The organism is Chitinophaga sp. CCNWYY40, assembly GCF_037483205.1.
GTDB classification, from domain to species: Bacteria; Bacteroidota; Bacteroidia; order Chitinophagales; family Chitinophagaceae; genus Chitinophaga; species Chitinophaga ginsengisegetis.
In genome coordinates, this window is sequence record NZ_JBBHLF010000006.1 from 173015 (window position 1) to 230281 (window position 57267).

General features: G+C 48.3%; 56 protein-coding genes and 1 tRNA gene (2 of these 57 only partly in view). 30 read left to right on the plus strand and 27 right to left on the minus strand.

Translation table 11 applies throughout. The features are described from left to right. The 3 genes from V7S65_RS23405 to V7S65_RS23415 form a co-directional block, all read right to left on the minus strand. On the minus strand, positions 1–1436 hold the 5' portion of the coding sequence (locus V7S65_RS23405) for a family 16 glycoside hydrolase (protein ID WP_336387974.1). It extends 424 nt beyond the left edge of the window; only the first 1436 of its 1860 coding nucleotides appear in the window; the start codon lies at positions 1434–1436; its stop codon lies beyond the left edge, outside the window. A gap of 434 nt (positions 1437–1870) precedes the next feature. Beyond that, on the minus strand, positions 1871–2491 hold the full coding sequence (locus V7S65_RS23410) for an HAD family hydrolase (RefSeq protein WP_079472749.1): 621 nt from the start codon (positions 2489–2491) through the stop codon (positions 1871–1873). Positions 2492–2608: 117 nt separating this feature from the next. Further along, complete coding sequence (locus tag V7S65_RS23415) at positions 2609–3127, minus strand: DUF4251 domain-containing protein (RefSeq protein ID WP_336387975.1); 519 nt, start codon at positions 3125–3127, stop codon at positions 2609–2611. 134 nt (positions 3128–3261) lie between these two features. Between V7S65_RS23415 and V7S65_RS23420 the strand changes: the two genes are divergently transcribed. From V7S65_RS23420 to V7S65_RS23440, 5 genes are all read left to right on the plus strand, one after another. Then, on the plus strand, positions 3262–5022 hold the full coding sequence (locus V7S65_RS23420) for an ABC transporter ATP-binding protein (protein WP_336387976.1): 1761 nt from the start codon (positions 3262–3264) through the stop codon (positions 5020–5022). Between the two features lie 94 nt (positions 5023–5116). Then, positions 5117–5953, plus strand: coding sequence for an ankyrin repeat domain-containing protein (locus tag V7S65_RS23425; protein ID WP_336387977.1), 837 nt, complete (start codon positions 5117–5119; stop codon positions 5951–5953). Between the two features lie 72 nt (positions 5954–6025). Next, positions 6026–6922, plus strand: a complete 897-nt coding sequence (locus tag V7S65_RS23430; protein ID WP_336387978.1) for an NAD(P)/FAD-dependent oxidoreductase — start codon at positions 6026–6028, stop codon at positions 6920–6922. Positions 6923–7020: 98 nt separating this feature from the next. Next, a complete protein-coding gene (locus V7S65_RS23435) occupies positions 7021–7332 on the plus strand; it encodes a hypothetical protein (RefSeq protein WP_336387979.1) in 312 nt (103 codons plus the stop codon). Between the two features lie 332 nt (positions 7333–7664). Next, entirely contained in the window at positions 7665–8072 is a 408-nt protein-coding gene (locus tag V7S65_RS23440) for a contact-dependent growth inhibition system immunity protein (protein ID WP_079472745.1), read from the plus strand. Positions 8073–8267: 195 nt separating this feature from the next. On the opposite strand, the gene dinB is transcribed toward V7S65_RS23440, so the two are convergent. Continuing rightward, the gene (gene dinB / locus V7S65_RS23445; RefSeq protein WP_079472744.1) at positions 8268–9386 is read right to left on the minus strand and encodes a DNA polymerase IV; all 1119 of its coding nucleotides are present in this window, start codon (positions 9384–9386) and stop codon (positions 8268–8270) included. 124 nt (positions 9387–9510) lie between these two features. Between dinB and V7S65_RS23450 the strand changes: the two genes are divergently transcribed. Beyond that, positions 9511–10095, plus strand: a complete 585-nt coding sequence (locus tag V7S65_RS23450; RefSeq protein WP_159454452.1) for a pentapeptide repeat-containing protein — start codon at positions 9511–9513, stop codon at positions 10093–10095. 67 nt (positions 10096–10162) lie between these two features. Here the strand turns inward: V7S65_RS23450 and V7S65_RS23455 are convergent, their stop codons facing one another. Continuing rightward, entirely contained in the window at positions 10163–10543 is a 381-nt protein-coding gene (locus V7S65_RS23455) for a hypothetical protein (RefSeq protein ID WP_079472742.1), read from the minus strand. Between the two features lie 3 nt (positions 10544–10546). Beyond that, the gene (locus V7S65_RS23460; RefSeq protein WP_336387980.1) at positions 10547–10906 is read right to left on the minus strand and encodes a hypothetical protein; all 360 of its coding nucleotides are present in this window, start codon (positions 10904–10906) and stop codon (positions 10547–10549) included. Between the two features lie 161 nt (positions 10907–11067). Here V7S65_RS23460 and V7S65_RS23465 point away from each other — a divergent pair, with 161 nt between their 5' ends. The 5 genes from V7S65_RS23465 (at position 11068) to V7S65_RS23485 (ending at position 18634) form a co-directional block, all read left to right on the plus strand. Beyond that, complete coding sequence (locus tag V7S65_RS23465; RefSeq protein ID WP_336387981.1) at positions 11068–11949, plus strand: AraC family transcriptional regulator; 882 nt, start codon at positions 11068–11070, stop codon at positions 11947–11949. 76 nt (positions 11950–12025) lie between these two features. After that, the gene (locus V7S65_RS23470; protein ID WP_336387982.1) at positions 12026–14764 is read left to right on the plus strand and encodes a DUF1553 domain-containing protein; all 2739 of its coding nucleotides are present in this window, start codon (positions 12026–12028) and stop codon (positions 14762–14764) included. 6 nt (positions 14765–14770) lie between these two features. Then, complete coding sequence (locus V7S65_RS23475) at positions 14771–16258, plus strand: DUF1501 domain-containing protein (RefSeq protein ID WP_079472738.1); 1488 nt, start codon at positions 14771–14773, stop codon at positions 16256–16258. 7 nt (positions 16259–16265) lie between these two features. Beyond that, complete coding sequence (locus V7S65_RS23480) at positions 16266–17198, plus strand: sugar phosphate isomerase/epimerase family protein (RefSeq protein ID WP_336387983.1); 933 nt, start codon at positions 16266–16268, stop codon at positions 17196–17198. Further along, positions 17195–18634 carry a c-type cytochrome domain-containing protein gene (locus V7S65_RS23485; protein WP_336387984.1) on the plus strand — a complete coding sequence of 480 codons (1440 nt, stop codon included), beginning with the start codon at positions 17195–17197 and terminating at the stop codon, positions 18632–18634. Before V7S65_RS23480 ends, V7S65_RS23485 begins: the two co-directional genes overlap by 4 nt. A gap of 22 nt (positions 18635–18656) precedes the next feature. Here V7S65_RS23485 and V7S65_RS23490 read toward each other — a convergent pair whose 3' ends face one another. Next, positions 18657–19667, minus strand: a complete 1011-nt coding sequence (locus V7S65_RS23490; RefSeq protein WP_336387985.1) for a helix-turn-helix transcriptional regulator — start codon at positions 19665–19667, stop codon at positions 18657–18659. 243 nt (positions 19668–19910) lie between these two features. Between V7S65_RS23490 and V7S65_RS23495 the strand changes: the two genes are divergently transcribed. The 3 genes from V7S65_RS23495 (at position 19911) to V7S65_RS23505 (ending at position 23627) form a co-directional block, all read left to right on the plus strand. Continuing rightward, positions 19911–20030, plus strand: a tRNA-OTHER gene (locus tag V7S65_RS23495). 79 nt (positions 20031–20109) lie between these two features. After that, entirely contained in the window at positions 20110–22338 is a 2229-nt protein-coding gene (locus tag V7S65_RS23500; protein ID WP_336387986.1) for a hypothetical protein, read from the plus strand. A gap of 134 nt (positions 22339–22472) precedes the next feature. Continuing rightward, positions 22473–23627 carry a BamA/TamA family outer membrane protein gene (locus tag V7S65_RS23505; protein WP_079472733.1) on the plus strand — a complete coding sequence of 385 codons (1155 nt, stop codon included), beginning with the start codon at positions 22473–22475 and terminating at the stop codon, positions 23625–23627. Between the two features lie 202 nt (positions 23628–23829). Here the strand turns inward: V7S65_RS23505 and xseB are convergent, their stop codons facing one another. Together xseB and xseA are read right to left on the minus strand one after the other, a co-directional pair. Further along, positions 23830–24045 (minus strand): exodeoxyribonuclease VII small subunit, encoded by a 216-nt coding sequence (gene xseB, locus V7S65_RS23510; RefSeq protein WP_079472732.1) that lies wholly within the window; start codon positions 24043–24045, stop codon positions 23830–23832. Continuing rightward, positions 24023–25462 (minus strand): exodeoxyribonuclease VII large subunit, encoded by a 1440-nt coding sequence (xseA, locus tag V7S65_RS23515; RefSeq protein ID WP_111579317.1) that lies wholly within the window; start codon positions 25460–25462, stop codon positions 24023–24025. The genes xseB and xseA overlap by 23 nt, the downstream gene beginning before the upstream one ends. A 165-nt stretch (positions 25463–25627) precedes the next feature. On the opposite strand from xseA, the gene V7S65_RS23520 reads away from it, so the two are divergent. From V7S65_RS23520 to V7S65_RS23540, 5 genes are all read left to right on the plus strand, one after another. Further along, a complete protein-coding gene (locus tag V7S65_RS23520; RefSeq protein ID WP_159454450.1) occupies positions 25628–26221 on the plus strand; it encodes an RNA polymerase sigma-70 factor in 594 nt (197 codons plus the stop codon). Between the two features lie 115 nt (positions 26222–26336). Beyond that, complete coding sequence (locus V7S65_RS23525; protein WP_336387987.1) at positions 26337–27401, plus strand: FecR domain-containing protein; 1065 nt, start codon at positions 26337–26339, stop codon at positions 27399–27401. Between the two features lie 254 nt (positions 27402–27655). Next, the gene (locus V7S65_RS23530) at positions 27656–31126 is read left to right on the plus strand and encodes a SusC/RagA family TonB-linked outer membrane protein (protein WP_336387988.1); all 3471 of its coding nucleotides are present in this window, start codon (positions 27656–27658) and stop codon (positions 31124–31126) included. Between the two features lie 24 nt (positions 31127–31150). Continuing rightward, the gene (locus V7S65_RS23535; RefSeq protein ID WP_336387989.1) at positions 31151–32947 is read left to right on the plus strand and encodes a RagB/SusD family nutrient uptake outer membrane protein; all 1797 of its coding nucleotides are present in this window, start codon (positions 31151–31153) and stop codon (positions 32945–32947) included. An 8-nt stretch (positions 32948–32955) separates the two neighbouring features. Next, positions 32956–33849: a metallophosphoesterase family protein gene (locus V7S65_RS23540; protein ID WP_336387990.1), complete on the plus strand. Its 894-nt coding sequence runs from the start codon at positions 32956–32958 to the stop codon at positions 33847–33849. Between the two features lie 52 nt (positions 33850–33901). Here the strand turns inward: V7S65_RS23540 and V7S65_RS23545 are convergent, their stop codons facing one another. From V7S65_RS23545 to lgt, 3 genes are read right to left on the minus strand one after another with little or no spacing between them, the layout of a single operon-like run. Beyond that, positions 33902–34762, minus strand: coding sequence for a DUF4846 domain-containing protein (locus V7S65_RS23545; RefSeq protein ID WP_336387991.1), 861 nt, complete (start codon positions 34760–34762; stop codon positions 33902–33904). A 47-nt stretch (positions 34763–34809) separates the two neighbouring features. Then, positions 34810–35751 carry a CobW family GTP-binding protein gene (locus tag V7S65_RS23550; RefSeq protein WP_111579310.1) on the minus strand — a complete coding sequence of 314 codons (942 nt, stop codon included), beginning with the start codon at positions 35749–35751 and terminating at the stop codon, positions 34810–34812. After that, positions 35744–36562: a prolipoprotein diacylglyceryl transferase gene (gene lgt, locus V7S65_RS23555; RefSeq protein ID WP_336387992.1), complete on the minus strand. Its 819-nt coding sequence runs from the start codon at positions 36560–36562 to the stop codon at positions 35744–35746. The genes V7S65_RS23550 and lgt overlap by 8 nt, the downstream gene beginning before the upstream one ends. A gap of 114 nt (positions 36563–36676) precedes the next feature. Here lgt and V7S65_RS23560 point away from each other — a divergent pair, with 114 nt between their 5' ends. From V7S65_RS23560 to V7S65_RS23575, 4 genes are all read left to right on the plus strand, one after another. After that, complete coding sequence (locus V7S65_RS23560; RefSeq protein ID WP_336387993.1) at positions 36677–37477, plus strand: MBL fold metallo-hydrolase; 801 nt, start codon at positions 36677–36679, stop codon at positions 37475–37477. A 121-nt stretch (positions 37478–37598) separates the two neighbouring features. Further along, entirely contained in the window at positions 37599–38060 is a 462-nt protein-coding gene (locus V7S65_RS23565; RefSeq protein WP_079472723.1) for a ferritin-like domain-containing protein, read from the plus strand. Between the two features lie 4 nt (positions 38061–38064). Continuing rightward, positions 38065–38778, plus strand: a complete 714-nt coding sequence (locus V7S65_RS23570) for a Crp/Fnr family transcriptional regulator (protein WP_336387994.1) — start codon at positions 38065–38067, stop codon at positions 38776–38778. Positions 38779–38839: 61 nt separating this feature from the next. Continuing rightward, a complete protein-coding gene (locus V7S65_RS23575) occupies positions 38840–39529 on the plus strand; it encodes an alpha/beta fold hydrolase (RefSeq protein WP_336387995.1) in 690 nt (229 codons plus the stop codon). Here V7S65_RS23575 and V7S65_RS23580 read toward each other — a convergent pair. After that, positions 39526–40392, minus strand: a complete 867-nt coding sequence (locus V7S65_RS23580; protein WP_336387996.1) for a DUF4349 domain-containing protein — start codon at positions 40390–40392, stop codon at positions 39526–39528. The genes V7S65_RS23575 and V7S65_RS23580 overlap by 4 nt on opposite strands. A gap of 123 nt (positions 40393–40515) precedes the next feature. Between V7S65_RS23580 and V7S65_RS23585 the strand changes: the two genes are divergently transcribed. Then, complete coding sequence (locus V7S65_RS23585) at positions 40516–40926, plus strand: helix-turn-helix domain-containing protein (protein ID WP_079472720.1); 411 nt, start codon at positions 40516–40518, stop codon at positions 40924–40926. Here the strand turns inward: V7S65_RS23585 and V7S65_RS23590 are convergent. Further along, on the minus strand, positions 40894–41379 hold the full coding sequence (locus V7S65_RS23590; RefSeq protein ID WP_079472719.1) for a hypothetical protein: 486 nt from the start codon (positions 41377–41379) through the stop codon (positions 40894–40896). The two genes, V7S65_RS23585 and V7S65_RS23590, sit on opposite strands and share 33 nt — an antisense overlap. 209 nt (positions 41380–41588) lie before the next feature. After that, positions 41589–42398, minus strand: a complete 810-nt coding sequence (locus V7S65_RS23595; RefSeq protein ID WP_336387997.1) for a hypothetical protein — start codon at positions 42396–42398, stop codon at positions 41589–41591. 124 nt (positions 42399–42522) lie between these two features. On the opposite strand from V7S65_RS23595, the gene V7S65_RS23600 reads away from it, so the two are divergent. The 4 genes from V7S65_RS23600 (at position 42523) to V7S65_RS23615 (ending at position 47340) form a co-directional block, all read left to right on the plus strand. Beyond that, a complete protein-coding gene (locus tag V7S65_RS23600) occupies positions 42523–43128 on the plus strand; it encodes a TetR/AcrR family transcriptional regulator (protein ID WP_079472717.1) in 606 nt (201 codons plus the stop codon). A 234-nt stretch (positions 43129–43362) separates the two neighbouring features. After that, the gene (locus V7S65_RS23605) at positions 43363–44427 is read left to right on the plus strand and encodes an HlyD family secretion protein (RefSeq protein ID WP_336387998.1); all 1065 of its coding nucleotides are present in this window, start codon (positions 43363–43365) and stop codon (positions 44425–44427) included. Between the two features lies 1 nt (position 44428). Continuing rightward, positions 44429–46006 carry a DHA2 family efflux MFS transporter permease subunit gene (locus V7S65_RS23610; protein WP_336387999.1) on the plus strand — a complete coding sequence of 526 codons (1578 nt, stop codon included), beginning with the start codon at positions 44429–44431 and terminating at the stop codon, positions 46004–46006. Positions 46007–46026: 20 nt separating this feature from the next. Next, complete coding sequence (locus tag V7S65_RS23615) at positions 46027–47340, plus strand: TolC family protein (RefSeq protein ID WP_336388000.1); 1314 nt, start codon at positions 46027–46029, stop codon at positions 47338–47340. A gap of 87 nt (positions 47341–47427) precedes the next feature. On the opposite strand, the gene V7S65_RS23620 is transcribed toward V7S65_RS23615, so the two are convergent. The 5 genes from V7S65_RS23620 to V7S65_RS23640 form a co-directional block, all read right to left on the minus strand. After that, complete coding sequence (locus tag V7S65_RS23620) at positions 47428–48513, minus strand: Gfo/Idh/MocA family protein (RefSeq protein WP_336388001.1); 1086 nt, start codon at positions 48511–48513, stop codon at positions 47428–47430. 66 nt (positions 48514–48579) lie between these two features. After that, positions 48580–49362 carry an aryl-sulfate sulfotransferase gene (locus tag V7S65_RS23625; RefSeq protein ID WP_336388002.1) on the minus strand — a complete coding sequence of 261 codons (783 nt, stop codon included), beginning with the start codon at positions 49360–49362 and terminating at the stop codon, positions 48580–48582. Beyond that, complete coding sequence (locus V7S65_RS23630) at positions 49362–49826, minus strand: RNA polymerase sigma factor (protein ID WP_336388003.1); 465 nt, start codon at positions 49824–49826, stop codon at positions 49362–49364. Before V7S65_RS23630 ends, V7S65_RS23625 begins: the two co-directional genes overlap by 1 nt. Before the next feature lie 96 nt (positions 49827–49922). Continuing rightward, the gene (locus tag V7S65_RS23635) at positions 49923–50381 is read right to left on the minus strand and encodes a YhcH/YjgK/YiaL family protein (RefSeq protein WP_079472707.1); all 459 of its coding nucleotides are present in this window, start codon (positions 50379–50381) and stop codon (positions 49923–49925) included. Between the two features lie 68 nt (positions 50382–50449). After that, a complete protein-coding gene (locus V7S65_RS23640; RefSeq protein WP_336388004.1) occupies positions 50450–51118 on the minus strand; it encodes a GDSL-type esterase/lipase family protein in 669 nt (222 codons plus the stop codon). 66 nt (positions 51119–51184) lie between these two features. Between V7S65_RS23640 and V7S65_RS23645 the strand changes: the two genes are divergently transcribed. Continuing rightward, entirely contained in the window at positions 51185–51592 is a 408-nt protein-coding gene (locus tag V7S65_RS23645) for a YrdB family protein (protein ID WP_336388005.1), read from the plus strand. Here V7S65_RS23645 and V7S65_RS23650 read toward each other — a convergent pair. From V7S65_RS23650 to V7S65_RS23670, 5 genes are all read right to left on the minus strand, one after another. Then, the gene (locus tag V7S65_RS23650; protein WP_111579296.1) at positions 51589–52572 is read right to left on the minus strand and encodes an ABC transporter ATP-binding protein; all 984 of its coding nucleotides are present in this window, start codon (positions 52570–52572) and stop codon (positions 51589–51591) included. The genes V7S65_RS23645 and V7S65_RS23650 overlap by 4 nt on opposite strands. Positions 52573–52618: 46 nt before the next feature. Further along, positions 52619–53692, minus strand: a complete 1074-nt coding sequence (locus V7S65_RS23655; RefSeq protein ID WP_079472703.1) for a dipeptidase — start codon at positions 53690–53692, stop codon at positions 52619–52621. 46 nt (positions 53693–53738) lie between these two features. Then, positions 53739–54209, minus strand: coding sequence for a RidA family protein (locus V7S65_RS23660; protein WP_079472702.1), 471 nt, complete (start codon positions 54207–54209; stop codon positions 53739–53741). A 105-nt stretch (positions 54210–54314) separates the two neighbouring features. Beyond that, positions 54315–54527 carry a hypothetical protein gene (locus V7S65_RS23665; protein ID WP_079472701.1) on the minus strand — a complete coding sequence of 71 codons (213 nt, stop codon included), beginning with the start codon at positions 54525–54527 and terminating at the stop codon, positions 54315–54317. Between the two features lie 14 nt (positions 54528–54541). Then, on the minus strand, positions 54542–55030 hold the full coding sequence (locus tag V7S65_RS23670; RefSeq protein WP_336388006.1) for a DinB family protein: 489 nt from the start codon (positions 55028–55030) through the stop codon (positions 54542–54544). Positions 55031–55173: 143 nt separating this feature from the next. On the opposite strand from V7S65_RS23670, the gene V7S65_RS23675 reads away from it, so the two are divergent. Next, entirely contained in the window at positions 55174–56148 is a 975-nt protein-coding gene (locus V7S65_RS23675; protein ID WP_336388007.1) for a GlxA family transcriptional regulator, read from the plus strand. On the opposite strand, the gene V7S65_RS23680 is transcribed toward V7S65_RS23675, so the two are convergent. Together V7S65_RS23680 and uxaC are read right to left on the minus strand one after the other, a co-directional pair. After that, the gene (locus V7S65_RS23680) at positions 56143–56670 is read right to left on the minus strand and encodes a DinB family protein (RefSeq protein ID WP_336388008.1); all 528 of its coding nucleotides are present in this window, start codon (positions 56668–56670) and stop codon (positions 56143–56145) included. The genes V7S65_RS23675 and V7S65_RS23680 overlap by 6 nt on opposite strands. 157 nt (positions 56671–56827) lie before the next feature. Beyond that, positions 56828–57267: the 3' end of a glucuronate isomerase gene (gene uxaC / locus V7S65_RS23685; RefSeq protein ID WP_336388009.1), read on the minus strand. Its footprint extends 964 nt past the window's final position; 440 of the gene's 1404 nt are visible here — the last part of the coding sequence; its start codon lies off the right edge, out of view; its stop codon occupies positions 56828–56830.

Below are 57267 nucleotides of genomic sequence, written 5' to 3' on the forward strand. Positions count from 1 at the left end.
TGCACAGTACCCAGCGGACGGGAAGAACCATCACCACGGTCGTGCCACATAGGAGTGGTGTTCAGGAATTCGCCGCGCCATACCTGGAAGGGTAAGCCGTTGTCCATATCGTAAGTGTAATGCACTTTGGCGGGACTGCCTACAGATACGGCGTGTACCACGCGTTTGCCGCCGCGTACATCCATGAAGCTGCGCAATACGGTGTTTTCGTTGGCGGTTACCAGGATAGGATCGGTAGGATCATCTACGGGTACGTTAGTATCGCTGATCACAAAATCGCGGATGCCGGCTTCGCTCACCGATAAAGTGATGGATGGTTTTGCCCAATCGGTATTTTTAGCATACAGCACCTCCACCGGGTAGCTGCCGGGTTGCAATTCAATGCTGCCGCGGCCATCCCAGCCCTGTGGGGTGATAACAGGCTGGTTATTCACTTTTAATACGCCGCCGCCTCCGGAAGTATGCAGGTTGAAGTTGTATTTACCTGCGGTTTTAATGGCAATGGTAGTGGTGTAACGTACCAGGAACTCGTTGTCCGGCAAACCTGCAATGTTGGAGGTTAACAGCGCAGAAGTTCCGCTAGTTACGGGTTTCAGGGTAGCAAAGTCGGGTTCTTTATCAAAGCTGCCTTTGTACACGCTGTATTTTACGTTTTCCAGTGTTGGCCTGGGGGCGCTGAAGTTATGGATCACGATGTTCCTGAAAGCCACGGTACCGTGATCTCCCTGGATACGGAGCGGCCCGGAAGCCACTTCATTATTTTGTACGGCGCCACGGGTAGGTCCGGAAAGCACTACATTTTCCTGGATGGTTACGCCGTTCAGTTCCAGCTTGAGGATAACGGCATCGGCGGTTTTATTGCCGGCGGCATCAAAGCGGGGCGCCTGGAATGAAATTTTCATGTGTTGCCATAAACCGGGTGCGCGGCTTACGTTCTGGCGGGGAGCATGACCGTCATAGCCCTGCTGTCCTTCCGGTTTGCTGTCATTCCAGCGTTCATAGATACCTCCGTTGTCGGAAGCGCGGGGAGCTGAAGTACCCCAGCTGTCGAGCAGCTGGATTTCATACCTTCCCTGTAAATAAATACCTGAATTAGAGCCTTTAGACATCATGTAATCCAGTTCGAGATCCAGATCACCATGTTGCAGGGTGCTGAAAAGGTCCTGTCCATGTGCATTCTTTTCAGGCAGGTTTACCAGGATGCCTGTTCCTGCAGTTGTTTGCAGCAGGTTGTTTTGTTGCAGGTCTGCTTTAACGCCGCCGGCTATACGCCAGTTGGCTGCAGGCTGCTGAAATGCAGATAAATCTGTTAACGGCAATTTGTTCTGTGCCATCATCTGCTGACAACTGCCAATACTTAAAATCAATACCAAAGTTCTCCGGTCGTACACACGTAACTGCTTCAACTTTGGACGGAACTTGTTCCATCTAAGCATAGATCTGGATTTTTTTTAAAAAGTTTACATTGATTGCTAAATGCATTTAGCCTTGCAGCTGATACATCATTATTTTTTATATAGGCAACCCCAATTGTTAATGAAATTTAAATTCTCAACTATCGCTAAACGTGGGACTGGACTAAATTTGAATCACGGGTGCCAAAATAGAAATTAATTGTAAGAAAGTTGTTAGTGAGGGAAAAAAAATTACACCAGCGGTAAAAATGCGGAGTGGATCACAGGGGATTTTGTCTTTCCCAGGATTACGCTGATTATATTGATTTTATTTGGGGATTTTCTTATTCAGTAATAATTAAGGGAGATAAGAGCGGATATATATCCGCTCTTATCTCCCTTAATCCTTTATAAAATCAAAAAGAAAAAATCAATATAATCAGCGTAATCCTGGGAAAGACAAAATTCGCAACAATCTATAATGTTAATCCGAAAACCGCCAGTTTTTTCAGCGTGCTTTCATAATCCGTATGGCAAACGCCATTGATACCAAGACCCGCCGCTACATCGATGAACATGGAGCGGTCTTCCACATACACCACTTCGGCAGGTTTTACCTGCGCAATATCAAGCGCTATTTTATAGATATCCGCATCGGGTTTGCGGAAATGTACAAAACAGGAGGAAATGTAGAAGTCAACAAAACGACTGATATTAAAATGATGGATACGATGCTCATTCAGCTCTCTTCCTTCATTATTAACAATAGCAATTTTCAGTTTGTACTTTTCCTTCAGCTGCGGGATCAGCTCCAGCATTTCGGGGTATGGCGCCGATTGGGCAAACATAAACTCCCGGAAATCTTCCCGGCTAAAGGATCTTTTTTCATAAAACACTACGCGGCTCAGGTATTCATCCAGCGTAAGTTTACCTTCTTCATAAGTATCAAAAGTAAGGTGATGCCGTTCTTCCGTTTCTAACGCATCCAGCCCGAAAGTTTGTATCGCCAGTTTACGCGCAGCCCTGTCCCATCCGTTGGTTAATAATACACCGCCTATGTCCAGGAACAGCGTCGTAATCTTTACATGGTTGTCCATTTGCAGAAAATTTATTGCTATACTAATGTAGGAGATTAAACCGAAAAGAAGAAGGGAGATGAAAGCGAATATCTCGTTTACATCTCCCCTTCTCTCTTAAAACAAAAACTTAATCCTTTATTTCTTTTTAGCTTTTCTTTCTGTTATATAACCGTTAAAGCTGATCGGCGACCTGTCGCTGCTGGTTACCTGGAGCGATGCATATCCTTCGCTGGAAACGCTCAGGTTCATTGATTGCACCGATCTGTGATCTTTGGGCTTAATGGTAATATTCCAGCCGTCCTTTTTGCCGGGCGTAGCATTGTAATCAAAAGATTTGGTTTTAAAATCCAGTGGCGACTTCGTAGCGCCGTAATCCACGGATGTATAAACCCGGCCAAAATAAGGCAGGTAGCTGATCACCGAGTCTGCCCCTACTATCACGTTGTACTCCGATGTTAAATTACGCATGCGGCCACTCATGGGCAGGGCATTCTGCGCTACAAAAACATAATTCTGCGAATCTATCAGGGATTTGATCTTAGCCACTTTATCCGCTTTTTGCTGCGCCTTTGTTTCCTGTGCAAAAAGACCGGTAGAAATAAGGGCTCCCATAAAGAGAAGCACCACTGTTTTTAATACAAAGAACCTTTTCATATGGTAAGTTTTTACATAAGGGGAAGTGCTAATATCGTACCATAACAGCCGGCGGTACGTTTTGTTCACCACCACGGAAATACAATTTGCTGTTAAAATGTTACTTTTAAGGGCCAATGATTAAACCCGGAAACATGCCCAACCCATATATCTCGTTACTGAAAACCGCCTGGAAATATGCCCGGAAGGAGCGTAAAAAATACCTGCTGGTGTACTTCCTGTTCCTGATGGCCAATGTGATCTTTTCCCTGAACCCCGTGCTATTCGGTTGGTTTATTGGAAGCATACAACGCGACAGCGCCCATCTGCCCAGGTATACCCTCATCTTTGCCGCCTCCTACTTCGGGCTTAAATTCCTGGAATGGTGCTTTCATGGCCCCGCCCGCGTGATGGAACGGCAACTGGCATTTAACCTGAGCCGGAACTTCCTGCAGGAACGCTACCACCAGGCCCTGCATCTCCCCGTAAAATGGCACCAGGATAATCACAGCGGCTCCGTGATCAACCGGATCAGAAAAGCATATGAGGCCCTGAAAGAGTTTTTCGAAAGAGGCTTTATGTATCTCCATGCGATCTGCAAACTGTTGTTTTCCATGATCGCCATGCTGTATTTTTCACCGCTGTATGGCGGTATCGGCATCGCGCTGGGCGTGCTGTGTATATGGCTCGTGCTGCGGTTCGACCGCCCCTTTATCAGAACCCTCAATGAAATAAATGAAGGGGAACATGTGGTATCCGCCACGTTATTCGACAGTCTTTCCAATATCATGACCGTTATTACCCTGCGGCTGGAAAAGAGTATGGAAAACGGTTTGCTGGCAAAGGTGCAGCGCATCCTGTCGCCCTTCAGGAAAAACACACTGATCAACGAATGGAAATGGTTTGTGGCAGAAATGATGATCACCCTTATTTACTGCGTTATTACCATAGGCTATGTTTTCCAGCATTGGGTGCCGGGAGAAATGTTTTATGTAGCCGGGCTGGTTACCCTCCTGGGTTATGTAAACCAGTTCACCAGCGTGTTCCAGGATGTTGCCTGGCAATATACCGACGTGGTGCAATACAATACTGCAGTAGATACCGCCGGCAATATCAGCAACGCCTACACGCAGCATCACCGGGCAGATACCGCGCCGGAACTGCCGGTTCACTGGCAGCAGATCACCATCAGCTCCCTGAGCTTTTCGCATACGGCTACCTATGAGGATAATGCTGCTCCGCAAAGACTGCATGACCTTCACATCCTGATTGAAAAAGGAAAAAGGATTGCGTTAATTGGTGAAAGCGGCAGCGGAAAAAGTACACTGCTGGCTATTTTACGCGGTCTCTATGAACCGGAACCCGGTGTGGTGATACAGGTAAACGGAGAGGCGTTACCGTTAGCCACCGTAAATGAAAGCGTTACCCTGTTCCCGCAGGAACCGGAGATCTTTGAAAATACTATTGAGTATAATATTACGCTTGGCCTGCCCTTTCAGCCCGATGAAATCATGGCCGTATGCAGCAGCGCCCACTTTTCGGAAGTGGTGGAAATGCTGCCACAGGGATTGGCATCTGATATCCGTGAAAAAGGCGTGAACCTTTCCGGCGGACAAAAACAGCGGTTGGCACTGGCCCGCGGCATCCTTGCGGCCCGCAACAGCCAGGTGATCCTGCTCGATGAACCCACCAGCAGCGTAGATCCTAAAACTGAGGCCATGATCTATGAAAAAATGTTCCAGGCATTCTCCGACAAAGCGATTATTTCTGCCATGCACCGGCTGCACCTGCTGCCGCAGTTCGATTACATTTATGTGCTGGATCAGGGCCGCATCGTGTCTGAAGGTACTTTTCATTACCTGCGCGCGAATAGCGCCGCTTTCCAGGAGCTTTGGAAACACCAGGAAAACAAATAACTTTTTTTGATAATATTGCATTATCATTGCAGCCGCGTTTTCATCCTATGTAATGGTTCTCTCCCACCGGCTAATATTACACTATGAAAACTCTATGCAAAAAATTTCGCTGTACGACCTGAAACGTAAGCTAAGAAACAGTCAGGAGCCGGATGAAATTATCACCCTGCTCGGATATAACCTCTCGTTTTTTACGCGGGAGGAACGGTCACAACTACTATGCGATTTACTTGAATACCAGGAAATATTTTTTGAGGCCGCGGAACTGCTGATTGAAGAAGGCGGGGCGGATATCAGTTATAAGAAGGAAGGCATTATTCCAATCATTTTCTGCGCGGTTGGCGCCAATAAGCCGCAGGCAGTGCAATACCTGCTTAAAAAAGGCGCGTCGCTTTATATCGGCAACGCCGATTACCTTTTTGCCATTGCCTATATCTTCAAACATCACCGGCTCGCGGCGATCACCGATATGCTGCTGATCCTGATTGAGCACAACATCCACTTCAATTTTGTGCTGGCCAGTATGGATACGCCTTTGCTGCTGGCTACCCGGCATAATAATAACCGGGAAGTAGTGCAGTTTTTATTATCGGAAGAAGTGAACAAATACGTGTACGATGAAGATGGGTTTACTGCTATCCATTATGTTCCGTTTGCCAAAGCCCCTAACCTGTATAAAGATATGATCACCTGCATGGCCGATATCCAGGTGAAAACAAAGTTTGCCACCAGCATGGAACCCGTATTTGAATGCGTGATCAAAGTGAGTGAACACCATACTTTTGAAGAATTTATTTACGAAGCCCTGAATGCCTTCCTGGAAAACAGGCACCGCATGTACGACGATATCTTTGAAAAATACTACTACCGCCTCCACCTCATCGCAGAACATATTTCCACCATCCGCACCAATGCCGGCGATAATGTGTAATCCATTTTAATTTTGCAACAATGTTGCAATACTGTATTTTTGCTGTCTTACTTCATGATTAAATACCACCATATGCAAACATACGATGTGATCATTGCCGGGGGAAGCTATGCGGGGTTATCGGCCGCTATGGCCCTGGGCCGCGCACGGCGACAGGTACTCATAATAGACAGCGGCAAACCCTGTAACCGGCAAACGCCACACTCCCATAACTTTCTCACACAGGATGGCGCTACACCCGCTGCCATAGCGGATATGGCCAAAGCACAGGTAAGGCAATATCCCGGAATACATTTCCAGGATGGAACAATAACCGGCGCCACACCCACTCCTGAAGGCTTTACGGTTACCACCGCAGGCGAACAGCTTGCTGCTAAAAAACTGTTATTCGCTACAGGCGTAAAAGACGAAATGCCTGCTATCAAAGGATTTGCAGCCTGCTGGGGCGTCTCTGTACTGCATTGCCCTTATTGCCACGGCTATGAAGTAAAGGAAACACCCACCGGCATCCTCGCCAACGGCGACGACGCTTTTGAATACGTTAAAATGATCCGCAACTGGACCAGTCAGCTGACCATATTTACCAACGGCCCATCCACGCTCACCGGGGAACAGGTCGAAAAACTGCAGCAACATCATATCGGTGTCAATGAAAAAGAAATCGCGGAAATCACACATGCAGGCGGACAAATAAGCGATCTGCTTTTTAAAGACGGCAGTTCCTTTGCGCTGAATGCATTATATCACAAACCGGCTTTCCGGCAGCACTGCGCCGTTCCGGAAGCGTTGGGTTGCGAACTCACGCCGGCTGGTCATATTGTAGTGAACGAATTCCAGGCCAGCACCGTACCCGGCGTATATGCAGCCGGCGATGCCACCAATCCTTTCAGGAGCGTTTCCATATCGGTAGCAGCAGGCACCCTCGCCGGCGCTATGATTAGCCGGGAACTCATCATCAGTGAATTTTAATAAAGCAGCCAGGGTGTTGTGCGCCGCTATTTGTACATGTAGAAATAATTTCATATTTTAGGACAAGTGATTATTTCCCATTACCTAAATTAACCAGCATGCTCACAACACTTACTGTTTTAGCCGTTTTATTTTTCCTTGCCCACGTTTACCTCCTGTTTACTTCATTTGGAAAAAAAGGATTTCAAAAACGAAAATACCTGTGGTCGCATATTACCCTCTGGATTACAGGTGCCCTGGCCTGCCTCATAGCCATCCTATTCGCCGGTAAAAATGTTTCCGGCGTAATCGATGTATTTGATACCCCGGGCAAAGCCTCCCTGCTGATCGTGATAGCACTGGTTTTGTCGGCCACAGCACACAGCATCGTGAAACTGCTGGTACTGCCAAAATACCAAAGGGCCGTGTAATAACGGAACAGATTATACGAAAATCCCCCGGCGTGCTGCCGGGGGATTTTATATATAAATCATATCCATACGGTCGTTTATGTTCATTTAACGGTCAGTTTTGTTACATAAAATGTTAAAGGTGGAAAATTTTCTTTCGCCATCAACAATATTCATTATATTTATACCTGTTGATCCTGGTTTCTTATAACCGCCGGCACTAACCGGCTACCGCAACACCTGCAATACTCCGCAGGTTCTGACAGATGATCACCATCAAAAGAAAAAATTGCGCGTTGAAATCATCTTCATAATTAAACATTTTATTAGCACGAAAAGAGAGACACATTTTTATGAATAAGAAAGATATCTGGAGATATAAATCTTTGGAGCAGTTGGAGAATAAGAGTTGGGGACCGGCCACAGATCAAGATTCGGGAATAATTCAGAAATGTCTTGCCTTAGTTAAAGTACCAGTAGTAAAATTAGCCGCAAGCGAATTGCGGATCTTAATCGGACAATCCTTTAATCCTTCCTACCTGGTTCCTTTAGCACTGGAGATATTACAAAACGACGTACTGGTAACTGCCGGTATGTATCCCGGCGACCTGCTGAAAGCCGTACTCGACGTACCTGCTGCTTTCTGGGAAGAACATCCCGACCTTCACAAAAGCCTGCTCGACCTGATGCAGGAAAGAAGCGAAGAAATTGAAACAGAAATAGACTTACCTGAATTCTGGCGTAACAACCTGGTCATGTAACCATTGTTGTTTTCTGCGGCAACTTATCTTCTCCCGCATAAAATAACATCATCACCGGAAAACCTGTAACATCTCCTTCAGTACACACTACAAGACAACTCCACGTTAATTTTCAGTAATGATATTACCGGAGCAGCTGACAGTAAATACTGCGGGATGGTGAAACCTTTGCCTGTACAGCTACAGAAGCGATCGTTATTCCTCAAAATTGAACAACGACAGCTGTCCCGACGGAGGTAGTTTCTCCTGGTTCAACGGCGCATCATTGAAATTAGACAGGGTAATGCCCAACAGGCGGATCCGCTTATCTTCCGGGTAAGTAGCCGCCAGCAACTGCTTTGCCGTGTCTACAATGATATCGTAGTCTCCTACCGGAAACGGAAAGGATTGATTCCGCGTGATCTGTTTAAAATCACTGTATTTTATTTTCAGGGTAATAGTGCGACCTTTCAGGTTATAGCGCTGCAACCGGTCATACACCGTTTTCCCGATCTTCTCCAGCTCCGCTTCCATATCTTCAATCACCGTAAGATCGTACGGGAACGTATCCTCCGCGCCGAGTGACTTGGTTTCCCGGTGCGGCTGCACTTCGCGGTCATCTATCCCCCGCACAATCCGGTAGTAAAAACTACCTACCTTGCCAAAATGGGTTTTCAGATCCTGCTCTGACAGCTTCTTCAGATCAGCTCCTGTAAAAAGCCCCATCCTTTTCATTTTATCAGCGGTCACCTTTCCCACACCGTGAAACTTTTCCACCGCCAACGTTTCCATAAATGATTCAATAGACGACGGCCCGATAAACGTAAGCCCGTCCGGCTTATTAAGATCCGAGGCTATTTTAGCCACAAACTTGTTCACAGACACGCCCGCAGAAGCAGTCAGCTGCAACTCATCCCGGATGGCCTGTTTGATCAGTTTGGCAATTTCAATAGCGGAGCCGATGCCCTGCTTGTCTTCTGTTACATCCAGGTAGGCTTCATCGAGCGACAATGGCTCAATCAGATCCGTATAACGGGAAAATATTTCCCGGATATGCCGGGACGCCTCTTTGTAAGCATCAAAACGGGGGCGCACAAAAACCAATTCAGGACATAACTGCAACGCTCTTTTGGAAGGCATCGCGGAACGTACGCCAAATTTGCGCGCTTCATAACTGGCGGTGGCTACCACTCCACCACGGCCTTCCGGCGAACCGCCCACAGCAATGGCTTTGCCGCGGTACATCGGGTTATCGCGTTGCTCTACAGATGCGTAAAACGCATCCATATCAATATGAATAATTTTTCGTTGTATGCTGTTTGAACTGTTCTCCATTTCTACATCCCGGAAGCAAAGTAAAGATATTCAGTATTTGGCTATTCAGACCACAAAATTGATTTTTTTTACATGCTTCGCTGCTAAAACATAATTGCTACCTTCACACCTTAAACTTTTCACCGTGGCCGGTTACGATCAGGAAATTTCACACGAACATAAAAAATTCGAGCACATCATCTGGGAAGGTAAAACCATCTCCGGCAGGGAGTTCTATGATTGTCATTTTTATAAATGCAGCCTCAAGGAATGCGTTTTTGAAGAATGTGTTTTTGATAAATGCACCTTTGAAGAATGCGATCTGTCGTTGATACAATTCAAACAAACATCTTTCAACAAAGTAATCCTGCAACACAGCAAAGCAATTGGTATTGCCTGGCATAATGCCCGTAATGCGCTTACGGTGGAGTTTCACCACAGCCGTTTGAGCTACTGCAATTTTTCCGGCAAGAACCTGAAAAAAGGAATCTTCCTTCACTGCCAGGCAGACGAAGCTGATTTTTCCGGCTGCAATTTATCACAGGCCGATTTCGGTGGTACAGACCTCGCCGGGGCGCGCTTCTTCGAAACAGATCTTACCCAGGCTAATTTTGCAGGCGCACAACGGTATGCCATTGATGTACGCACCAATAAAGTGAAGAAGGCTAAGTTCAGTTTGCCGGATGCATTGTCGCTGCTGGATGGATTGGGTGTGGAGATCGTGGAATAAAAAAAGTGCGGATTTTGTCTTTCCGGGAGAAAGACAAAATCCGCAGAACAATGGATGAAGGCTGGCGTTAGGCTACAGGGATGATAACTTTACTTTTTGCTTTTGAAATTCTTCTGCCACGGAAGAAGAGATATAAATTAAGGAACAACATGATGCCCAGCCAGATGAAGAAGCCGCCGATCCTGCCGCTCAGGACTTCCATCATAGAACGCGGGTTGGAAATAGTTTCCGCAATTTTCATGATCCAGAACGCAAAACCCACATTCAGCAGGTAAAATCCTGTTTCAAATAGTTTATTAGTAGCGGTGGCCAACTCGTTGTTGCCATGAAAAATATCAAGCATAAATACTTTACTGTTTTTGAACAGGGTAATGGCTACCAGCCAGGTAACGCTGATCACAACAGGCAAATAGATCATGTAGGCCAGGAAATTAAAAGAGGAAGACATATACTAGGATTTAAGTGGTTGAATGGAATGATTTCTTTTACTGATAATATATATAACAAGCATATTAAAACAGTGTAAAATGCCCAGCGACAAAAAGATCAGGCCGGTCATGGCAGTAATGCTCACCAGCATTTCCGTCCAGTCGTGAATCGTATCCCAGGTGCTGATCATCACAGTTGCGTAGCCCAGGTTAACGAGGTAATATCCCACCAGTAAAATATTATTAATAGCATCTGCCAGTGTGTGGTTTTGCTCCAGCAGTCCGAGGATAAAAACCCTTCCGTTGCGGTAAAACCGCCATCCCACTTTCACCGTGATCAGGTATGTTATTGCGAGATAGATCGCGTAAGCAATGGTGTTCATATCAGTGCATTTGCTTTCGGCATCAAAATTATTCAAACTTATTGTATTTTCAAAATATTCTGAAAGTTTGATAAAATAAATAGTAAGAAGATAAGATGGCGTTCGCTGCATGATGTTATAAAAATGGATTTTCTTACTTTGGGAAGAAAACCGGCTGCGTTATGATCAGGAAGAAAGAAGGCTTTCAGGGCCAGCGTATGATAGTGATTCCACGTAACATCCTGAGCAGGAAATGCGCCAGGGAAGCGGCGCTTACTCCCCTGTACATCACGGATATCGGCTATTATCCGAAAGCATTGTTCCACCACCGCAAAAGAGCGCAGGGCGCGGAGCAGCATATTTTAATTTATTGCGTGGAGGGCAAAGGCAGTATCACGCTGAAAAAAGAGGTGCACGCCATCCAGGCGGGCGATTGCTTCCTGCTGCCGCGCAAATGGGCGCATGAATACACTGCGGATGAAAGCGACCCGTGGACTATCTACTGGGCGCACTTCCAGGGAACCAGTGCAGATGGGATTGTGCAGGCAGCGGTCAGCGCATGGAACGGGCACCGCATATTCCTCCCCCATTCCCCGGAAAGGATCCAGTTGTTTGAGCGGATCTATCAACAACTCCAGCGGGGCTACCGCGATGAAAACCTGGTTTGGTCCAATATGAATTTCTGGTCGTTCCTGTCGTCCTGCATTTACCCGGATTTCACCCAACCCGGAAAACCTTCCCAGCAGCACGATGCCATTGATCAATGCATCGATTATATGAATAAACACCTGGACAAGATGCTTACCCTGCAGCAAATGGCGCAGGCCGTAAACCTCTCCCAGTCGCACTTCTCCTATCTCTTCAAAAACAACACCGGCTTCTCTCCCATCGAATACTTCAACCAGCTGAAAGTACAGAAGGCTTGCCAGCACCTGCTTTTCACGCAATCACGCATCAAGGAAATAGCCGCGCAGCTTGGCATGGAAGATCCCTACTACTTCTCCCGCATGTTTACCAAAGTGATGGGTGTATCGCCCAATCAATACCGGGAAAGGAAATTCTGACCGTAAGATAATCCATCATAATCAGCATATCATCTAGCCAATATTCAGTGGCACCTGCTTATTTTTACGGACGTCAATGAAAAAAACAATGTCCCATTTTTCCACGTTGAGGATTACAGTGAGCCTCACTATAGCGGTGGGGGCAGGCCTGCTGTTTGCCGCCTGTCACACTGATAAAAAGGTAGACTTCAGTACCGAGGTAAAACCAGTGCTTAACAAGCATTGTATCAGTTGCCACGGGGGAGTGAAGCAAAGCGGCGGATTCAGTGTACTGTTCCGGGAAGAAGCCCTGGGCGTTACCAAATCCGGCAAGCCCGCCATCGTTCCAGGTCATCCTGAAAAAAGCGAGTTTATCCGCCGCCTTACCTGCAAAGATCCAAAAGAACGGATGCCGCAGAAAGGAGAACCGCTCACCAGCGCCGAAATAGATATGCTTACCCGGTGGGTGAAACAGGGCGCGGAATGGGGAGAACACTGGGCGTATATATCTCCCAAAAATGTTCCGGTACCGGATATTACCATCGCCAACGGTAATGAAATAGACCACTTCATACAGGAAAAGCTGAAACAGGAAGGACTGAAACCCTCGCCCGAAGCAGATAAAATGACCCTGCTCCGCCGCGTGAGCCTCGACCTTACCGGGCTGCCACCAACACCTGAAATGGCACAGCAGTTTGCCGCCAGCACCGACGAACACGCCTATGAAAAAATAGTAGACAGCCTCCTGCAATCGCCACACTATGGCGAACGCTGGGCCGCCATGTGGCTCGACCTCGCCCGCTACTCCGATACCAAAGGCTATGAAAGGGATGACAGCCGGAAAATATGGCGCTACCGCGATTGGGTGATTGATGCATTCAATAACGATATGCCATACGACAGCTTCACCATCGAACAACTGGCCGGCGACCTGCTCCCCGATCCTACCCGCGAACAACTCATCGCTACCGCGTTTAACCGCAATACCATGACCAACGACGAAGGCGGTACCCAGGACGAAGAGTTCCGCACCGCCGCCGTAATGGACCGGGTAAGCACCACCATGGATGTATTCCAGGGCGTTACCATCGCCTGCGTACAATGCCACAGTCACCCTTACGATCCTTTCCGCTTTGAAGACTATTATAAACTGATGGCCTTCCTCAATAATACCCGTGATGAAGATACCCACATGGAACACCCTAAACTTCGTTTGTACGACAGCGTTAGTACAGCAGAAGTAAAACAGGTGAGCGACTGGGTAGCGCAAAATGGTACTACCCAACAGGCAAAGGATGTACAGGAATTCCTGAAAGTACTGGAACCAAAAGTACACGCACACGTAGCCGATAACTATATCAACGGCGCCCTGCTGGACACCAAATACATGGGCATCCGGAATAATGGCAGCTGCCGGCTTCCCAAACAAAACATGGAAGGCAAAACACAACTGCTCATGAACTACTGGACCGGCAGCAATGGCGGCTCCGTAGAATTCAGACTCGACAGCCTGAATGGCCGCACCATTATTAAACATACCCTGGCGCCCACCAACGGACGGCTCGCCATCAGCATGCCGCTGCCGCCCATAACAGGCACACACGACCTTTACCTCATTTTCCGCAATCCTTCCCTCAACCCTGCAGATGCGGTGTGCAGCGTGGAATGGTTTGCCTACCGCGATGATATTCCCGGTAAAGGAAAGCCTGGTTATGATAAGATCAACAACACCTGGTTATCACTCATCAATCAAAACCCCGACGACGTGCCGGTGATGATAGAAAACCCTGCTGTAATGGCCCGCGTTACCAACGTATTCGAACGCGGCAACTGGATGGTAAAAGGAAAAGCAGTGACGCCGGATGTACCACACTCCCTGAACCCATTCCCGGCAAAAGCGCCACGTAACCGTCTTGGTTTTGCCATGTGGCTCACCGATACAAAAAATCCGCTCACCGCCCGTGTAATGGTGAACCGTTTATGGGAACAGATCTTTGGCACCGGTATCGTGGAAACCATAGAAGACTTTGGCACACAGGGTTTCACGCCATCACATCCTGAACTGCTCGACTATCTCTCCTACCAGTTTATGCACAAATACAAGTGGCATGTAAAACCAATGCTGCGCGAAATAGTATTATCCGCAGCGTATAAACAATCCTCTGCCAGCAACCCTGAATTGCAGGAAAAAGATCCTGCTAACCGCCTGCTCGCCAGGGGCCCGCATTTCAGGCTTACGGCAGAAGAAGTAAGGGACCAGGCCCTCACCGTGAGCGGCCTGCTGAACCGCCAGCTGCACGGCCCCAGCATCATGCCGTACCAACCCGATAACATCTGGCAATCCGTTTGGAGCGGCGCCTACTGGAAAACCGCCGACGACGGCAACCAGTACCGCCGGGCAGTGTATGTTTTTCAAAAACGTACCAGCCCCTATCCGTCGATGCTCTCCTTCGACGGCAGCAGCCGCGAAGTATGCCTGCAACGGCGCATCCGCACCAACACACCACTACAGGCACTGGTTACCCTCAACGATCCGGTATATGTGGAAACAGCCGCCTCACTGGCCAGGCATATGCTGAAAAACGGCGGCAACGACGCTGCTGCGTGTATCCGTTGGGGTTATCAAACCGCTATGTATAAACCACTGCCCGATAATAAACTGAAAGTATTGCAAACACTGTATAAAGAAGCGCTCGCGGAATACAAACAAAAACCCGCGGAAGCTGACAAACTGTTGCAGCATAAAGATAATACACCACAAAAGGCGGAACTGGCAGCACTCACCGTAGTAGCCAACGCGATTATGAACCTGGATGAATTCCTGACTAAATCCTGATCCGGTATGACTAAACACGCACGACTGATAAAGGAAGCAAACGATCAAACACTGCGGTATTTCACCCGCCGCCACTTCCTGATGGACTGTGTAAAAGGCCTGGGCGCCGCCGCCTTCAGCTCTTTCCTGGCCAGCTGCGGCAGCAGCAGCAAAACCCTGCTGGACCTCGCGGGTAACCCAATGGCACCACGGGTGCCACAATTCCCCGCACGGGCCAAAAGCGTGATCTATCTCCACATGGCTGGCGCACCTTCCCAGCTGGAACTGTTCGACTATAAACCTGCCCTGCAGAAATTACATAACCAGCTGTGTCCTCCGTCCCTGCTGGAAGGTAAAAAGTTTGCCTTCATCCGCGGCGTTCCCAAAATGCTCGGACCGCAAGCCATCTTCTCCCAACATGGAGAATCGCGCGCCTGGGTGTCCGACCACCTGCCGCATTTCGCTACAATGGCCGATGAAGTAAGCTTCCTGAAAGCCGTACAAACGGACCAGTTTAACCACGGCCCTGCCCAGCTGCTGATGCAAACCGGCAGCGCCAGGCTAGGACGCCCCAGCATCGGCTCATGGGTAACTTACGGCCTCGGCTCCGAAAACGATAACCTCCCCGGCTTTGTAGTGCTCACCTCCGGCGGTAAAACACCAGACGCCGGCAAAAGCGTGTGGGGCAGCGGTTTCCTCCCCTCCGTATACCAGGGCGTGCAATGCAGAACCAAAGGCGAACCTGTACTCTACCTCACCGATCCGGAAGGCATGAGCAGGGACCTGCGCAAGGAATCCATCAATGCCATCAATGAAATCAACAAACAGGAATATACCACCTTCGGCGACCCGGAAACCTTGTCTCGTATTTCACAGTATGAGCTGGCGTATAAAATGCAGATCTCCGTACCGGAAGTAATGAACATTAACAAAGAACCGGATTACATTCATGAAATGTATGGCACACAGCCAGGCAAAGAATCATTTGCCAACAACTGCCTGCTGGCCCGCAAACTTGTTGAGAAAGGCGTGCGGTTTGTACAACTGTACGACTGGGGCTGGGATAGTCATGGTACAGATGAAAACCTTGCGATCGATTACGGCTTCCGTAATAAATGCCGGGAAATTGACCGTCCTATTACCGCACTGTTGCAGGATCTGAAGCAACGCGGCCTGCTCGATGAAACCCTGGTAGTATGGGGTGGCGAATTTGGCAGAACCCCCATGCAGGAAAACAGGGACGGCAAAGACATGCCTTTCCTGGGCCGTGATCACCACGTAGAAGCCTTCACCATGTGGATGGCCGGCGCTGGTATCAAAAAAGGATTTTCCTACGGAGAAACCGACGAAATAGGCTATGCCGCCGTGAAAGGAAAAGTAGCGATCAACGATATTCACGCCACCATCCTGCAACAGCTGGGCTTTGATCACGAAAAGCTCACGTACCAGTTCCAGGGCCGGCCATTCCGCCTTACAGACACCGGCGGAAAAGTAATTACACCCATACTAAGCTAAACCGTACATGAACAGTAACCGAAGAAATTTTATCAAACAATCAGCCATACTGGGTTCCGCATTATGTATCCCTTCCCTGCCGGCATTTGCCACAGCCACACCTGGTGCCGCAAAAGACGGATACCGCCTTATTGTACTGGCCACCAACTGGGGCTACACCGGCAGCATCAACGAATTTTGTGCACAGGCCAAAAAGGCAGGATACGACGGACTCGAAATCTGGTGGCCCAATGAAGCCGCCGCACAACAGGAATTATTTGCCGCGCTGGAACAACACGGACTGGAAGTAGGCTATTTATGCGCGGGCTACGACAGCGACTATACGAAACATGCACAGCAATTTGAAACTATGCTGAAAGCAGCCACCGGCAACAATAAAATTAAACCGCTGTATATTAACTGCCACTCCGGAAGGGATTATTTTTCCTTTGAACAAAACAGCGCGTTAATAGATATGACCACCCGGATATCCAAACAAACAGGCATACCGGTATATCATGAAACGCATCGTTCCCGGATGTTGTTTGCCGCACATATCGCCGGCAAATTCATCGATGCAAAACCCGACCTCCGGCTTACGCTCGACATTTCGCACTGGTGCAACGTACACGAATCCTTACTGCAGGATCAGCAGGCCACGGTAGTCAAAGCATTGGCACGTGCAGGTCATGTACACGCCCGCATCGGGCATCCGGAAGGCCCGCAGGTGAACGATCCCCGCGCGCCGGAATGGGCCGCTGCGGTGAAGGCGCATTTCAGCTGGTGGGACCAGATTGTGCAACGGCACCAGGCCGCCGGCAAACCGCTCACGTTTCTTACTGAATTTGGTCCGGCCGACTACCTGCCTACCCTGCCTTATACCCGGCAGCCGGTAGCCGATCAATGGGATATCAATGTATTTATGATGAACCAGCTAAAACAACGTTACAGCAAACCATGAGATTACTGATCAGTAGCGGCAGCTGGAGTATGTTTATAGGACGTTCGCATCCTTTACTGGTACACCTGCCTATCGGCATTTTAATTATCGCATTTATATTAACGCTGCTGGCCCGCAGGGAAAAATGGCGGCACGTACAAACAGCCCTGCCAGCGGTATTACTGGCGGCAGCTGTTTCGGCCATATTCAGCTGCATCACCGGCTACCTCCTTTCACTCGATGGAGGTTATGAAGAAAAATTACTGCAAACGCATAAATATCTCGGTATAGGCGTAGCCGTTATCAGCACCGCGTTATACCTGCTGGAAAGAAATAAACACCGCTTTCCCCGCCTGCAACTACCGGCAGCATTGCTGATGGTATTGCTGCTGAGCGCCGCAGGGCATTACGGCGGTAGTCTTACCCACGGCGACGATTACCTCACGCAAGCCATGCCCGCTCCTTTACAGCGGATCACCGGCATGAACAAAGCGGTGGCTAACGCTGCCACCTATACGAATATCGGCGACGCCCGGTTGTATGAAGACCTTGTGCGGCCGGTACTCACCAACCGCTGCTATGGCTGCCATAATGAACAAAAGCTGAAAGGCGGTTTGCGCCTGGAATCCATTGCCCTCATCCGTAAAGGCGGAGAGCACGGACCGGTGCTGAAGGACAGTCTACCGGAAGAAAGCGAATTATTCAAACGGCTGCTGCTTCCTGAAGAAGACGAACACCGGATGCCGCCAAAAGGCAAGCCATCTGTAACGCCGCAGGAATTAGAACTGTTGCACTGGTGGATTGCAGCAGGTGCGCCTGCCGGTAAAACAGTAAAAGAGCTGGAAAAAACGCCCCGGATCGTGGCGGTGCTGGAAGGAATGCAACCCGCTACCCCGCTGGATAAGCAGGAATTTGTTCCGGAAGAAAGCACCGGTGCACCCAGTGAACAGAAGATGGCCGCACTGGAAGCCTTAAAAGTAAAAGTAATGCCCGTGGGCGCCGGCAGTCACTACCTCACGGTAGATGCGATCAACGCCGCCGGGTTCAGCGACCGTGATATGCAGTTATTACTGGGATTAAAGGAGCAGCTGATCTGGCTGGATCTTTCCGGTACGGCTGTTACCGACAGCGCATTTGCTGTACTGGGGCAGCTGAAGAAGCTCACCCGTCTTGATCTGAGGAATACAGCGGTTAAGGGCAATGGTATAAAAGCGCTGGGCAACTGCAGGGAACTGCGCTATCTCAATCTCGCCGGAACGGCGGTAAATGCCGAAGGACTATTATCGCTGCAGCAAAATAAAAAGCTGCAACAGTTATATGTATACCAGGCGGGCTTTACGCCTGCTGCGCTCCGGCAGCTACAGCAATCTTTGCCAAAACTGAAACTGGATACCGGCGGTTACCGTTTACAACAGCTGGCTTCCGATACGGTTATTTATCATAAAGTCAGCGGGTAATAAATACGTGCAGGCGTACCCGTTATTCGTACGCCTGCGCAGCCTGTGCCAGTCGCAATGCAATTTTCTTAGCCAGGGATTTGGGAGACAGTACTTTCATATGTTCCCCGAATCCCATGATTTCCCGCTCCAGTTCAAAGTTCAGCACCACGTCGATACTCACTATGGTGGCCTGTTCATCTTCCTTTAATATTTCCTGCGAATGGTGCAATGGCTTTGTAAGCACGTAAGGGGCATGCTTTGCATCAATTTGCAGCACTACTTTATGTACAGGATCTTTTTCTGATTTGGTAACGCCAATGAGGTTATCATAATATTCGTCAAAGGGGATACCTTCCCAGGCAATAAACTTTTCTTTAGGTAGTTCCTGCAGGCTGATGATCCTGTCCAGCGCCAGGGTGAGCAGCTGCGGGGTACGTTTATTCCGGGTGATCAGGAACCAGCGGTTGCGGTATTCTTTCAGCAGGTAGGGATAACAGATAAATTCCTGTGCCTTGCTGGCTTTGAAAGATTTATACTCTACCAGGAGCGCCTTTTTATGCAGCGTAGCCTGGTAAAGCGGGTTGATATGCGATAAGCCCAGCAGGCGATGATTATTTTCCAGCTGGATACAGTTGAGATGCGCGTCGGTAGATTTATACAGGTTATTTTCCAACCGCGCAATCATATCGCTCATATCATCGAAGTAACTGAAGCCGTTAAACTGTTTCAGCACGGCCACTATTTCTTTCATTTTATCTACATCTGCGTTGTTAATGGGCGCGTTGGTGATGCTGTATGCGGAATCACTGTAGGCATAATACTTACGGTCCTTTACAATGATGGGCGCATTATACCCCAGCTTATCACTGCGCATCAACTGGATATCCGCCTGGATGGTACGTTTACTCACGCCGCTGCTGATGCCTTCCAGTTCATACAACACGTCTGCTACTTTTTCAATGAGATCTTCCAGCGTCCACTTACGATAGCGGTTACGCAGGCATTCATCGATGGCCTTGTACCGGATCAGGGCCAGCTTATTGATGGACATACTAATAATTTATACAAAGAAACAAAAATACTGCGCATTATACCTGCGTAGTATTTTTGTTTCTTTGGAAGAAGAAAAAATAAATTACAGATAATCAAGTAGTTAAAACTATTTTTTAAGAAATATTTAAGTGCGCAAGTGTATTGCGTAGATACCTGCGCATCTTTGTGTCATCGGAAGCGGTCAAATAAATGTTACTTCATTCAAGCCAAAAGAACATTTATAATTAACGCAGAAGATGGAAAAGCAGTAGTTCAATGGTTGAACACCGGATCCTGTAGTTTTAAAATTATCTTCAGGGTCAATTAAAACTTACTTCCTGATTCCAATCCGGAGTTGCTGGTTCGAATCCAGCCTGCTTTACAAATCGAGGTCAATTGCTGCTTACTTCTTTTTTGGATAAACAGCAGCAAAATTATCTGATTATTTAAACACAATTACAATGGACGCTTTATTAAGAACAGGATTAAGACAACAGGCTATTTACATTCCTGATACAGTGGTGAATACAGACACGCTGCATATTACCCCGGCCGCCGGTATGCTGGTAGCCAATCTCGCTAAACTGGGATTTGGGGTAACAGAAGATCTCCTGCATGCGTTGAACCATACCTCTCCTGCTTACCAGGCTACTATCCTGGAAACATTCCGGGAAGTGATGGGCGTGAATACCAACTGGACCCCGCTGATAAAAGACTGGCAGGTACCTACCAATGAATCGTTCATTGATCACTTTATCACTTACCTGACCAATAAATTCACGGGCGCCGGTACTAAGCTCCAATGCGGCCATATTATTCCTGCCAATACATTTCCACTGGAAAGATATAACGGTTGTCCTTATTGCGGTACGCCGTTTGAATTCGGTGAACTGGAAAACATGGGCCAGGGAAGTAAGATCCGTGTGCTGAAACGCTGGAACAACGAGCTGGCGGCTCAATACATGGAAAACCTGCTGACCTCCAAAACAGCACTGGATGCTACCCAGGTGGAAAGCCTGAAAGCATTGCTGCATATCTTTCCCCTGCCTGCTGTAAAACCAGGTATGAAAGAAACCATCATTGCAGTGGTAGATGTGCTGATTGAAAAAGATGAGGCAGAAAAAGCCGCAAAACTGTTTACCACGCCAACGGATATACTCCGTTACCTGTGGTACAAACATACCGGGTTCCTGCAACTGGTGAAGCCAGGTACCATCACCAAACGGAAAAATAAAAACCAGCGGCAGATCTACCGGGATATTTATCCTACGGTACAAGTGGTATCCGCGGAAGCGGCGCTGAAACTGAAATACAACCGCCAACAGGGACTGATGGCTGCCCGCTGGCTGAATAGCCTGGATATGGACGTAACGGCCATGTGCGAAATCATGCATCCGCAGCGTAACATGTGGGTACGCTTCATCCGCGCCCTGCGCCTGGCCGAGTTCAGCAAACGCGAAGGCTTTGAAAAACTGCGCGAACTGATGGACCGGTTCTACCGCCAGGATTATACCGTGTGGCAGGGCCAGGTGAACCACTACCGTTTGCGTTACGATGAAGCCAACACCCTGCAACTGTTGAAACAACGTCCGGGTCTTTTTGCCCGCTCGCTGTTTGCCAACATGCTGTGGTTCGGACCGGAAGCGGTAACCGCCGCCTTTGCGGAAATCACGGATAAAGTACCGGCCAGGCTGTTGCTGACTTTACAGATGTACGCACTGTATTACTTCGATAAATCCACCACCCGTGCGGTAAAACCACTGGGCGGCGTAGGAAAAAGCATCCCGGCTAACCGGCAGCTGAACATCTACGAAGACGAACAGTTGCAGGAAATGCAGCAGGCCGTGACAAACCTTTGCATCTCCGCCATGAAGAAACGCTTTGCCGCAGTGGCCACCACTGCCAAAAGCATCTACATTGCACCGGAACTGTATAAAATACCACTGGCTATCGGCGACCGCAGCGAACAGGTGCAGGACCTGCCCGGCGCTTTGATGGGAACCCGGTTCAAAGTGGAAGGGGATAAAATCATCCTGTTCATGCAATGGGGTAAAGGATTACCTGCCCAGCACCTGGATATGGACCTGAGCTGCCGTATCGCCTACGAAAACAACCGTACGGATACCTGCTCCTTCCAATACCTGCAAACAACCGGGTGTATCCATAGCGGCGATATCCGTTCCATACCAAACCAGGTAGGGACGGCGGAATACATCGAAATAGACATTCCTGCCCTGGCCAAAGTCGGCGCGCAGTATGTCACCTTCACCTGCAACGCCTACAGCCAGGGCGCCATCGCCATGAACCTGGTATTGGGATGGATGAACAGCAAACACCCCATGAGCGTATCCAAAAGGGGCGTGGCCTACGATCCCTCCTGCGTGGATCATATGGTGCGCATCACCGGCGGATTAACCAAAGGGCTCGTATTCGGCGTACTGGATGTGGCAGCCCGGGAAATCATCTGGCTGGAAATGGCCTTCGATGGCCAGATCATCCAGGACCTCAGCACGGCCAATGTAGAGGCCATCCTGAAAAAACTGGACAGCAAACTGAGCATTGGTCAGCTCCTCGCAGCCAAGGCGGAGGCCCAGCAATTGCACGCCGCTCCTGAAGCGCACGCCGATGAAGTGTATAACATGCAATGGGCGCTCAACACCGCCGCCGTGACACAATTGCTCATCGATTAATTTGTTTACCCCTATAAAAAACAACAGCAGCCGGGCCAACCCGCGCTGCTGTTCGTTTTATGATTTAACACACTTTTTGCATACCACTTCATCAGTTTTCTGAAAATCGTCCTATATTCATTGCATTGTCATACATGGATAGAAAGATTTTACTACTACTGCTACTGGTTGCACCTGCTGCAGGGTATGCCCAGCAGGAAGACCGGGCAGACTCAACAGCCACATTTTCAGCGCCTAAAGGATTTTTTGATAACATCAAGTATTATCTTAAAAATACCAACGTAGAAAAGAAAAAGAAAAAGGTAGACCTCAGCTTCATCGGTGGCCCCGTATACACCCCCGAAACCAGCTTCGGCATCGCCGTAATGATGGCCGCACAATACAAAACAGATAAAACAGATTCCCTGCTGCCCGTTTCCAATGCCGCGGTATACGCCTCCGGCGCCCTCACCGGGTTTTATGGAATCGGCATCAGCAACACCACCATATTTCCGCACGACCGGTTCCGGCTGGCATTGAAAGCCTCTTTCAGCTCCCGCCCCAATAAATACTGGGGCATCGGCTACGAAGCCGGCAGCCATAAAGATGATTATACCGAATACGTGCAGCTCACCGAAAAACTCCAGGCCGACTTCAGCATCAACCTGAACGGAAACCTGTTCATGGGCCTCTGTACCCAAATCCAGAATGTACAAACCAAAAAACTCGATACTGCCGGCGGCAAGCCCCTCATGGTTCCCGGGAAGGTACTGGGCATCGGCGCCGGCCCGTTTATTGTATACGATACCCGCGATTTTATACCCAATGCCTATAAAGGCATGTACATACGACTGGGCTATCGCTTTTTCCCCTCGTTCCTGGGCAATAAAACCGTATTTTCACAACTGGATCTGCAGTTCGACTGGTACAAACAACTATGGAAAGGCGCCGTACTGGCTACCGACCTCTACGCAGAAGAACGCAGCGGCGATGTTCCCTGGAGCCTCCTCGGAGAAGCCGGCGGTTCCAACCGCCTCAGGGGCTACTACGAAGGCCGCTTCCGCGATAAGAACTACCTGGCTGCCCAGGTGGAACTACGCCAGAAGATCTATAACCGCAGCGGCGTGGTTGCCTGGATTGGAGGTGGTAACGTATTTCCCCGCTTTAATGAGTTGGAATTCCGCCAGTCGCTGGTCAGCTATGGCATCGGCTATCGCTGGGAGTTTAAAAAACGGATCAATATCCGGCTGGATTATGGCATGGGCAAGGATCAATCGGGTTTTTACTTTGGTATTAACGAGGTTTTTTAGGGAGATCCCCGGGTGCAGAACCACGACCTTCACTTTGGCCCAAAACCCTTTACAGCAGACCGTTTCCAGATCAAGTCCACATCCCCTCCACGTCACCTCCACCTTCAGTGCATGTATTCCCCATGTCCTAAGTATGTCCTAAGCAGGTGCTACCCGGATCCGGTATATCTTCCTCCCGGTTTCAAAGCTGAGTGGAAAGCCCTTACTTCTCTCCCCCCTTCGTCCCCTCCATTTGCTTGATAATGTTATTCACCTCCGTTTCCGTGGCACGTAATTTCTGTTGACAAAATTCAATAAGAACAGCTGCCCGTTTTACCTTTTCTGCCAGCAGGTCTACCGAAACAGCTTCATTCTCTATTTCTTCCGCAATCAGTTGCAATTCATTGTAGGCAGCTTCATATGTCAGTTCCTGGCTCATGTAAAATGTTTTTTTCAGTAATAGTGGCTTCCAGTGATGCATCCTGCAGCACCACCCTGATATGGCTTCCGGGCTGGAGAGTGGACGCATCGGGAAGAATGTGCCCGTCCTGGTATACAATGGCAAAGCCACGTTTCAGGATACTGGCAGGACTCATCAGTTTGAACAGGGAGTCGTAATGCGCTACCTGCCCCCTTTTGCTTTGAATAAATAACCTGCTGAAAGAACGGAAACGCCCAATCATATTGTCGAGGTCATTCAGCCGGTTGGAAACCATGATCCGCGGCTTTGATAACACGGCGTTGGATACGGTCATCAGCTCCCGGTGCCGGTTCAGCAATATTGATTTCGAGGTATGCAGCACCACGTTGTTGCGGGCATGCAAGGCTTCTTTATGATTGGCCAGCAAAGTGCGCGACTGGTTAATGATAGCGCTGTTGAGATAAGACAATGCCTGGAAGTGCCCGGAAAACAACTGTTGCGACCGGATCACAATATTCTGCTGCATATTGATCACCGCTTCTTCAAACAGCCGGTTATGCGCAATGATCAGCTCCGCTGCTTTGGTAGGCGTTTTGGTGGCGGTATGCGCCATCATATCCGTAATGGTTTCATTTTTCTGATGCCCAATTCCGGTGATCACCGGGATCGGGAATTTTGCCACCGCCCTGCCCAGGATAAAAGTATCGAAGATCAGGAAGTCGGTTTGCGCACCGCCCCCGCGGATAATTACCACCGCATCATAAGGCACCTGGCGCTGGTAGATATCTATCAGCCGTTGTTGTACCAGCTCCGCTTTGGTTTCGCCCTGCACTACCGTGAAGTAGTTATCGATTTTAAATGTATACCCGAAATGATTGTGCTCCAGGGTATGCCGGAAATCCTGGTAACCGGCGGAGTTGCCGGAGGTGATCACCGCCAGCCGCTGGATCACTGCTGGCAAAGGCAACTGGTTGTTGCGGGTAATGTACCGGTCGCCCGACTTACGGATAAAATCCGCGCATTCAGTAGTAAGCCGTAACAGGGTTTGCTGCTTCTGCTGTTCCAGCAACCCTACTGTAAAGCTGGTATCTATATCCAGCAGCGTGATCTGCAATCCATGTACCTGGTGGTACCCCACGGATACTTTTACCAATACATGAATATCATTTTTAAACTGCTGCCCCGTAACTATTTCAAATTCCTTGATCCGGATAGCGCCATTTCCCCATGCAACTGCCGAAACCTTGGCTACAATACCACCCGCATGTTCTTCTTTTTCCACCAGGTCGAAATAATGATATCCCTTTTGCTGGTAGTAAGAATGATTGGTGATATCTGCCACTACCCAATAGGTTTGCTCTGCAAACACCTGTTGAAGCGCCTGCTGGATTTTCCCGGTAAGAACGGATAGTTTTATGGACGGAGAATCGGTCATGGTAGTGGGTAAAGATAAGAAAACGTTTATTATGAACACGCTCATGGAATACCGGGGGAAATGTATATATTGCTGCGCATTGAACAACGAATAGATTACCAGGTCAACCAAAACCGTAACAAACACTTAATAACAGACTTATTCCGATTTATATATTTTTGCGCCATGAGAGAAAATGAGCAGATAAAAGGGCTTTTTGAAAGGGTCTGCTATGATAACAGTATTCAGGCGTACAATGAATTATACATAGCGTTATGTACCCGGCTGATACATTTTTCTGCATCCATTGTTTCCTCGTTTCACCTGGCAGAAGAAATTGTGTCAGATGTATTTCTATCATTGTGGCAAAAACGGAATGATTTATCGCATGTGCAAAACCCGGTGGTATATCTTTATGTAAGCACCAAAAATCTTTCCCTGAATACCCTGCGCCAACAGAAAAGACACCAGCACCATTCGCTGGATACGCTGAATACAGACATGCTGGCTATTGCCCCCGATGCAGAAAACGGAATGGTATCTGCCGAAGTATCGCAAAAAATAGAAAGGGCTATCCGCAGCCTGCCCGCCCGCTGCCAGCTTATCTTCCGCTTAATAAAACAAGACCGCCTCAGTTACCGCGAAGTAGCGGAACTGCTCAATATTTCCACAAAAACGGTAGATGCACAACTCACTATCGCCGTTAAAAAAATATCCCAGGCCATCCGTTTCGACCTGTCGGACGAAACCGCTCAAACCTACCTCCGGCTGGACTCATAATTTTTTTTTGATTTCCTTTAGGGAATTTTTACTGTTTAGTTTGTCCTTCTTACAGATGCAGGAACAAAATGGCTGCTTACATTAAACAGGCGCCTTTTTATTCTTCACTGACACTATGGATCAGGAAAAACTCTATGCGTTGCTGGCCCGCGAAATGGCCGGCGAATTAACTGAAAAAGAAGCCGCAGCATTGGAACAATTGCTGCAGCAATACCCGGATGCCAGCTACATCCGGGAAGTGTTTGCGCAAAACTGGGCTCCGGCGGGCAAAGCATACTCCCCTACGCAGGTGGAACAACTGCTGGAAAAACATCAGCAGCGTATGCAAAACCTCCCAGCTGACACGCTTTATGAAGAAGCGCCCCCAAAAGGACGCAGATGGCTGCTATACAGCGGCATTGCGGCGGGATTCCTCCTGCTCTTCGCCCTCGGCGGATACTGGCGGTATACACAACGGGCCAAAACAACACCGGTGTTATCACAGCTTGTCACCGACAAACGCATGCGCTCACAGGTGCTGCTACCGGATGGTACCAGGGTATGGCTCAATGCCGGCAGTAAACTGGATTATCCCCAACAATTTGCAGCGCATCAGCCCCGGGAAGTAACCCTCGAGGGGGAAGCCTTTTTTGTGGTAACCGCCGATGCGGAACGTCCCTTCCGCGTTCATACCAAAGCCTTTAATGTAAGGGTGCTGGGCACCTCTTTCAATGTAAGGGCCTATCCGCAGGAAGACAGCGCCGTAGCATCCCTTGTGCAGGGGTCTGTGGAAGTGGTGCTGAACGATGCTTCCAGCCAGGTAGTATCGCTGAAGCCCAACGAAAAACTAACCGTACCTGTGCATCCGCAAACAGCACCAACAACAGAAAACACTGCAGCACTAACTACACCCATAATAGTATATAAAACGAAACTCACCACATTAAGAGATAGTATTATCCCGGAAACGGCCTGGGTACAAAATAAACTGGCCTTTAAACACCTGCAGCTCGACAAAGTAGTAAAGATGCTGGAACAGTGGTATGGGGTGGAAATCAACTTTAGTGACGATCGTAAAAAACAACTCTACTTTACCGGTGTTTTCGAATCAGAAAGCCTGGAAGAAGTATTGAATGCACTGGAAACAACCTTATCGTTTTCCTGGCATAAAGATGCAGAAGGCAAAATATGGATTAACTAACATTTCTTTCACCTGTAAAACATTAAACGGACAGTCTGAACAACAAGTAACTACAGAATTTATTAGCTAAGCTTAAACCGAAAAAAAAACGGGAAATGTTCGCACCATTCCCCGTGTAAATATCGGTTAACAGCATTGTATTGGGTAAACTTTCCATCAACAAATTAATTAACCAACAAAACAAATGTATGAAAAAAAGTACAGTGGACAATTGGCTTCCGCCCGGCCGGAGGTTGTATAAACTGTTAATTTTTATGAAGCTTTCTATGCTGCTTGTCACCCTTGCCTGTTTACACGTAAGCGCAAAGGTGCATTCTCAATCCACCATAACAGTGAAGCTCTCGCAGGTGCAGTTGGACAAAGCCCTCGCCCTGCTGGAGAAGAACAGCCATTACAGGTTTGTTTATAACGATGATAATCTTCCGTTAAACCATAAAATATCTATCGATGCAAAAGATTGGTCTATCGACAAAGTATTAAACGAAATACTCGATAATACTTCCCTTCACTTCCGGAAAATGTCCGACAAACTGATCGTGATCGCCCCGGCGGCCGTGGTGAGTAAAGACAACCTGGTAAAAGGCCATGTAGTAAATCCCGCCGGCGAAGTATTGCCAGGCGTAAGCGTAAGGCTCAAAAACACTTCCATAGGCACTGTTACGGATGTAAAAGGCGACTTTGAATTAAAGGTGCCCGAAAATGCCATCCTCGTACTTACCTATGTAGGCTTTGATCAGCAGGAGGTTTCACTCAACGGCCGGGAAACCCTGACCATCACCCTCGAACCTTCTAAAAATTCTATGGAAGAAGTGATCGTGGTAGGTTATGGTACACAGAAGAAACTAAACGTAACCGGCGCTATCGACCAGATTTCCGGCAAACAGCTGGCTGCACGCCCCATTGCCAATGTGATGCAGGGCTTACAGGGCCTCAGTCCCGGGCTGAATATCAGCTACCCCGGCGGCAGACCCGGACAAACGCCTACTATCAATATCAGGGGTGTGGCCAGTATTGCTTCTTCTAACGGGAATATTGCGCCACTCATCGTGATTGATGGTATTGCTGCCGTGATGGACGACCTGTTACGCATTAACCCTGCTGATATCGCGTCTATCTCCGTATTACGCGATGCTGCCTCTGCAGCCATTTACGGCGCACGCGCCGCCTACGGCGTTATTCTCATCACCACCAAACAAGGCACCAGCGGTGGTAAACAAACCGTCAGCTACAGTAACTACTTCGCCATGTCGCGCCGCACCGTTATGCCGGACGCGATCACCGATCCCTATATTTACTCGCGCGTATTGGAAACATCTACCGACAATACACCGTGGGACTATGTAAACTATTCCGATGAGTATTATAAATGGGCAAAGGAAAGATCCGAAAACCCTTCCCTGCCTGATACCCGTATTGATCCGAGCGATCCTACCAAATGGGCGTACATGGGCAGCAACAACTGGAATGATTACTTCTTCAGTAAAAGTAATTTCTCCCAGTATCATGCTATTTCCCTGAACGGCAGCGCAGAAACGGCGAAGAAATTACCTATCAGCTATCTCCTTTCTGCCGACTATACCAAAGAAAACGGTTTGAATAAGCTGGCCAAAGACGACTGGGGACGCTACGGATTACGCGGAAAACTCAGCCTTAAACCCATCAAATGGTTACAGGTAGATAATAACATGAACATCTACCAGACAAAGGCCGATGCCCCTGCATATAACATCACGGACGTGTACTACCTGCAACCCACCCAGGTAGCAGTGAACCCGGACGGCACCTGGGCCAATACCGCCGCCGGCAGACTGGCAGCCCAACTGGTAGACGGCGGACGCAACACGCAAACCCGTTTTGGATTCCAGGACATCATCCGCGGTGTGGCTTCTTTCCTCGACAACGACCTCACCATCACCGGTGACGCCAGCATCAAAAGAGAACTCTGGAAATACCACATCGACCAGAAAAAATATAAAATAGGCTATGGTCCGGACGATATCCGCCAGGAAGGCGGTAACGGCTCCGTTACAGAAAACAACGGTACTATCAGTCACGATGTAATAGACCTCTTCGCCAATTACCACAAAACCCTCGGTAAAGTACACAACATCACTTTACTGGCCGGGTACAACCAGGAGAGCTACGAATGGCAGCTGATAAAGGGTTCCAAGCAAAACCTGATCTCTTCTTCCCTCCCCTACATCGCGCTCACCAGCGGTGATCCTGCGGTAGGTACGGAATATTACTCGTATGCTATCCGGAGTTTTTTCGGGAGAATTAATTACACGTTTAAAGACCGCTACATCATAGAAGCAAATGGACGATACGATGGATCTTCCCGTTTCCCTTCCAGCAACCGCTGGGGCCTGTTCCCTTCCGTATCTGCCGCCTGGATCGCCAGCGAGGAGAGCTTTATGCGGAACACCCTGCCGGTTATTTCCACGCTCAAATTCAGGGGATCATATGGTAGTTTGGGTAATCAGAGCGTAGCCTATTTTGGCTATCTGCAAACCCTGAAAACTAAAAAATCAGAATACCTGCCAGGTGGTAACGCCGGCCAGACAATTATTGCCGGCGCACCTTCCCTACAAGTAGATCCGGCCAACTATACCTGGGAAAAAGTAACCACCACCAACGTGGGTACCGACATGGGCTTTGTGCAAAATAAATTCCAGGCCAGCTTCGACTACTTTATCCGTAACACCACCGGTATGCTGGCACAAGGCCAGGAATTACCAGCCGTACTGGGTACCGGCGCTCCCCAGCAAAACGTGGCCGATCTGTCGACCCGCGGATGGGAACTGAGCCTCGGCTACCGCAACGATTTTAATGTAGCCTCCAAACCGCTCGGCTTCGGTGTGAAAGTTATTTTGTCTGATGATAAAACAAAGATCACCCGGTTCCAGAACGAACAAAAACTCTTTGGCTCCAACTATTGGCCTGGTCAAACCTATGGCGAAATATGGGGACTCACCAACGACGGCTATTTCAAAAATAAAGATGAGATCAACAAACTGGATCAATCTGCCATTATCCCCTGGGGCGCCCTGGAAATTGTAGAAGGATGGCCTAAGTACAAAGACCTGGATGGTAACGGCAAAATTGAACGGGGTATTTCTGCCAAAGATCCCAAAGATCTGAAAGTGATCGGCAATACCAGTCCGCATTACCGCTTTGGTGTAAACCTGGATATGAACTGGAATGGCATCGATCTTTCCGTTTTCCTCCAGGGCATCGGGAAAATGGATTACTATCCGCATCACTATTTATTCTGGGGACCATACCAACAACCTTACGCCAGTATTTACCCCTGGAACCTCGACTACTACCGCGCTACAGCCGACAACGAAGCTACCCGCGCGCAGCATAGCGAGTCCTATATCAAAGCCGGACTGGCAGATGCCAATACCAATTCTTACTTCCCGGTATTACAATCGTGGCTGGCAGATAACAACGATAAAAAAGGACTGGATATCCCGCAATCCAAATACATGCTGAATGCGGCTTACCTGCGTATCAAAAATGTAACCCTGGGTTACACCCTGCCCGCATCACTCACCAGGCGCTATCATATTAATCGTTTACGCATCTACGTAACCGGCGAAAACATCTTTGAATTCTCTTCCATCAAAAAGTACCTGGATCCGGAATCCATTATTGATGGCTATGGATGGGCATATCCTTACCAGCGCAAATATGCAGTAGGATTAAATCTTGATCTGTAAAACCGGAACGTTAAACATTGCAACATGAAAAAATTTACGAGCTATATAATTATCGGGGTGATGGTGATCAGTGCTTCCTGTAAAAAGGACTTCCTCGATCGCTATCCACAGGACGCTATTTCCCCTGAACTGTTTTTTAAAACCGAGGAAGACCTGGCCCTGTATGTGAATGGTTTACTTGACCTGGCCGGTACCGGCGAATACCTCGGGGACCAGAACAGCGACAATGCCGCCACCACCGCCGCAGTGGAAGTAAAAAATATCATGATCGGCTCTCCCAGCTCTCAAACCATTACCAATGGCTGGTTATGGGACAGGCTCCGTGACGTGAATTATTTCCTCGACAATTACAACAAAGCCACTGTTACCCAGGACATCAAAGATCATTATGCCGGGCTGGCCAGGTACTACCGGGCCGAATTTTACTTTGATAAAATTATCCGCTATTCAGATGTTCCCTGGTATGGCAGGGCATTAAATCCCGGCGACCCCGAGCTGTTCAAAGGCCGCGATCCCCGTGCAATGGTGGTAGACAGTATGATGGCCGATCTCGTATTTGCCACCACACACATCCGCACCAGCGTACCCAGTGGCACACCGGGCTTATGGGCCGCTAAAATGCTCTACGCCCGTATTGCCCTGTTTGAAGGTACCTACCGTAAGTATCACCCGGAGCTCAACCTCACCGGCACCGCCGCACGCTTCCTCGACAGCGCGCGCGTTCAGGCACAGGACATTATCAACTCCGGCAACTTCACTATATACAACACCGGTAAACCCGACCAGGATTACGCTGCGCTGTTCTCCAGCCAGGACCTCCTGCTGAACAAAGAAGTGATCCTCGCCAATCCTTATGATATGAATAAAGGCCGCAGCGGCAGTATCAACGGTAACGTGTTCGGGGATTACGAACAATCCGTTTCCCGCGACCTGGTGCAAACCTACCTCATGAAAGATGGTAAACGATTTACCGATATTCCCGGTTATGATAAGCTGCCTTTTGTAGCCGAGTTCCAGAACAGGGATCCGCGTATGCGCCAAACCCTCGCTGGACCGGGCTTTACCCGTGCCGGCGACGCCAGGCCGTATATCCAGCGTCTTAACAAAAACTTCACCGGCTACCACCAATTGAAAGGATACACCAACAGTACCGACCAGGTTATTACCAACAGCGTGGACTTCCCCGTATACCGCTATGCAGAAGCCCTGCTCACCTTTGCAGAAGCCAAAGCAGAACTGAATACGCTCACGCAAACCGACCTGGATCAATCCGTAAACCTGCTGCGCACCCGCGCCGGCATACCGGTTCTTGACCTGGCCACCAGCAATGCCAACCCTGATCCTGTGCAGGCCGCAAAATACCCGGATGTTACCGGCGCAATGAAAGGCGTGCTGCTGGAAATACGCCGCGAAAGAAGAATCGAATTCGCAATGGAAGGGTACCGCTATAATGACCTCATGAGATGGCATGCAGGCAAACTGCTGGAGAAAATCCCGGAAGGCATGTACTTCCCCGGGTTAGGTAAATTTGACCTTACCGGCGATGGTGTGGAAGATATTATCCTGATAGATAAAAGCACCGATATTCCTGCGGAAGATAAAAAAGAAAAGAATTCCCTCGGTATCACACTGGTTTATTACAAAGCCGGCAGCATCGGGGAAAGCGTAACGGTATACCTGAAAAATGGTACCGCAGGCGGCACACTGGTAACGGAAACGAACCTACGTAAGTTTACAGAACCCAAGTACTACTACCGCCCCGTACCTTACACGCAGGTAGCGTTGAACCCTGCACTGAAACAGATTTTCGACTGGCAATAAATCCTTTTATGAATAGAAGAGATATCCTCAAACACACCGGGCTCATGGCAGCCGGCACCCTCCTGGGGCCGGCCGCCGTGAAGGCCGCTGTAAGCGGTAAACGTACCCCGGTACTAACCGTAGCGCATATAACGGATGTGCATATACGTGAAGACCTCAACGCACCGGCAAGATTTAAAAAATGCCTGGAGGAAATCAAAACTAAAAAGGTGGACTTCTTCCTCAATGGCGGCGACTCTATCTTCGATGCCTCCTATGACACCGTAAAAAGGGAAAGGGTCACACAGCTCTGGCAGATCTGGGATGAATGCATCAGCAGCCTGAAATCATATGATGTTTACAGCTGCATCGGTAATCATGATACCTGGTGGAAGGCGCCCACCAAAGACGACAGTATGTATGGGAAAGACTATGTAGTAAAGCGGCTGAACATTCCGCACCGGTATTACAGCTTCACCCGCAAAGGCTGGCACTTCATTATCCTGGATGGCAACAATGAAAAAATAGCCCTGGATGAAGAACAATACCAGTGGCTGGAACAGGACCTGGAAAAGTTGCCGGCAGGAACGCCTACCCTGCTGATGTCGCACTACCCGATCCTGGGAATTACTCCCATCCTCGTAGGTGGCGGCCACTCCGATCATCAGCGGTTGAAAGCCCTCTTTTTTAAACACCGCGACAAAGTAAAGGTATGCCTCAGCGGGCATAATCACCTTTCTGATAACGCAGTTTACAACGGCGTGCGTTACTGCTGCAATGGTGCTATGAGTGGCTTCTGGTGGGAAAAAGGTGATAAGGAATCTGCCGGGGAGGGTTATTACTTTGAAACGCCTCCGGGTTATGCTATCCTGAAATTATACGCAGATGGTGAAGTGGAAAACGAATATTTCGCACACACCTGATTCTTGAAATAAAAGGGGGCTGACCAACAGGTATTGGTCAGCCCCTTTTTCATTACCGGAACTGTGCCAGTTCCCCGGCATCAAACACCCATTCCGGCGTTAACAGCTTTCCCGTAAAACCAGCCTGGTACCAGGGCGTAGCAGCGCCGGGATTCTTTAATACATGGATATCCTGCGCAGGCATGTAACTCTGCGCCAGCAGGAAAATCCTTTCACCGGCGGCATTCTGTGCCACATCCATTACCATTACCGCGTGACCGGGAGCACCTCCTTTAATAAAAACATTTCCGGGTAATATTTTACGTGTATCCTTTACCGGTAGCAGCTCTTTGCTGAGTGATAAAGTACCTGCCCAGGAGAACACCGTTTCGAGGTAGTTGCTGAAACAGGCCGGCCCGCTGCATGGCGCAGCCTTTCTCACTTTCACGAGGCGGTTTTGTTTTAATACAAACCGGTCGCCTTTCATCCAGCTGTTGTAATCCATCAGCGTGCCATCGGTGGCGTGAAAAGCGATCTTCCCAAACTGTTTGCTGTTGTACAGGTATTCCGCATACAGGCGGATCACCGCATCCGCGCATTGCTGTAAATCTTTATTGCCGGTAGAAATATCCAGTACGGCGTATTGTGCCTGTTGATTGTTTTTTAAATGCCCGTTATAAAGATATACTTTGTTATTCTGCTTCAGGGGCATAGCCCGCAGCCAGGCGCCAAAACTGCCAGCCGGTTGCGGCAGGCGGGTAAACCCGGCGGGAAGCGGGAGCGCGCCAACAGATGCAGGACGGGTTGCTCCATTGTAAAACGGGGGACTAACGACAGACACAGCCAGTGCGGATAACTGCCAGGCATATACGAAATGAGCCGGTAAAGTAAGGATTGCTATCAGTAATATCGTCGATCTGCGGGTGCTCATCATAACAATGAATTTCAGGAAAGATGCCGTTCCCGGATTTTTCCATAAAATTATTTTCTGAGCGCTGGGGTGAGTATCCGCTGGATAGTGGGTGTTTTTAATTCTTTTCCTATAAATACCAGTGTGGAAGATGGCGTGGCACTGCCCCACTCTCCTGCCGGTTGTATGTGCAGGTATTTCCCGGTGGATTGTACCAGCATTCTTTCAGGCGTGTCCTTTATGCGGACATATCCTTTGATGCGGTACAGCTGATCCGGGTATGCGTTGAAATGAAGATCCAGTACAAATACCAGCATGTTCAGATCGAAGGCTTCCGGCGATTCAAACAACACCGTATTCACTTTATGCGGATGTTTCACCGGTGCAACAGGTGCGATAGTGGCGCCTATTGGTTTTTCGGGAAAATGCAACTCTTTCAGTGGTACAAACCCATCTTCTGAAGTGGTGATGAATGCCAGCGGGTTCATTTGTTCCAGCTGTTGGGAAAGATAGATCAGTTGAGGTACGGCGAGCTGCTTTATTTTATTGATGATGATCACGTCTGCACAGGAAAGTTGCTTACCCGCTTCCGGCACCTGTTGCAATCTTTCAAAGATATTCTCCGCATCTGCCACACAAATGGTGCTTACCAGTTCGTAATGCCGCTGCACATCGGGCATATGGAACATCCCGATGATGTTGCCCACATCCGCAATACCGGTTGTTTCAATAAACACATGGTCCGGGCGTTCTTCTTTTTGCAGGATGTTTCCCAGTACTTCCAGCAGGTCGTTGTCCAGTGAGCAGCAGATACAGCCACTGGTAAGTTCATACAGCTGGTCTATTTTTTCGGTGATGAGGCCGGCGTCGATATTTACCTTTCCAAATTCATTTTCAATTACAATGTTATTGTGCCCGCTGAACTGTCGCAACAGGCTGTTCAGCACCGTGGTTTTGCCCGCCCCGAGGAACCCGGTCAGTATGTACACCTTCACACGTTCATCTTTACCCATATCTCTTCTTATAGAAAATTAAAAAATAAATACCCAATACAATCAGCGGGATGCTCAGTAACTGTCCCATATCCAGCAGGCGCCCGTTTTCAAAAGCCACCTGGTTTTCTTTCACAAATTCGATCAGAAAGCGGGCGCTGAATACGGTTGTCAGCAGCCAGCCAAATAGTTTGCCCGGCTCCGGGCGCATCCGGTACAGGAACCACAGCCATCCAAAAATGAGGAGATACGCCAACGCTTCATACAGCTGCGCTGGATGACGCGGTATATCATCCACTCTTGTAAATACCACCGCCCAGGGCAGCGTGGACGGCGTACCGATAATTTCGGAGTTAAAGAAATTGCCGGTCCTGATAAACGCACCTGCCAGCGGCACCACCAGCGCCAGGTGATCCAGCAGCCACATCAGCGGCACCCGGAAACGGTAACTGAAAAGTACAGAAGCCAGTACAATACCAATGGCAGCGCCATGACTCGCCAATCCCTGGTAGCCCGTGAAAGTGAACTGACCACCCGAAAAGGTAAAGGGCAGGATCATCTCCCAAATATGTTCCCTGTAATATGCCCAGTCGTAAAACAAACAATGCCCGAGGCGTGCACCGATCAACGTACCCATTATGATGTACACCAGCAGGCGGTTCAGCATTTCGCGCGACTGCCGCTCCCGCCGGAATACATACAGCAATATCATATACGAGGCCGCAAAAGCCAGCATAAAGCCCAAACTATAATACCGCAGTGCAAAACCGCCGATACGGAAAATTTCAGGGGAAACACCCCAGTGTAAAAAGAGCATCAGGATCTGGTTCATTATATCCTGCAAACATAATGAAACAAATATAACAAATAAAATAATTTGCAACAACGTTGCATATCAAAATACCTGTCTCTGCAAATCTCAACCTGAAAATTTATCTTTGTCCGCATGTCGCTATTTATTACATCATTGAATTCGGGAAGCAACGGAAACTGTTATTACATTGGGAATGACAGTGAAGCCGTGCTGGTAGACGCAGGGATTTCGTGCAGGGAAACCGAAAAAAGGATGACCCGCCTGGGCCTCACCATGAGCAAGGTAAAAGCGATATTTATTTCACATGAGCATATTGATCATATCCGGGGAGTAACGGTGCTGGCAAAAAAATACCGCCTGCCCGTGTATATCACCAATATGACAATGGTACATGGCGGCCTCACCCTGGAAGAACAGCTGGTGATGTCGTTTAACCCCTACGAACCGGTACAGATTGGCGCCCTGTCGGTAACCGCGTTCCCAAAACATCACGACGCATCAGAGCCGCATAGTTTTATTGTGGCCGGCAATGCGGTCACCATCGGGATCTTTACAGATATCGGCGCGCCCTGTGAGCATGTGATCCGTCATTTTCAGCAATGTCATGCGGCTTTCCTGGAAGCCAACTACGACGAAGAGATGCTGGACAAAGGCAGATACCCTTACTACCTGAAAAAGCGCATCCGGGGCGGAAAAGGACATTTATCCAATAAACAGGCGCTGGAAATATTTACTACTTACCGGCCGCCGTTTATGAGCCATCTCCTGCTGGCCCATCTTTCCCGTGATAATAACAGCCCTGCGCTGGTACAGGAACTTTTTGACCAGCACGCTAACGGCACACAGATCGTAGTGGCTTCCCGTTTTGAGGAAACAGCGATATACCACATTTCGGTCCGCAATGCCTGCGAAGTTCTGCCACAGAATGATTAAACGCTTCTACACTTCAACCCGTCTTTTAATCCCCGTTTATAGCTACGCCCCTGTCAGTGCCACTCCGCCTGGTACTGGTATGCTTTATGGTAGATACCTGGTACATCTAAACAAAAATATCATGGAAACTATAACACCAACTGCCACTAACGAAGTATTGAACGACCTGATCGCCATCAACAATGATCGTATTGCAGGTTATGAAAAAGCGTTGAAGGAACTGGAAGAAGGTAATAGCGACCTGAGACCGCTTTTTACCGATATGATTGCAGAAAGTCACCAGCTTAGAAATGCACTCGGTAACGAGGTACAGGCAAACGGCGGAACAATGGATTCAGGCACCACTGCCAGCGGTAAAGTTTATCGCGCCTGGATGGATGTAAAAGCCGTTTTTACCGGCCATGACCGTAAAACCATCCTCTCCAACTGCGAAGCCGGCGAAGATGCCGCACAGAGAGCCTATAAAGATGCCATAGAGCATGAAGCACTGCCGGCTTACATCAAAGAATTATTAACCCAGCAAAAAGCAGAGCTGAGACGCTCACATGACCAGATAAAAGCATTACGGGACCAGGCTAAGTAAAACAATGAGTATATCATTATCACCAGCAGCAGGAACGGGTTCCTGCTGCTTTTTTGTTTGGGAGAAAAATAACGGCGAATTATTATCTTGCAGACAAACCATTGCCACTATGGATCACGTATTGCCCGCCTGGTATGATCGGCTCATGAAAAAATACCCGGTAGTAACCCAGGCAGAATGGCAGTTACTGGATAACATTGCCACCGTAAAGCACATAAAAAAAGGAGACGCCTTCCTGAGATACGGCAAAGTAGCCCGCTACTCGGCCTTTGTTATCTCCGGCATGTTCAAATTTGCTATTGTTGATGAAGAAGGAAATGAGAAGATCGTAAAATTCAGCTTCGCAGATGATTTTCTCGCCAACTGCGAAAGCTATAATAAAAAAGCGCCTTCCGCTATCAGCATTATTGCCGTGGAAGACGCCGTGGTATTGAGAATAAATATCAAAAAACTGCAGCCCCTGTACGACCTGCATATGAATCTGCTGCATGTAAACCTGCAACTGTACCAGGAACTATTGGAGCAGCAATCCGAACACCAGTACATCCTTTCTTTAAAAAGTCCGCTGCAGCGTTACCGGTTCCTGCTGGAACGGCGCCCCGCCATCATACAGAAAATATCGCTCACCAATATTGCGCGGTACCTGTATACCAGCCGGGAAGCGTTAAGCAGGGCGCGGTTATTCCTCCTGGACCAGACCCGTAACTTTTGTGACTGAGATCACGGCCGCTCAATTTTCCCCGCAATAGTTTTGTATCAAAAAAGATATGAAACAAAGCATGATCTTATTGCACGGACTTTTCGGCGGACTTAGTAACTGGGAAGGCGTTGTTACACATTTTCAACCGCAGTACGATATACATATTCCATCTCTTCCGATTTATGATGCGCATACCAGCGACCAGCTGGGATACCTTGTTGATTTTCTTAGTCAGTATATCCGGGAAGCAGGGCTCCAACATGTAATCCTGGTGGGCAATTCACTTGGAGGACATGTAGCGATCCTGTACACGCACCGCCACCCTGAACAGGTAGCCCGGTTAATCCTCACGGGCAGTTCCGGTCTTTATGAAAATACCAGTATGGGTAGTTATCCTAAGCGGGGTAATTATGCGTACATAAAAGAACGCGTAGCCTATACTTTTTATGACCCGGCAGTTGCCACTGATGCATTGGTGGCAGAAGTGTTTCAAACTACCACCGATGCGCAGAAATGCTACTGTATTGTGAGGATGGCAAAATCTGCCAACCGTAACTATGTGGCGGCCCTACTACCGGAAATACCTATACGAACATTACTGATCTGGGGAACAGAAGACAAAATTACTCCGCCGGAAGTAGCCCTGGAATTCAGGCATCATTTGCCGCATGCCACATTGGTGATGATTGACGAATGTGGGCATGCGCCTATGATGGAGCGACCGGCGGAGTTCAATAAAATTTTAGAGACGTTCCTTGCGGAGATTTAATTCTTACGTAATAATAATTTCCGGTAAGCCAGCCAGCCCAATGTGCCTGCCAGCAGGAAAGGCCACAGCTGAATAAAGAAAAGGAGAATGTTGCGGAAAATTTCGGCGCCGTTACGCAGGGCTACCAGCAGCTCTGTACCAAAGCCCGCGCGGGTTACACGATCGGGGTTGATGACCACCTGTTCATCCGTTACCTGTGGCTGGAACAACTGCACTGTAAAAGTGGAATAAGCTACATCGTCGAGGATCACGAGGTTATCCATCTGCCGGTCGATAGCCATATCTGCTTTCTGATCTTTGTACTCCACCACATCCAGCGTGGTGCCTTTCTTTGCGGGCGTAACTTTACTCAGCTGTGCTTCCTGTTTTTCCTGGTGTTCATTCTTTAACGCATTGGCCAGGTATTTCAGGGTCATGTCCTGATCTTTTACCACGCGGTAATCAATATATCCTGCCGTGGCCGTGAGGGAATACACCACTGAGTCGAGATGCTCTACTGGTACCTTCAGGGTGAGGTTCGCAGTGGGTGTGTACAGCTGAACATCCTTCACTGAGTCGGCGGAATAAGGCACGCGGAAGTGTTGTACAGATTCGTTCTGCAGATTGCTTTCCACTACAATTCCACCGAGGCGTGTTACCAGTTGCTCCATGCGGGAGGTAGCCTGAAACACGTTACTGACGCGGCATCGCACGTCGGCGGATTTTACTCTTTTGCGGGAAGCGGAATTAAGTTTTGTGATGTCGTTGGAGAAAGACGTGGAATCAGCAGTGGCTGCATAGTCTCTCATTTCTTTGTTCATACCACCCTGGCAGGCACACAGAGCCAGCAGGGGTATACCCAGGTAATAGAGTGAAAGGCGCATAACAGGAGAATTTAACCTTTATACAGATCACGCAGAAAAGGTAACCTTTCAGAAATGTTAAAGTGGTTTTAACGGGTTACATGATAACATGATTTAGTATCTTTAGGTAAGATATAAAATGCCATGCCCGTACTTCCTCAGAAATATCAGACCAGGAAAGCAGCAATTACTGCCGACTTTATTGCTGCGGTGAATGAACACATCGACCAGGTGATGGACGGCAGCCTAGACCAGATGTATCATATCAAAGACTTTGCCCGCCAGTTGTATATTCACCCGGTGCATCTCAGCAATACCATTAAGCTGCACACAGGTCATGCGCCATGTTATTTTTTTGAAATGAGATTAATGGAAGAAGCCAGGAAGATGTTACAAAATCCATTGCTTACGGTAACAGATATTGCCACGAAACTCACGTTCGACAATTCCAACTTTACCAAATTTTTCAAACGGTTTGAAGGGGTTACTCCTTCTCAATACAGGCTGCAGCATGCAGCTGCCTCAGAGGTAGCGTTGCAGGTAGATGGGCTTTAGGAAGTAATAATTATTCAGGGGTTTGTTATCGAACAGGTCGCCGTCATCAAAATAGAAACCATTGGTAAACTCCGTTTTGGAGTTGAGTTGTATTTTACCCGTGCTGTGTTCTACAATAAAGTACACCGGGATGATCACATGATACTTACCACTTTTCCCGGTAAATTTATTCCATTTAATATCCAGTTCTTCCAGCCTGAAGAGGCGTGGTTTCAGGTTGCCGGCCAGGTTGGTGGAGCAATCCAGCTTGGTGATTACGCCATGATCGATTTCTGCTTTTATGGAGAAAGCAAGACTGGTAGCGCCACCTTTCATGGGAACAAGGGCAGAATCCATAAACCGGCTTAGCTGCTGATAAGTATCGTTGAATGAAGGGGTTTGTGCTATGGAGCTGATACCGGAAAAAAGAATGCCTATGCTGAGGAAAATGATATAGAAACAGTTAAATCTCATAATATCAGTTTTTCATCTGGAATAACGTTCACGCCTATCCTGTTTTACTGTATAGTTAAGTTACGATTTCTTCCGGCTAAAAAGATCGCAGGCGTAGAAAAAATTCAATATAATTGAAAGGCACGAGGTTGCATATGGCAGGTAAATATTATTTAAGGGCGGTTGTCTTTCTCCTTTCAGCTTCGCCGGGAGAAAGACAACCACGGTATTTACACGCCTGCCGGTTGCGGCGTTGCCGCTTTGAGCTTTTTACGGTGCAGGTAATGCGCGATCCCTATTTCCAGGCAGGGTATGGCGAGGATAAGCAGGAAGGTGATCAATACACCTTTTTGTAATCCTTTCAGGAAGTGATCAACCTGGATAAGGGCGATATTGATAAACAGGCCACCATTGATGATGGCGGTAATCTTTGTTTCCATGAGATCCGCGCTGACACCCTCTTCAAGACCAATTTTTTCTGAGAGCATTTTGCGGATATATTTTTTGATGGTATAGGCGATGCCTGCACCTTTGGTGGTACGCAGCATAAAGGCGGCCAGTTTGCCCCGTACGCCATCCTGAGCGGCCTGTTGTTCCAGCGTAGTGCCGTATACGTTATAGATCAGCGTGCCCGCAGTATCAATGAGCTGGTTGGTGGAAAGCTTTGATACGTCGGTTGGGCGGCCATCCGGCTGGCGGAACAGGGATTGTATTGCCGAGGAAGCTTGTTGATCAAATCCTGCCGGTACATGCTTTGAGTATACGTCTGCATGCGTTTTTATATCTTTACGTAGACTATTAAAAAAGCCCCATTTAAACGCAAAAAACCCTGCCAGCAGCGGCAGTACGAAAAACCAGCACCAGGCAATAAAGCGGAGTATCCTCCCGGAGCGGGGTACCAGTATAAATTTCCGCAATAAGATCACTAATACTACAGCGATTATAAAAGCAGTGAGACCGGTTAAAAAGGCTCCCCACATAAATTTTCCGGGGTTGGTAAATTCTCCGATGAGGTTAAAGTAGTTAACAACAGATTTCATGGGTGGTTAATTATTGAAGGCACAATATAATTGAAAACCTGTTTCCCTACTTCCCCAGGAGATTAATATTTTTTTGGAGAAAATAAAAAAACATCTACTTTTACATACCAAATGGTCGGTTTTTATGAATGACTCAAGAGAATTAATATTAAATACATCCCTGAAGCTGTTCCTGCAAAAGAGCTTTAAGGAGGTTACCATGAAAGAGATAGTTACGGAAACGGGCATGTCTAAAGGAGCCTTCTATCATTATTTCAGCAGTAAGGAACAGGTGTTTGAGGAAGTGATCCGTTTTTTTTATGGAGACATTATGTCCGTGGATTATAACTCTTTCTCCCAAAATTCCCTGCGGGAGTTCTATCATGATTACCTGAACCATGTTGGCAAACAGATGAAAGTGGCTAAATATGTGCTTGGCGCCAATGATGGGAACGCTTTCAACTCCAATCACTACCTGCTCATTTTTGACGCCCTGAAAATACTGCCTGATTTCAAGGCTCACCTGCTGGAGCGGCAGAAAGAAGAGCTCCGGTCGTGGGTAGAAATAATAAAAACGGCGAAAAAGAAAGGCGAAATTAAATCTGCTATGGCCGACGCCACCATTGCCAGGCTATTTATTTTCAGCGGGGATGGTATGGGGATCAACTACATCATAGCCGATACCCTTGATAAAACAAAGAAGGAATTACAGGTGCTGTGGGATGGCTTGTATACTACGCTGAAACCATAGTTGCGGGTATGGCACGCCTGAATATCTTTATATGCTTTAAAACGATTTATACCTTTCCAACTGCGTGCATAACAGCACGCTTTTTTTAAACAGCAAAACATACCGACTGGTCGGGATTAGGTTACAGCCAACAAGCTAATCCCATAAAACAAACTCATCTCATAAAACAAATCATCTCTCATCTATAAAACAAACCGATCGTTCGGTTTTATAATAACATACAAACAAAATTTTATGAAAAAGAAGCCATTAAGATTACTGATCTTCTCACTGGTGCTGATAGCCGCAGCAGGCAGTGGAATATACTTCTGGCTGAAGTCAGGCGCATTCACTTCTACAGACAATGCACAACTCGACGGTGATATTGTAACCATCCGTTCCGGCGTAACCGCCTATATAGACGCGATCCGTTTTACAGATAACCAACCCGTGAAAAAAGGAGATACGCTGGTGCTGATGAACACCGTTGCCCTCCAGGCAAAAGTGCAACAAGCCCTGGCCCTGCTTGAAAATGCAGAACAAAACCTCAGCGCCGCCGACCTGAAAGCACTGGCCAGCAGTCAGAATGCAAGCGCCTCCCTTCAGAATGCCGCATCAGATAAACAAACCATCGCTGCCGCTACCGCTAATCTCGCCAAAGCGCAGAAAGACTTCGACCGCTCAGAGGAACTGCTCCGCATCAAAGCTACCACCCTGGAACAACACGAAGCCGCCAAAACCACGCTCCTGCTGGCAAAAGCCGATTATGAAAAAGCAGTGAACCACGAAAGGAGCACACTCACCACTTCCTTTGGCCTTGAAACACAGGCGCGCGCAGAACACCGGCAGATATCCGCCACACAGGCGCTCGTGAAACAACGCCAGGCCGAACTGAAACTGGCACAGGAAGAACTGAGCCATGCGTATGTGACCGCGCCGTTCGACGGCTTTGTTACCAAAAGAGTGATCAAGGAAGGCCAGTACATCAGCACCGGCCAAACACTCTGCGCCATCATCGACAACCAGCACCTGTGGGTAACCGCAAACTTCAAGGAAACGGAACTGCATAAAATTAAAACGGGCCAACCCGTGGAAATAACGCTGGATGCCTATCCCGGTGCAGCCCTCTCCGGCCATGTGGCTTCCTTTACCGGCGCCACAGGCGCTAAGTTTTCCCTGTTGCCACCCGATAATGCCACCGGCAACTTTATAAAAATAACCCAACGCTTCCCCATCCGCATCACCCTGGATCGCCCCGCCACTAAAGCTATTGACTTGTTTCCCGGTTTGAGCGCCTTTGTGAAGATTAATATCCAATAACATGACACCAGATTCTTCTGCAACCATCACCTACCCCACCGGGGCGGCCAAATGGATATTAGTGGCCACCGCCGTATCCTGTGCGGTACTGGAACTCATCGATACCACCGTGGTAAATGTATCGCTGCGGGAAATCAGCGGTAACATAGGCGCCACCACTACGGAAATAGCCTGGGTTATCACGGCCTACAGCATCGCCAACGTGATCGTTATTCCGTTATCAGGCATGCTCTCCAACCTGTTTGGCAGAAAACGTTACTTCACAGGTTCTGTGCTGCTCTTCACCTTTTCCTCTTTTATGTGTGGCTGCTCCGATAGTCTCTGGATGCTGGTAGCATGGCGCTTTGTTCAGGGCATCGGTGGCGGCGGACTCTTGTCAACCGCGCAAAGCATCATCATGGATGCCTTTCCGCCGGAAGAAAGAACCACCGGTTTGGTGGTGTTCGGGCTGGGCATCATACTGGGTCCTTCCTTCGGGCCGATACTGGGTGGCTATATCACGGATAATTCCTCCTGGCACTGGATCTTCTTCCTAAACGTGCCAATAGGCGTGGTGGCCGCCTTCCTCTCCTGGAAGTTTGTAGCTGACCTGCCGGGAATTGTAAAACCGAAGATAGATGTGCTGGGGATTGTATTCCTCGCCATTGGGATCGGTTCCCTCCAGTATATCCTGGAAGAAGGCACCACCGCCGACTGGTTTTCCAGCAATGATATCACCTTCTTTTTTATCCTGGCTGTTATTGGCCTGATCCTGTTTGTGATCCGGGAACTCAGTACCAGTGAGCCTGCGGTAAACCTCCGGTTATACCGCAACTTCAACCTGGCGATGGGTAGTCTCATGAACCTCATTGTAGGCATTATCATGACCGGCACCCTCTTCATTTTCCCCTTGTTTGTACAGGTATCACTGGGATGGACCGCCACGCAAACAGGCGCCTTCATGATTCCGGGCATGCTGGTAACCGTAGTGGGGATGGTGATTACAAAGAAAACGCTGGAGAAAGGCGTGAATCCCAAGGTCATTATCCTTACCGGTCTGGCGCTTACCAGCATCTACCTGGTGATGCTGTCATTTTCTTCACCGGATTCCAACGCCGGCGATTTCTTCTGGCCCTTTATGATACGGGGTGTAGGCGCTATCCTGATGGTAATGCCCGTGCTGGGACTGGCCACCGCCGGCCTTACCGGTAAAGATCTCGCGCAGGCCGTAGGCCTATCAAATATGCTGCGGCAGCTGGGCGGCGCACTGGGTGTGGCTTTGCTGAATATCTACCTCAGTCATGAAAATGCATATGTACGCAATAACATGATCCCCTTCATCAATCCATACAACCCGGTGAGCACAGATTACGTGAACGGGATCACTCAAAGCATGGCCGCCAATGGCTACGGACCGGATGAGTCATCACAACTGGCCTGGCAACTCACGGATACAGCACTCAACAAACAAGCGCTGCTGGTAAGTTACAATCATGGCTTCATGATCGTAGCGCTTATCATGCTGCTGGCAGTACCGCTCATCTTAATGATCCGGTACAAGAAAACGGCTGCCCCGGTAGTGATGACAGATGCCCATTAATCAATGTAAAAATGAAATACATGAAACGCCTTTTCCTGATTATACTTTGCTGCATACCCGCCGGCGTGGGAGCACAAAATGCAGCGCCGCTTAAACTCAGCCTGCAACAGGCCCTCGACATGGGTTTAGCCAACCGCTACGACATGCAGGCCAACAAATACAATATTACCATTGCAGATAATGCCCTGAAGAAAAGCCGGCAGGAATGGTTGCCCGATATTCATGCCGAAGGAAACGTCCGTTACAATACGCAACTGCAGGCCACCTTTGTGCCACCAGGCTTTGGCGGCCTCGATAAGGCAGAACTGCTGGCACTCGGCGCCAAAAACGCTACGATACTGGGTATTGAACTGGATCAACCCATACTGCAACCCACTCTTCTTACGGACATAAAAATAGCGCGGAATAACCTCGCATTACAGCAGGAGAAAAACAGGGCTGATGAAATCAATATCAAAGTTCAGATTGCTACGGCCTATTACAACGTACTATTAAAGGATTTGCAGCAAACCATTGCTGCCCGTGACGAGCAACGGTTCCACGAATATTATACACTGGCAGCAGGCAAATACAAACAAGGCGCCCTTATTGAAACCGACTACCTCCGGGCGCAACTGGATTATGATAATGCAAAGATCACCACCACTACCGCCAGGCAAAACTATGTACTGGCCGTAAATGGTTTGAAGTACCAGCTGAATATGCCCGGATCAGGAGATATCACGTTAACGGATACACTTGGTGGCGGTACTGCTGCCGTGCCCCTATCTTCCGAAAATTATCAAAACAGAACAGAGATCAAACAGTTGAAATTGCAACAGCAGGATGATCAGCTACAGCTACGCAAGGCCCGTCAATATTCAATTCCAACGGTATCGGTAATGGCTAACTATTCGCAGCAGTATTTATACAACGATTTTAAATACACCCAGGGCGAATGGTGGAGTCCTTTTAGTTATGCTGCGCTCAAAATAAATGTTCCCATTTCAGGGAATATCAAAAATCAGCGCCAGATAAAAAACTACCAGCTTAAAACGCAACAAACTACGGCCCAGCTACAGCAAAAAACAGCCGATGTCCGGTATGATATATTGCAGGCAGGAACAGAGCTGAACAATGCACTGCTGAATATGCAAACCACCAGGAAGAACTACGATCTGTCTGAAAAAATATACCGGCAGCAACAACAGGAATTTGCAGTAGGCAGCTTTGCCTATAATAATTTACTGGAAACGGAAAGATCTATCAGTACAGCGGAACAGCAATATATCAAAGCACAGTACGATTACCTGATGGCGCAAATAAATTATAACAAGGCAACAGGCGCCTGGTAAAACAGGCAGGAGTAAGTTTCAACGACAGGCATATGGATTAACAGCAGCAAAAGGGTGTATCAACCGTTGATACACCCTTGTTTTTTATCAGAACTTAACGGCCTTGCCTGTACGGACAGATTCGCGGGCAGCAGCCAGGATACGCACTACTATTACATTGTTGGCCGGCGCGTACAACCCTTCTGCCGGCATGGTTACTTTACCATTCAGCACGTCGATCAGGTAGTTGAACGGATCTTCATATATCGGTATATCCGTTGCCGTTATACGGCGCGTAATGGCGGGCGACCGTTCGTTGTTACGCTGAATAAGGGTGTTTTTATCGGCGGCAATAAGATAGCCTTTATCGCCATACACTTCCATATCCTTCCGGCTGAAGCTCCAGTTCCACGAAGCCTGGATGGTGCATTGTGTATCGCCATAATCCACCAGGATAGTGGCGTCATCTTCCACTTTGGGATATACCTGCGGTTTAAAGTGACGGGCCACTGCGGTAACGGATACGGGCAAACGATTTTTCATGAGATGCGTCATGAGATTGGCGCCGTAGCAGCCAAAGTCCATGAGTGCGCCGCCACCATTCAGTACCGGATCGGTGAGCCAGTTGAGGAATTCGGGGCCGCAGCCAATTTCTTTTGGTCCCTGGTGACCATCATTCACCGTCACCTTTCTCACTTTCCCGGCGTAGCTGCTGTCTTCCAGCAGCTGGAATGTTTTGGCTACGGAAGGATACCAGCTGGTTTCATAATCGGTGAGCAGCTGTACTTTGTACCGGCGGGCCAGCGAGTCCATATACACAGCGTCAGTCACCGTAGTAGCCAGCGGCTTTTCCACCATGATATGAATATGCCGGGGTGCGGCGGCCTCCACTACTGCCCGGTGGGCTTTTATGGAGCCAAATGCCAACACTGCAGTGGGTTTCACCGCATCCAGCATTTTACCGAGATCAGTATAAAAAATATTTTCAGGAAGATGATATTGCCTGGCCCTCAATTTAGCTACTGCCGTATCTGGCTCGTAGATGCCAACAATCTGAATGTCCCCTTTGTTTGGGCGACCGAGAATAAAAGCCGCATGTCCGTGCGATACACCGGCAACGGCTACACGCAGTGGCTGGGCCATGATGCAACTAAATACATGCATCAGCAGGAAAGTAAAAATAACAGAACGCATCCCTAAATCTAGGGAATATGTTCTGCTTTTAACAGCTAAATAGATGAGTGGTATTTAGCGCTTTTTTTATAATGACAACTTTTCTTTTGAAATAAACTCTGCCCGGTAAGGAATGAAACTACAGCGGAGGCGCCACAACGGATGGCCCTGCCTGTTGGTGAGCAATACGGTATTCCGTTTGGAGCTGCATTGCAGGATGCTGTTATGATCTACCAGGTAGGCGCTGCCCATCCGGTCGTTAAACAGATAGGCCGGTAAAGGAGAACGGATGCTTACCGCAGCCGTTCTGTTTCCTTCATCCAGATGAAAGGCCAGCGTTTGGGATTGTTGGCGGGATACACCGTTATCAAATAACATGAGGTCGTTTTCTGCATTGATGTGTACCGCGTGCCCCATGTCGAAAGCAGCGGAATCGGGGAAGCGGAAATCGCCGTTTTTTCCAAACTTCCAGATCACTTTACCGGTATGCGCGTCCAGCTTCCAGATCTGGCCGTTGTTATAAAAAGAGATGAGATAATTGCCGTCTTTATCGTAGCTCAGGCTGTTGGCGTGCATCCAGTCCATGCGGGTATGCAGGATCTCTTTATCCGTTGCAGGTTCCAGCGCGTCAAATACACTCCACTCCCATACCTTATGGCCTTTGCGGTCCAATACCAGGATGCCGTCGCTTCTCACAGTATCGTGCGCCGTGCCGCCGGCAGCAGTGAGGTCGAAGGTCCGCTCCACAGTAGCCAGCATCACGATATGATTGTCCGGTGCCAGCAATACTTCGTGGTGTACATTGGCAGTAAAATCCGCCTGTCCCTTTTGCAGGTGCAGCAGCGTATCACCGGTCATCGACAACTCCATCACCTGGTTGCCGTAACTGGTGGCGTATTCCTTACTACCCAGGATACGCAGCAGCGTTTTATTCTCCGTAAAGTGCGCCGTTTTGAAACCGGTGCCGGAGCCGTAGTATCAGACCAGGCGCCTGCGGCTTCGTTTGATTTTTTTGTTTGCCGGATGTCTGCAAAAATGCGGCGTCGCAGCCAGGTGAGAAGGTACGACTTTACATTGGTTACGGCGGGTAGTTTCCCGCGCTGGTCCCATATTTCGAGGAACATATCATTGATCGCATCTTTCGTAATTTCTGCATCTCCGCAGATGCGGATACCGTAGTTTACGAGATAGAAATACAGTTGTTCATACAGCTCTACCAGCGCTTCCTGCCCGTTGTTGCGCACACGGTTCCACAGCAGGATATTTGCAGCAGCTTCTTCTGCCGGTGCGCCCGCGGCAAATTGTTCAGGGAATGAGCTTTGGTCACTGTTCATTGTTCACTGGCTGATTCATAAAAGTGGAAACGGCGTCGCAGATGCGAACTTCCCGCATTTACCCTGGTGTTGGCAGTAAATGCGGGAAGTAATATATTATAAGTTTACAGCTATTTTAATAACTACCTTTTTTACCGGCATAGGCGTGCTTACCTTGATGTTGGGCATGTGCAGGTCGGTAGGGAAGAAAATGGCAAACATGCCTTTTTCCAACCGGGAGAAAAACATTGGATGTTCTGCAAACAGCTGGTAGTCGGCTGTTTCATCATATGCTTTGGAAGGCACCTGTTCCCGCAGGAAATCGTGACCTATCAATTCAGAACCAGACACCATATACTGGATATCGATGTACTTCTTATGCGCCTCCATCTGCTCAGTGGAAGTATCTACGGTATCATATTCATTGACAATAGCGAAGATATTACTTCCGTCTATTTCGTACTTTCCTTTTTCCAGCCCGGCCAGGTCTGTTTGTGCCAGGTACTCAAAAGCCTTGATAAATTTAACTCCCAGGCGGTAGTAAAGATGGGCGTTCTGCAGTGTATCCAGTATCATGTTTTGTAAAAAGGTATTAATAAGGCGGCAAGATACTTTTTTTTCTATATACCAGATCTTTGGCCTGTTTACTTCTTTAACAGGTGGGGCTGGATAGCTTTTTCCCAGATAGCATATCCCTTCTTATTCATATGCAGCATATCATCGAGAAACAGTTCTTCACGGGACTTACCCGTTTTGTCAAGCATCAGCGGGAAGATATCTACATAAACTATATTTTTCTCTTTAGAGATATAGTCCCTGATAAGTGCATTCGACTGCTTCGCTTTCTCAAAGTATTTCGCCCTGGAAGGACTGGGTTTCATAGATATATAAACCAGCGGTACTTCCGGCAGTTTACTTCTTATGGTGGTGTACAGCACTTTAAATCTTTGCAGCAGGGTATCGGCGGTAGATTTATCCTCCACTAAATCATTCTCTCCTACGTAAATCACTATCTGGCGTGGGTGATAGGGGAAGATAATATCGTTGGCAAAATAGGTGATATCGGTAGTAATAGCGCCGCCTACTCCCCTGTTCAGCACCACATAGCTGCTGAAGTTCCGTTCCAGGTCGTCCCATTTCCTGATGGAAGAGCTGCCCACAAACAGGATAGGATGCTCCGGAGGTGCATACATCTTATCAAACTCTTTGATGGTGTTAACATCCTTTGCAAAACGCAGCGGCGATTGTTGGGCAAACAGGCATCCGGTTACGTGGAGCAATACAAAACCTGCCAGGAACAAATATCTTCTCATAACTATCAAATTTTTCAGCAGGCTTTAAGATAAACGAAAAATATTTAATTTAGAACAAACTATTACATGAATACCCATCCTGTCAACTTAACCGTTCGTTTTCTGCTGGAAATTTTAATGCTGGTGATATTGGGTTACTGGGGCTGGCACCTGGGTAATGGATGGCTGTCGTATGTGCTGGTGGTGGCCTTTCCACTCACCGCTGCTGTACTGTGGGGCGTATTCCGCATTCCCAACGACCCCAAAGCTGCGCCGGTAGCTATTCCCGGGGTAGCGCGACTGCTACTGGAACTTTTCCTGTTTGGATTGGCCGTGTGGGCATTACGCTCAATGGGGTATCTGCGTGAAAGTATTGCGCTGGGCGTAGTGGTAGTGATACATTATGCCGTATCCTGGGACAGAACCTGGGTGATGCTGCAAAACAAGCCCTATAACGGGTTTTCGGGCAAGAAAATTATGGGAATAAAGCCTTAGAAATACCAAACGGTTTCGGGCGCTACGCTTACATTCACTGTTGCGCCTTTTTTCAAACTGGTATCCGTGGTTTTGATAGTGACTACTTCACCTCCGAGCGCCACTTCGGCTTCCAGGAAGCTGCCGTAATAAGCGATATCACGCACCTTGCCGGACACGGCATCTTTTTTTGCACGAACAATTTTGAAATCTTCCGGGCGGATGAAGATGCTTTTGCCATTCAGCGTAATGCCTGGCAATCCTTCCAGTACAGCGGCCTTTCCCGGTGCAAGAAGATTGTATTTTCCAAATAACCCGGCTACATATTCATTCACCGGCTGATTATAGATCTGTTGAGGAGATCCCTGTTGTACTATTTCCCCGTCTTTCATCACCAGTATTTCATCTGCCCAGGGCAGGATATCCATCGGATCGTGGGAAATCAGCATCACGGTGATACCCAGCTTATCACCCATATCACTGATCACTTTTTTCAGGATGCTTTTATGGATCATGTCCAGGTTGGAATAGGGCTCATCCAGTAAAAACAACCTGGGAGAAGAGATGAGGAGTCTTGCCATAGCGATGCGTTGCTTTTCACCCCCCGACAACTGATCCGTTTTTCTTTTGAGCAGATGTGAAATGCGGCAGATATCGTAGATCTCTGCCGCTTCTTCATCGGTAAGCTTATTGGCATAGGACAGAATTTCTTCTACCCGGTAATTATTTCTCAGTTCAAAATGCTGGGAAAGATAGGCGGTGCCTGGATGCCCTGGAATCAATACTTCCAGCGCTCCCTTCACACGTTTGCCTTCAAACATCACGGTGCCGGCATCCGCCTGGGCCATACCTCCAACAATTTTCATCAGGGTGCTTTTACCTGAGCCGGTTTCACCTGCGATCACTATTTTCTGAAATGCTTGTTGTGTAAAGCTGACATTCTTTAAAATATACGCGCCGTGCAGTTCCTTGCTGATGTTTGATACTTCGAGAAAATTCATTCGTGCAAATTAATAAAAATCGCGGACTAAAGCGAAGGCGCGCCTTTTAATCGCGCCATGCGTTCCGCAGGAACCGCAGCCAGTTGCCATGCATCACATTGTCGATATCTTCCGCGCTGTAGCCTCTTTTAGTAAGGAGGGCGGGCAGTTGCTGCATGTCGGCGATCGTTTCCAGGTCGTAAGGGCATTGCTCTTTGCCAAAGGCTCCGTCGAGATCGGTGCCAATGCCCACGTGCAGCGAGTTACCGGCGATCTGGCAGATATGATCCATATGATCAATCATTTTTTCCAGGTTGCAGCCCATGCTTTCGGGCGTGGATTTTCCACGAACCCAGCCGGGCACCATCATCCAGGCGTCGAGGGCGCCACCTATAACGGCGCCTTTCTGGATGAGCGTTTTGATCATATCGTCGCTGAACTGGCGGTTATGGTCCACCAGGGCGCGGCAGTTATTATGACTGGCCCATACGGCTCCGTTAAACAGGTCCATGGCATCCCAGAAGGCATCATCGCAGAGATGCGTGGCGTCGAGGATCATATTGAGTTGTTCCATTTCCCGGATCAGCTGTTTGCCTTGTTCATTGAGGTGGCCGGTGGCATCGGTACCGTTGGCATAACGCCCGGGGCCGTAGTGCGCGGGCCCTATGGCGCGCAATCCTTTATTGTAGGCGCGTTCGAGGTATTTTAAATTCACGATAGAGTCGGCCCCTTCCAGGCTGAGGATGTAGCCAACAGGCTTTTTGTCGTTGGGAGTACCATCGTTCCACAGCTGCAGGTGTTGCTCCAGGCTTTGTTTGTCTTTGATCATCACCATTTCACCGGCATCTTCCATCGCTTTGTACCAGGCCAGCTGTCCCTGGGTCTGGGCCCATGCCTGTTCCGGTGAATGCCAGCCGGGCAACGGGTTATCGGGGGCTACATAGCGACCTATCAGGGTGGCGACTACCAGCCCGATATTACCTTTCCGTAGTTCAGGGAATGCCACTACGCCTTTGGCGCGGTCGGGTTTATCATTCATACCGGCTTCTCTCGCACGGATGGCGGTTACCGGTTGCCGGAGGTCCCTGTTCCATTCCAGCGCGTTCATGCTGAGATCCAGGTGTGCATCTATTATAAACATAGTTCTGTTCTTATTTAATTCGTCCGGCCATGCCGTTCTTCATCAGTTAGTATAGTTCAAACAAAGCTTCTATCTCTACGGGGATGTTATCCGGTAAAGATCCAAAACCTACGGCACTCCTCACTCCCACGCCATTTTCTTCTCCCCACACGGCAGCAAACAATTCACTGCAGCCATTAATGATATAGGGATGCCGTTCAAAGTCAGATGTACAGTTCACCATCCCCAACACCTTGATCACCCTTTTTACTTTATTCAAACTGCCCACATGTGTTTTAATGGTGGATAGCATCGTTAATCCTACTTGTCTTGCGGCCAGTTTGCCCTGCTCCATATCCAGTGCATCACCTATCCGTCCGATGATCAGTGATTTATCATGCTGCACAGGACCATGACCGGAGAGATACAGGTATTTGCCATCAATAAGGAATGGCTTGTAAACACCCAATGGCGACGGGGCCGGTGGCAGTTCCAGTCCCAGGGCCGCTAATTTCTCTTCTGCATGATTGTTTCCCATAGTTGTTGTTTTAACAAAAATGGGATTAAGTTATGCAATTTTATTTTTCCGGGAGATGAATACTTAACCGGGGGTTACAAAAAAGCCGTCTTTGCAGACGGCTCCTTAATCTTCCATTACCTGACACTGGAATCCATTTTCATTTACCAGCATCATTATTTTCCCGGGATGAAAATTCTCTCCTTCTACCCTTAATACTTTATCACAATCTTCAAGATCGAAATTGATTTTACTATCCGGAAAATTACGGAGTAACAGCGCTACTATTTCTTTCGCGGCTGCTACCCGTTTTACATTCGTTATGAATACTTCTACCATTGTAATAATTTTGATTACATGTATTTCATCGGCTCATATTTCAACAGCCGCCTCCACAAGGCAATTTGCCCGATACAATTGGCCTCCCGGTAAATATTAAAAGTCAGCAAATCCCAGAGCGACATTTTCATGCCGGGGAATTCCAGTATGTGATCCAGTTGTTCATCTGCCACACTTACCAATGCTGTTTTTAACAACGGGGAAATTTTCTCCCAGTCTTTTTTAAAAATTTCGAGAGATGGATACTGCTGTGAGTCTTTTATTCCCTGGAAATCTTTGAAAAGATCATTTGCAGAAGATGTAGCTTCCACTTTCAGCAAACCGGCCAGCTCAAACCGTTGCTGTACCAGGCTGCCGGCGAGCCAGGCAATGTGATTGGCAGGAGTATCCAGTCTTTTATGTGCGTCTTCATCCGTAATTCCATCCAGTACCTTTGGAAAAAAACCGGTGTGGAGATCAAACAGTGGAAGGATGCCCTGCATCCGTGTGCTTACAGTTTCCATATAATAATATTTTTTTTGGTTCTCAAACTAACGGTAAGGTACCCCATAATTTCTGTCCGGATGGATGCTGATAGAGTCAATATTAGGGGGTATTTGCGACAAATTCGTTATGTTTGAGTAGACAACTAAAAACTGAAAGCCATATGCTACAAATTGGGATCCTGCTTATACGCCACTACAAGCTTTTAAGCCTGGCTGCCATAACAGATGTGCTGGACACCGTCAATAAGATTTACTATAAAAACAGCCAGCCAACACCCTTCAAAATAACACTGGTACATACTGCTGAAACGGAACACCTGGCAGCAGCATTTCCGGATTATGCGTCGCAACACACAGATGCGGCGGGCACTTTTAACCTGGTGCTGGTACCCTCTTTTACTACAGATGACATCCGCCAGTCGATTGCAGAAAACCGGGCTTATCTTCCCTGGCTGCAACAGCAGTATAAAAGCGGCGCTGAAATCGCCAGCTTCTGTACCGGCGCTTTTTTATTGGGCGCTTCCGGTTTGCTGGATGGTAAAATAGCCACCACCCATGTAGATGCCTGCAAGGAATTTTCCTCCTCATTCCCGGCAGTGAACCTGTTATCGGATAAAACGGTTACCCACGATTCCGGCATTTATACGAGTGGTGGCGCCACTTCTACCTTCCACCTGCTGCTTCATCTGCTGGAAGTGCATTGCGGCATTGAAATAGCGATAAGGACCGCTAAAATTTTTGCGGTGGATATGGGCCGTGACAAACAATCCTATTTCAGCACATTCCAGCCTACCCGTAATCATCACGACGACCTAGTGGCGTCCGCGCAACAGCGGATTGAAACCAGCTACCAGGACGTAGGCACCATCGAGGAAATGATCAGGGACATCCCTTCCAGCAGGAGAAATATTGTGAGAAGATTTAAACAGGTAACCGGTGTAACCCCTATTGAATACCTGCAATTCACGCGGATTGAAGCGGCCAAAAAACTACTGGAACAAACCGGGCAGCAAATGGCGGAAGTGATTTACAACTCCGGCTATAACGATCCCAAAGCATTCAGAAAGGTATTCCGCAAAACGGTGGGAATAACCCCTTCTGAATACCGGGAAAAGTTTAATGCCGCCAGATCATAAATTCTGATCCCTGTCCCAGAAGGCAGGAGGCTCTATACCAAGTGCGCGGAGATATACATACCCCTGTCCGCGATGGTGAATTTCATTGTCGAAAATGTAGAACAGGATGCTAACTGATTTGCCTTCATACTGTCCAAAGGCGGTGATTTCCTTTTGAAAGGCTTCCACGGGGATTTTAGGCCACCATTCGTTGAGCTTTTCTGTAATAACATCCCAGAGTTGCAACAGTTCCGCTTTGGTGGTAGGGTTTACTACCGCGCCGGTATCTTTCAGCAATACATCAATACCCAGCCATTCGTCGGTGATAACGCCATATACGGAGGGGAAAGCCATTCCGCAGAATTCCATTACCAAAGTGGAAAAGGGTCGCATACCGCCCACGCTGAAGGTGAACAGCTGATCTTCCGGAAATGCTTCAATCATCCGGCGGGTCAATGCGCGGTGGCCCTGCCAGTGTTTCAGTAACTGACCAGGAGTGATAACGGTGGTTGTAGTTGCGGCAGATAAGGTGTTGTTTTCCATAAAGTCTGTATTTTTTTGTTTTACAATACAAAGAAAACAAGGGGTTGTGACAACCCTATGTCAGTAGCCTCAAAAAAAAAGTTGATGCTGCTTCAGAAAAGTAATTTCTTTTGCAAACATCGCCTTTTTTCTGTGGCCAAAATACAGCCTGGGACCATCACCAGCCAAAATATGATTTAGCGTTACCGTAACAAATATCCTGTATCATTTTTCCCACCGCCTCTATGTCGTCCGGAATTTCGCCACGCTCTATCTCTTCACCGAAGAGGTCGCAGAGCAGGCGGCGGAAGTACTCGTGGCGCGGATATGAAAGGAAGCTGCGTGAATCCGTGAGCATACCCACAAAGCGGGATATCAGCCCCATGTTGGAGAGGGCATTGATTTGCCGGGTCATACCGTCTTTCTGATCCAGGAACCACCAGGCGGCGCCGAATTGTACTTTACCGGCTACTGAACCATCGTTGAAGTTGCCCGTCATGGTAGCCATGAGTTCATTATCGGCGGGGTTCAGGTTATAGATGATTGTTTTTGCCAGTTTATCCTGGCTATCCAGTTTATCGAGGAATTTAGCAAGCGCGCGGGCCTGGGAAAAATCAC

What these genes read in the sequence shown, in the direction of transcription:
- V7S65_RS23430 (WP_336387978.1), top strand. Translation starts at nt 6,026, where the DNA reads ATGCAAACATACGATGTGATCATTGCCGGGGGAAGCTATGCGGGGTTA.
- V7S65_RS23500 (WP_336387986.1), top strand. Translation starts at nt 20,110, where the DNA reads ATGGACGCTTTATTAAGAACAGGATTAAGACAACAGGCTATTTACATT.
- V7S65_RS23605 (WP_336387998.1), top strand. Translation starts at nt 43,363, where the DNA reads ATGAAAAAGAAGCCATTAAGATTACTGATCTTCTCACTGGTGCTGATA.
- dinB (WP_079472744.1), bottom strand. Translation starts at nt 9,386, where the DNA reads ATGGAGAACAGTTCAAACAGCATACAACGAAAAATTATTCATATTGAT.
- V7S65_RS23660 (WP_079472702.1), bottom strand. Translation starts at nt 54,209, where the DNA reads ATGGGAAACAATCATGCAGAAGAGAAATTAGCGGCCCTGGGACTGGAA.
- V7S65_RS23455 (WP_079472742.1), bottom strand. Translation starts at nt 10,543, where the DNA reads ATGTCTTCCTCTTTTAATTTCCTGGCCTACATGATCTATTTGCCTGTT.
- V7S65_RS23470 (WP_336387982.1), top strand. Translation starts at nt 12,026, where the DNA reads ATGAAAAAAACAATGTCCCATTTTTCCACGTTGAGGATTACAGTGAGC.
- V7S65_RS23615 (WP_336388000.1), top strand. Translation starts at nt 46,027, where the DNA reads ATGAAACGCCTTTTCCTGATTATACTTTGCTGCATACCCGCCGGCGTG.
- V7S65_RS23645 (WP_336388005.1), top strand. Translation starts at nt 51,185, where the DNA reads ATGAATACCCATCCTGTCAACTTAACCGTTCGTTTTCTGCTGGAAATT.
- V7S65_RS23460 (WP_336387980.1), bottom strand. Translation starts at nt 10,906, where the DNA reads ATGAACACCATTGCTTACGCGATCTATCTCGCAATAACATACCTGATC.
- V7S65_RS23565 (WP_079472723.1), top strand. Translation starts at nt 37,599, where the DNA reads ATGGAAACTATAACACCAACTGCCACTAACGAAGTATTGAACGACCTG.
- V7S65_RS23505 (WP_079472733.1), top strand. Translation starts at nt 22,473, where the DNA reads ATGGATAGAAAGATTTTACTACTACTGCTACTGGTTGCACCTGCTGCA.
- V7S65_RS23415 (WP_336387975.1), bottom strand. Translation starts at nt 3,127, where the DNA reads ATGAAAAGGTTCTTTGTATTAAAAACAGTGGTGCTTCTCTTTATGGGA.
- V7S65_RS23670 (WP_336388006.1), bottom strand. Translation starts at nt 55,030, where the DNA reads ATGGAAACTGTAAGCACACGGATGCAGGGCATCCTTCCACTGTTTGAT.
- V7S65_RS23575 (WP_336387995.1), top strand. Translation starts at nt 38,840, where the DNA reads ATGATCTTATTGCACGGACTTTTCGGCGGACTTAGTAACTGGGAAGGC.
- V7S65_RS23440 (WP_079472745.1), top strand. Translation starts at nt 7,665, where the DNA reads ATGAATAAGAAAGATATCTGGAGATATAAATCTTTGGAGCAGTTGGAG.
- xseB (WP_079472732.1), bottom strand. Translation starts at nt 24,045, where the DNA reads ATGAGCCAGGAACTGACATATGAAGCTGCCTACAATGAATTGCAACTG.
- V7S65_RS23540 (WP_336387990.1), top strand. Translation starts at nt 32,956, where the DNA reads ATGAATAGAAGAGATATCCTCAAACACACCGGGCTCATGGCAGCCGGC.
- V7S65_RS23465 (WP_336387981.1), top strand. Translation starts at nt 11,068, where the DNA reads ATGATCAGGAAGAAAGAAGGCTTTCAGGGCCAGCGTATGATAGTGATT.
- lgt (WP_336387992.1), bottom strand. Translation starts at nt 36,562, where the DNA reads ATGAACCAGATCCTGATGCTCTTTTTACACTGGGGTGTTTCCCCTGAA.
- V7S65_RS23435 (WP_336387979.1), top strand. Translation starts at nt 7,021, where the DNA reads ATGCTCACAACACTTACTGTTTTAGCCGTTTTATTTTTCCTTGCCCAC.
- V7S65_RS23425 (WP_336387977.1), top strand. Translation starts at nt 5,117, where the DNA reads ATGCAAAAAATTTCGCTGTACGACCTGAAACGTAAGCTAAGAAACAGT.
- V7S65_RS23585 (WP_079472720.1), top strand. Translation starts at nt 40,516, where the DNA reads ATGCCCGTACTTCCTCAGAAATATCAGACCAGGAAAGCAGCAATTACT.
- V7S65_RS23635 (WP_079472707.1), bottom strand. Translation starts at nt 50,381, where the DNA reads ATGATACTGGATACACTGCAGAACGCCCATCTTTACTACCGCCTGGGA.
- V7S65_RS23545 (WP_336387991.1), bottom strand. Translation starts at nt 34,762, where the DNA reads ATGATGAGCACCCGCAGATCGACGATATTACTGATAGCAATCCTTACT.
- V7S65_RS23655 (WP_079472703.1), bottom strand. Translation starts at nt 53,692, where the DNA reads ATGTTTATAATAGATGCACACCTGGATCTCAGCATGAACGCGCTGGAA.
- V7S65_RS23620 (WP_336388001.1), bottom strand. Translation starts at nt 48,513, where the DNA reads ATGCGTTCTGTTATTTTTACTTTCCTGCTGATGCATGTATTTAGTTGC.
- V7S65_RS23680 (WP_336388008.1), bottom strand. Translation starts at nt 56,670, where the DNA reads ATGGAAAACAACACCTTATCTGCCGCAACTACAACCACCGTTATCACT.
- V7S65_RS23560 (WP_336387993.1), top strand. Translation starts at nt 36,677, where the DNA reads ATGTCGCTATTTATTACATCATTGAATTCGGGAAGCAACGGAAACTGT.
- V7S65_RS23530 (WP_336387988.1), top strand. Translation starts at nt 27,656, where the DNA reads ATGAAGCTTTCTATGCTGCTTGTCACCCTTGCCTGTTTACACGTAAGC.
- V7S65_RS23590 (WP_079472719.1), bottom strand. Translation starts at nt 41,379, where the DNA reads ATGAGATTTAACTGTTTCTATATCATTTTCCTCAGCATAGGCATTCTT.
- V7S65_RS23665 (WP_079472701.1), bottom strand. Translation starts at nt 54,527, where the DNA reads ATGGTAGAAGTATTCATAACGAATGTAAAACGGGTAGCAGCCGCGAAA.
- V7S65_RS23525 (WP_336387987.1), top strand. Translation starts at nt 26,337, where the DNA reads ATGGATCAGGAAAAACTCTATGCGTTGCTGGCCCGCGAAATGGCCGGC.
- V7S65_RS23410 (WP_079472749.1), bottom strand. Translation starts at nt 2,491, where the DNA reads ATGGACAACCATGTAAAGATTACGACGCTGTTCCTGGACATAGGCGGT.
- V7S65_RS23535 (WP_336387989.1), top strand. Translation starts at nt 31,151, where the DNA reads ATGAAAAAATTTACGAGCTATATAATTATCGGGGTGATGGTGATCAGT.
- V7S65_RS23625 (WP_336388002.1), bottom strand. Translation starts at nt 49,362, where the DNA reads ATGGAGTTGTCGATGACCGGTGATACGCTGCTGCACCTGCAAAAGGGA.
- V7S65_RS23490 (WP_336387985.1), bottom strand. Translation starts at nt 19,667, where the DNA reads ATGTCCATCAATAAGCTGGCCCTGATCCGGTACAAGGCCATCGATGAA.
- V7S65_RS23550 (WP_111579310.1), bottom strand. Translation starts at nt 35,751, where the DNA reads ATGGGTAAAGATGAACGTGTGAAGGTGTACATACTGACCGGGTTCCTC.
- V7S65_RS23675 (WP_336388007.1), top strand. Translation starts at nt 55,174, where the DNA reads ATGCTACAAATTGGGATCCTGCTTATACGCCACTACAAGCTTTTAAGC.
- V7S65_RS23570 (WP_336387994.1), top strand. Translation starts at nt 38,065, where the DNA reads ATGAGTATATCATTATCACCAGCAGCAGGAACGGGTTCCTGCTGCTTT.
- V7S65_RS23475 (WP_079472738.1), top strand. Translation starts at nt 14,771, where the DNA reads ATGACTAAACACGCACGACTGATAAAGGAAGCAAACGATCAAACACTG.
- V7S65_RS23610 (WP_336387999.1), top strand. Translation starts at nt 44,429, where the DNA reads ATGACACCAGATTCTTCTGCAACCATCACCTACCCCACCGGGGCGGCC.
- V7S65_RS23650 (WP_111579296.1), bottom strand. Translation starts at nt 52,572, where the DNA reads ATGAATTTTCTCGAAGTATCAAACATCAGCAAGGAACTGCACGGCGCG.
- V7S65_RS23600 (WP_079472717.1), top strand. Translation starts at nt 42,523, where the DNA reads ATGAATGACTCAAGAGAATTAATATTAAATACATCCCTGAAGCTGTTC.
- V7S65_RS23640 (WP_336388004.1), bottom strand. Translation starts at nt 51,118, where the DNA reads ATGAGAAGATATTTGTTCCTGGCAGGTTTTGTATTGCTCCACGTAACC.
- V7S65_RS23630 (WP_336388003.1), bottom strand. Translation starts at nt 49,826, where the DNA reads ATGAACAGTGACCAAAGCTCATTCCCTGAACAATTTGCCGCGGGCGCA.
- V7S65_RS23580 (WP_336387996.1), bottom strand. Translation starts at nt 40,392, where the DNA reads ATGCGCCTTTCACTCTATTACCTGGGTATACCCCTGCTGGCTCTGTGT.
- V7S65_RS23420 (WP_336387976.1), top strand. Translation starts at nt 3,262, where the DNA reads ATGCCCAACCCATATATCTCGTTACTGAAAACCGCCTGGAAATATGCC.
- V7S65_RS23480 (WP_336387983.1), top strand. Translation starts at nt 16,266, where the DNA reads ATGAACAGTAACCGAAGAAATTTTATCAAACAATCAGCCATACTGGGT.
- V7S65_RS23595 (WP_336387997.1), bottom strand. Translation starts at nt 42,398, where the DNA reads ATGAAATCTGTTGTTAACTACTTTAACCTCATCGGAGAATTTACCAAC.
- V7S65_RS23520 (WP_159454450.1), top strand. Translation starts at nt 25,628, where the DNA reads ATGAGAGAAAATGAGCAGATAAAAGGGCTTTTTGAAAGGGTCTGCTAT.
- V7S65_RS23485 (WP_336387984.1), top strand. Translation starts at nt 17,195, where the DNA reads ATGAGATTACTGATCAGTAGCGGCAGCTGGAGTATGTTTATAGGACGT.
- xseA (WP_111579317.1), bottom strand. Translation starts at nt 25,462, where the DNA reads ATGACCGATTCTCCGTCCATAAAACTATCCGTTCTTACCGGGAAAATC.